The organism is Microbulbifer maximicatervae (SeqCode) (assembly GCF_056231245.1).
Genome location: NZ_CP174334.1, coordinates 4,365,172 through 4,420,000, shown reverse-complemented (window position 1 = coordinate 4,420,000; position 54,829 = coordinate 4,365,172). Strand labels below are relative to the sequence as shown.

General features: G+C 52.3%; 59 protein-coding genes, 5 tRNA genes and 2 rRNA genes (2 of these 66 running past the window's edge). 58 read left to right on the top strand and 8 right to left on the bottom strand.

Going from position 1 to position 54,829, the window contains the following annotated elements; all coding sequences use genetic code 11:
• Together ACJJIS_RS19400 and rrf are read left to right on the top strand one after the other, a co-directional pair.
• Positions 1 to 1,982: ribosomal RNA gene (locus ACJJIS_RS19400) — 23S ribosomal RNA — on the top strand; it begins 900 nt to the left of the window's first position.
• 203 nt (positions 1,983 to 2,185) lie between these two features.
• Positions 2,186 to 2,301: ribosomal RNA gene (gene rrf / locus ACJJIS_RS19395) — 5S ribosomal RNA — on the top strand.
• Positions 2,302 to 3,073: 772 nt separating this feature from the next.
• On the opposite strand, the gene ACJJIS_RS19390 is transcribed toward rrf, so the two are convergent.
• Positions 3,074 to 4,033 (bottom strand): hypothetical protein, encoded by a 960-nt coding sequence (locus tag ACJJIS_RS19390; protein WP_444906491.1) that lies wholly within the window; start codon positions 4,031 to 4,033, stop codon positions 3,074 to 3,076.
• 154 nt (positions 4,034 to 4,187) lie between these two features.
• Between ACJJIS_RS19390 and ACJJIS_RS19385 the strand changes: the two genes are divergently transcribed.
• The 25 genes from ACJJIS_RS19385 (at position 4,188) to tuf (ACJJIS_RS19265) (ending at position 30,310) form a co-directional block, all read left to right on the top strand.
• Positions 4,188 to 5,636, top strand: a complete 1,449-nt coding sequence (locus ACJJIS_RS19385; protein ID WP_475708841.1) for an alpha/beta fold hydrolase — start codon at positions 4,188 to 4,190, stop codon at positions 5,634 to 5,636.
• Complete coding sequence (locus ACJJIS_RS19380; protein ID WP_444892710.1) at positions 5,633 to 6,370, top strand: ABC transporter ATP-binding protein; 738 nt, start codon at positions 5,633 to 5,635, stop codon at positions 6,368 to 6,370. The genes ACJJIS_RS19385 and ACJJIS_RS19380 overlap by 4 nt, the downstream gene beginning before the upstream one ends.
• Positions 6,367 to 7,557 carry an ABC transporter permease gene (locus ACJJIS_RS19375; RefSeq protein ID WP_475708840.1) on the top strand — a complete coding sequence of 397 codons (1,191 nt, stop codon included), beginning with the start codon at positions 6,367 to 6,369 and terminating at the stop codon, positions 7,555 to 7,557. The genes ACJJIS_RS19380 and ACJJIS_RS19375 overlap by 4 nt, the downstream gene beginning before the upstream one ends.
• 27 nt (positions 7,558 to 7,584) lie before the next feature.
• Positions 7,585 to 8,697, top strand: a complete 1,113-nt coding sequence (alr, locus tag ACJJIS_RS19370; protein WP_475708839.1) for an alanine racemase — start codon at positions 7,585 to 7,587, stop codon at positions 8,695 to 8,697.
• Between the two features lie 5 nt (positions 8,698 to 8,702).
• Positions 8,703 to 9,704 carry a bifunctional biotin--[acetyl-CoA-carboxylase] ligase/biotin operon repressor BirA gene (gene birA / locus ACJJIS_RS19365; RefSeq protein ID WP_475708838.1) on the top strand — a complete coding sequence of 334 codons (1,002 nt, stop codon included), beginning with the start codon at positions 8,703 to 8,705 and terminating at the stop codon, positions 9,702 to 9,704.
• Positions 9,701 to 10,438: a type III pantothenate kinase gene (locus ACJJIS_RS19360; protein WP_444906487.1), complete on the top strand. Its 738-nt coding sequence runs from the start codon at positions 9,701 to 9,703 to the stop codon at positions 10,436 to 10,438. The genes birA and ACJJIS_RS19360 overlap by 4 nt, the downstream gene beginning before the upstream one ends.
• Positions 10,439 to 10,452: 14 nt before the next feature.
• Positions 10,453 to 11,142, top strand: coding sequence for an SPOR domain-containing protein (locus tag ACJJIS_RS19355; RefSeq protein ID WP_475708837.1), 690 nt, complete (start codon positions 10,453 to 10,455; stop codon positions 11,140 to 11,142).
• Between the two features lie 192 nt (positions 11,143 to 11,334).
• Positions 11,335 to 11,410: transfer RNA gene (locus ACJJIS_RS19350), tRNA-Thr, on the top strand.
• A 108-nt stretch (positions 11,411 to 11,518) separates the two neighbouring features.
• Positions 11,519 to 11,602, top strand: a tRNA-Tyr gene (locus ACJJIS_RS19345).
• Between the two features lie 56 nt (positions 11,603 to 11,658).
• Positions 11,659 to 11,732, top strand: a tRNA-Gly gene (locus ACJJIS_RS19340).
• A 69-nt stretch (positions 11,733 to 11,801) separates the two neighbouring features.
• Positions 11,802 to 11,876: transfer RNA gene (locus tag ACJJIS_RS19335), tRNA-Thr, on the top strand.
• Between the two features lie 129 nt (positions 11,877 to 12,005).
• Positions 12,006 to 13,199, top strand: coding sequence for an elongation factor Tu (tuf, locus tag ACJJIS_RS19330; RefSeq protein WP_475708836.1), 1,194 nt, complete (start codon positions 12,006 to 12,008; stop codon positions 13,197 to 13,199).
• Between the two features lie 97 nt (positions 13,200 to 13,296).
• Positions 13,297 to 13,372: transfer RNA gene (locus ACJJIS_RS19325), tRNA-Trp, on the top strand.
• A gap of 116 nt (positions 13,373 to 13,488) precedes the next feature.
• The gene (gene secE / locus ACJJIS_RS19320) at positions 13,489 to 13,857 is read left to right on the top strand and encodes a preprotein translocase subunit SecE (protein ID WP_108731643.1); all 369 of its coding nucleotides are present in this window, start codon (positions 13,489 to 13,491) and stop codon (positions 13,855 to 13,857) included.
• A gap of 10 nt (positions 13,858 to 13,867) precedes the next feature.
• Complete coding sequence (nusG, locus tag ACJJIS_RS19315) at positions 13,868 to 14,401, top strand: transcription termination/antitermination protein NusG (RefSeq protein WP_108731644.1); 534 nt, start codon at positions 13,868 to 13,870, stop codon at positions 14,399 to 14,401.
• Positions 14,402 to 14,555: 154 nt separating this feature from the next.
• Positions 14,556 to 14,987, top strand: coding sequence for a 50S ribosomal protein L11 (gene rplK / locus ACJJIS_RS19310; RefSeq protein ID WP_108731645.1), 432 nt, complete (start codon positions 14,556 to 14,558; stop codon positions 14,985 to 14,987).
• On the top strand, positions 14,988 to 15,683 hold the full coding sequence (gene rplA / locus ACJJIS_RS19305; RefSeq protein ID WP_108731646.1) for a 50S ribosomal protein L1: 696 nt from the start codon (positions 14,988 to 14,990) through the stop codon (positions 15,681 to 15,683). It abuts the gene before it with no gap.
• Positions 15,684 to 15,960: 277 nt separating this feature from the next.
• A complete protein-coding gene (gene rplJ, locus ACJJIS_RS19300; RefSeq protein WP_282934404.1) occupies positions 15,961 to 16,455 on the top strand; it encodes a 50S ribosomal protein L10 in 495 nt (164 codons plus the stop codon).
• A gap of 77 nt (positions 16,456 to 16,532) precedes the next feature.
• Entirely contained in the window at positions 16,533 to 16,901 is a 369-nt protein-coding gene (gene rplL, locus ACJJIS_RS19295; RefSeq protein ID WP_282934403.1) for a 50S ribosomal protein L7/L12, read from the top strand.
• A 298-nt stretch (positions 16,902 to 17,199) separates the two neighbouring features.
• Positions 17,200 to 21,273 carry a DNA-directed RNA polymerase subunit beta gene (gene rpoB / locus ACJJIS_RS19290; protein ID WP_444934811.1) on the top strand — a complete coding sequence of 1,358 codons (4,074 nt, stop codon included), beginning with the start codon at positions 17,200 to 17,202 and terminating at the stop codon, positions 21,271 to 21,273.
• A 135-nt stretch (positions 21,274 to 21,408) separates the two neighbouring features.
• Positions 21,409 to 25,638, top strand: coding sequence for a DNA-directed RNA polymerase subunit beta' (gene rpoC / locus ACJJIS_RS19285; RefSeq protein ID WP_282934401.1), 4,230 nt, complete (start codon positions 21,409 to 21,411; stop codon positions 25,636 to 25,638).
• Positions 25,639 to 25,888: 250 nt separating this feature from the next.
• Complete coding sequence (gene rpsL, locus ACJJIS_RS19280; RefSeq protein ID WP_108731651.1) at positions 25,889 to 26,263, top strand: 30S ribosomal protein S12; 375 nt, start codon at positions 25,889 to 25,891, stop codon at positions 26,261 to 26,263.
• Between the two features lie 110 nt (positions 26,264 to 26,373).
• Positions 26,374 to 26,844, top strand: coding sequence for a 30S ribosomal protein S7 (gene rpsG, locus ACJJIS_RS19275; protein ID WP_152451131.1), 471 nt, complete (start codon positions 26,374 to 26,376; stop codon positions 26,842 to 26,844).
• Between the two features lie 90 nt (positions 26,845 to 26,934).
• On the top strand, positions 26,935 to 29,040 hold the full coding sequence (gene fusA, locus ACJJIS_RS19270; protein ID WP_444892717.1) for an elongation factor G: 2,106 nt from the start codon (positions 26,935 to 26,937) through the stop codon (positions 29,038 to 29,040).
• 76 nt (positions 29,041 to 29,116) lie between these two features.
• Positions 29,117 to 30,310 (top strand): elongation factor Tu, encoded by a 1,194-nt coding sequence (tuf, locus tag ACJJIS_RS19265; protein WP_108731642.1) that lies wholly within the window; start codon positions 29,117 to 29,119, stop codon positions 30,308 to 30,310.
• Between the two features lie 189 nt (positions 30,311 to 30,499).
• Here tuf (ACJJIS_RS19265) and ACJJIS_RS19260 read toward each other — a convergent pair whose 3' ends face one another.
• Positions 30,500 to 30,976, bottom strand: coding sequence for an aminoacyl-tRNA deacylase (locus tag ACJJIS_RS19260; RefSeq protein WP_282934399.1), 477 nt, complete (start codon positions 30,974 to 30,976; stop codon positions 30,500 to 30,502).
• Positions 30,977 to 31,150: 174 nt separating this feature from the next.
• Between ACJJIS_RS19260 and rpsJ the strand changes: the two genes are divergently transcribed.
• The 30 genes from rpsJ to ACJJIS_RS19110 all read left to right on the top strand — a co-directional run bounded on the left by rpsJ (position 31,151) and on the right by ACJJIS_RS19110 (position 46,362).
• Complete coding sequence (gene rpsJ / locus ACJJIS_RS19255) at positions 31,151 to 31,462, top strand: 30S ribosomal protein S10 (RefSeq protein WP_010133849.1); 312 nt, start codon at positions 31,151 to 31,153, stop codon at positions 31,460 to 31,462.
• Positions 31,463 to 31,572: 110 nt separating this feature from the next.
• Positions 31,573 to 32,208: a 50S ribosomal protein L3 gene (gene rplC, locus ACJJIS_RS19250; RefSeq protein WP_108731654.1), complete on the top strand. Its 636-nt coding sequence runs from the start codon at positions 31,573 to 31,575 to the stop codon at positions 32,206 to 32,208.
• A gap of 18 nt (positions 32,209 to 32,226) precedes the next feature.
• Positions 32,227 to 32,841 (top strand): 50S ribosomal protein L4, encoded by a 615-nt coding sequence (gene rplD, locus ACJJIS_RS19245; protein WP_020411385.1) that lies wholly within the window; start codon positions 32,227 to 32,229, stop codon positions 32,839 to 32,841.
• Positions 32,838 to 33,134, top strand: a complete 297-nt coding sequence (gene rplW, locus ACJJIS_RS19240) for a 50S ribosomal protein L23 (protein ID WP_282934398.1) — start codon at positions 32,838 to 32,840, stop codon at positions 33,132 to 33,134. The genes rplD and rplW overlap by 4 nt, the downstream gene beginning before the upstream one ends.
• Positions 33,135 to 33,148: 14 nt before the next feature.
• A complete protein-coding gene (gene rplB / locus ACJJIS_RS19235) occupies positions 33,149 to 33,973 on the top strand; it encodes a 50S ribosomal protein L2 (protein ID WP_108731657.1) in 825 nt (274 codons plus the stop codon).
• A 37-nt stretch (positions 33,974 to 34,010) separates the two neighbouring features.
• Complete coding sequence (gene rpsS, locus ACJJIS_RS19230) at positions 34,011 to 34,289, top strand: 30S ribosomal protein S19 (protein WP_069946924.1); 279 nt, start codon at positions 34,011 to 34,013, stop codon at positions 34,287 to 34,289.
• Between the two features lie 15 nt (positions 34,290 to 34,304).
• Positions 34,305 to 34,637: a 50S ribosomal protein L22 gene (gene rplV, locus ACJJIS_RS19225; RefSeq protein ID WP_282934397.1), complete on the top strand. Its 333-nt coding sequence runs from the start codon at positions 34,305 to 34,307 to the stop codon at positions 34,635 to 34,637.
• Positions 34,638 to 34,656: 19 nt separating this feature from the next.
• Positions 34,657 to 35,337 (top strand): 30S ribosomal protein S3, encoded by a 681-nt coding sequence (gene rpsC / locus ACJJIS_RS19220; RefSeq protein WP_282934396.1) that lies wholly within the window; start codon positions 34,657 to 34,659, stop codon positions 35,335 to 35,337.
• 11 nt (positions 35,338 to 35,348) lie between these two features.
• Positions 35,349 to 35,762 (top strand): 50S ribosomal protein L16, encoded by a 414-nt coding sequence (gene rplP / locus ACJJIS_RS19215; RefSeq protein WP_282934395.1) that lies wholly within the window; start codon positions 35,349 to 35,351, stop codon positions 35,760 to 35,762.
• On the top strand, positions 35,762 to 35,953 hold the full coding sequence (gene rpmC / locus ACJJIS_RS19210) for a 50S ribosomal protein L29 (protein WP_020411392.1): 192 nt from the start codon (positions 35,762 to 35,764) through the stop codon (positions 35,951 to 35,953). The genes rplP and rpmC overlap by 1 nt, the downstream gene beginning before the upstream one ends.
• Positions 35,954 to 35,955: 2 nt before the next feature.
• On the top strand, positions 35,956 to 36,219 hold the full coding sequence (rpsQ, locus tag ACJJIS_RS19205) for a 30S ribosomal protein S17 (RefSeq protein ID WP_108731660.1): 264 nt from the start codon (positions 35,956 to 35,958) through the stop codon (positions 36,217 to 36,219).
• Between the two features lie 46 nt (positions 36,220 to 36,265).
• Positions 36,266 to 36,634 carry a 50S ribosomal protein L14 gene (gene rplN / locus ACJJIS_RS19200; protein ID WP_067151032.1) on the top strand — a complete coding sequence of 123 codons (369 nt, stop codon included), beginning with the start codon at positions 36,266 to 36,268 and terminating at the stop codon, positions 36,632 to 36,634.
• 20 nt (positions 36,635 to 36,654) lie between these two features.
• Positions 36,655 to 36,966, top strand: a complete 312-nt coding sequence (gene rplX / locus ACJJIS_RS19195; protein ID WP_108731661.1) for a 50S ribosomal protein L24 — start codon at positions 36,655 to 36,657, stop codon at positions 36,964 to 36,966.
• Between the two features lie 31 nt (positions 36,967 to 36,997).
• Positions 36,998 to 37,537: a 50S ribosomal protein L5 gene (rplE, locus tag ACJJIS_RS19190; protein WP_020411396.1), complete on the top strand. Its 540-nt coding sequence runs from the start codon at positions 36,998 to 37,000 to the stop codon at positions 37,535 to 37,537.
• Positions 37,538 to 37,546: 9 nt separating this feature from the next.
• Positions 37,547 to 37,852 (top strand): 30S ribosomal protein S14, encoded by a 306-nt coding sequence (rpsN, locus tag ACJJIS_RS19185; RefSeq protein WP_020411397.1) that lies wholly within the window; start codon positions 37,547 to 37,549, stop codon positions 37,850 to 37,852.
• Positions 37,853 to 37,892: 40 nt separating this feature from the next.
• On the top strand, positions 37,893 to 38,285 hold the full coding sequence (gene rpsH, locus ACJJIS_RS19180; protein WP_282934394.1) for a 30S ribosomal protein S8: 393 nt from the start codon (positions 37,893 to 37,895) through the stop codon (positions 38,283 to 38,285).
• 12 nt (positions 38,286 to 38,297) lie between these two features.
• Complete coding sequence (rplF, locus tag ACJJIS_RS19175) at positions 38,298 to 38,831, top strand: 50S ribosomal protein L6 (protein WP_282934393.1); 534 nt, start codon at positions 38,298 to 38,300, stop codon at positions 38,829 to 38,831.
• 13 nt (positions 38,832 to 38,844) lie between these two features.
• Complete coding sequence (rplR, locus tag ACJJIS_RS19170; protein WP_282934392.1) at positions 38,845 to 39,195, top strand: 50S ribosomal protein L18; 351 nt, start codon at positions 38,845 to 38,847, stop codon at positions 39,193 to 39,195.
• Positions 39,196 to 39,205: 10 nt separating this feature from the next.
• The gene (gene rpsE, locus ACJJIS_RS19165) at positions 39,206 to 39,712 is read left to right on the top strand and encodes a 30S ribosomal protein S5 (RefSeq protein ID WP_282934391.1); all 507 of its coding nucleotides are present in this window, start codon (positions 39,206 to 39,208) and stop codon (positions 39,710 to 39,712) included.
• A gap of 38 nt (positions 39,713 to 39,750) precedes the next feature.
• Complete coding sequence (rpmD, locus tag ACJJIS_RS19160) at positions 39,751 to 39,936, top strand: 50S ribosomal protein L30 (RefSeq protein WP_020411402.1); 186 nt, start codon at positions 39,751 to 39,753, stop codon at positions 39,934 to 39,936.
• Between the two features lies 1 nt (position 39,937).
• Positions 39,938 to 40,372 carry a 50S ribosomal protein L15 gene (gene rplO, locus ACJJIS_RS19155; protein ID WP_282934390.1) on the top strand — a complete coding sequence of 145 codons (435 nt, stop codon included), beginning with the start codon at positions 39,938 to 39,940 and terminating at the stop codon, positions 40,370 to 40,372.
• A gap of 11 nt (positions 40,373 to 40,383) precedes the next feature.
• Positions 40,384 to 41,730 carry a preprotein translocase subunit SecY gene (secY, locus tag ACJJIS_RS19150; RefSeq protein WP_282934389.1) on the top strand — a complete coding sequence of 449 codons (1,347 nt, stop codon included), beginning with the start codon at positions 40,384 to 40,386 and terminating at the stop codon, positions 41,728 to 41,730.
• A 41-nt stretch (positions 41,731 to 41,771) separates the two neighbouring features.
• Positions 41,772 to 41,888 carry a 50S ribosomal protein L36 gene (gene rpmJ, locus ACJJIS_RS19145; RefSeq protein WP_010133825.1) on the top strand — a complete coding sequence of 39 codons (117 nt, stop codon included), beginning with the start codon at positions 41,772 to 41,774 and terminating at the stop codon, positions 41,886 to 41,888.
• 344 nt (positions 41,889 to 42,232) lie between these two features.
• Positions 42,233 to 42,589, top strand: a complete 357-nt coding sequence (rpsM, locus tag ACJJIS_RS19140; protein ID WP_282934388.1) for a 30S ribosomal protein S13 — start codon at positions 42,233 to 42,235, stop codon at positions 42,587 to 42,589.
• A gap of 89 nt (positions 42,590 to 42,678) precedes the next feature.
• On the top strand, positions 42,679 to 43,068 hold the full coding sequence (gene rpsK, locus ACJJIS_RS19135; RefSeq protein ID WP_020411406.1) for a 30S ribosomal protein S11: 390 nt from the start codon (positions 42,679 to 42,681) through the stop codon (positions 43,066 to 43,068).
• A 15-nt stretch (positions 43,069 to 43,083) separates the two neighbouring features.
• The gene (gene rpsD / locus ACJJIS_RS19130) at positions 43,084 to 43,704 is read left to right on the top strand and encodes a 30S ribosomal protein S4 (protein ID WP_108731669.1); all 621 of its coding nucleotides are present in this window, start codon (positions 43,084 to 43,086) and stop codon (positions 43,702 to 43,704) included.
• A gap of 44 nt (positions 43,705 to 43,748) precedes the next feature.
• The gene (locus ACJJIS_RS19125) at positions 43,749 to 44,753 is read left to right on the top strand and encodes a DNA-directed RNA polymerase subunit alpha (protein WP_282934387.1); all 1,005 of its coding nucleotides are present in this window, start codon (positions 43,749 to 43,751) and stop codon (positions 44,751 to 44,753) included.
• 123 nt (positions 44,754 to 44,876) lie between these two features.
• Positions 44,877 to 45,263: a 50S ribosomal protein L17 gene (rplQ, locus tag ACJJIS_RS19120; protein ID WP_108731671.1), complete on the top strand. Its 387-nt coding sequence runs from the start codon at positions 44,877 to 44,879 to the stop codon at positions 45,261 to 45,263.
• Between the two features lie 72 nt (positions 45,264 to 45,335).
• Complete coding sequence (locus ACJJIS_RS19115; RefSeq protein WP_413664284.1) at positions 45,336 to 45,593, top strand: YeaC family protein; 258 nt, start codon at positions 45,336 to 45,338, stop codon at positions 45,591 to 45,593.
• Positions 45,594 to 45,726: 133 nt separating this feature from the next.
• On the top strand, positions 45,727 to 46,362 hold the full coding sequence (locus ACJJIS_RS19110; RefSeq protein ID WP_413664285.1) for a hypothetical protein: 636 nt from the start codon (positions 45,727 to 45,729) through the stop codon (positions 46,360 to 46,362).
• A 56-nt stretch (positions 46,363 to 46,418) separates the two neighbouring features.
• Here ACJJIS_RS19110 and ACJJIS_RS19105 read toward each other — a convergent pair whose 3' ends face one another.
• The 6 genes from ACJJIS_RS19105 to uvrA all read right to left on the bottom strand — a co-directional run bounded on the left by ACJJIS_RS19105 (position 46,419) and on the right by uvrA (position 54,278).
• Entirely contained in the window at positions 46,419 to 47,873 is a 1,455-nt protein-coding gene (locus ACJJIS_RS19105) for a pectin acetylesterase-family hydrolase (RefSeq protein WP_475708835.1), read from the bottom strand.
• Between the two features lie 360 nt (positions 47,874 to 48,233).
• Entirely contained in the window at positions 48,234 to 49,211 is a 978-nt protein-coding gene (locus tag ACJJIS_RS19100; protein WP_475708834.1) for a 5-oxoprolinase subunit C family protein, read from the bottom strand.
• A 12-nt stretch (positions 49,212 to 49,223) separates the two neighbouring features.
• Entirely contained in the window at positions 49,224 to 49,952 is a 729-nt protein-coding gene (pxpB, locus tag ACJJIS_RS19095) for a 5-oxoprolinase subunit PxpB (protein ID WP_475708833.1), read from the bottom strand.
• Entirely contained in the window at positions 49,949 to 50,698 is a 750-nt protein-coding gene (pxpA, locus tag ACJJIS_RS19090) for a 5-oxoprolinase subunit PxpA (protein ID WP_445355117.1), read from the bottom strand. The genes pxpB and pxpA overlap by 4 nt, the downstream gene beginning before the upstream one ends.
• Before the next feature lie 66 nt (positions 50,699 to 50,764).
• The gene (locus tag ACJJIS_RS19085; protein ID WP_445355116.1) at positions 50,765 to 51,364 is read right to left on the bottom strand and encodes a hypothetical protein; all 600 of its coding nucleotides are present in this window, start codon (positions 51,362 to 51,364) and stop codon (positions 50,765 to 50,767) included.
• Between the two features lie 88 nt (positions 51,365 to 51,452).
• Positions 51,453 to 54,278 (bottom strand): excinuclease ABC subunit UvrA, encoded by a 2,826-nt coding sequence (gene uvrA / locus ACJJIS_RS19080; protein ID WP_475708832.1) that lies wholly within the window; start codon positions 54,276 to 54,278, stop codon positions 51,453 to 51,455.
• 159 nt (positions 54,279 to 54,437) lie between these two features.
• Between uvrA and ACJJIS_RS19075 the strand changes: the two genes are divergently transcribed.
• On the top strand, positions 54,438 to 54,829 hold the 5' end (the start) of the coding sequence (locus ACJJIS_RS19075; RefSeq protein ID WP_475708831.1) for a mannose-1-phosphate guanylyltransferase/mannose-6-phosphate isomerase. 1,015 nt of this gene lie beyond the right edge of the window; 392 of the gene's 1,407 nt are visible here — the first part of the coding sequence; it begins with the start codon at positions 54,438 to 54,440; the stop codon falls past the right edge of the window.

Sequence of the window (54,829 nt, the reverse complement as noted above, 5' to 3'; positions counted from 1 at the left end):
ATACCGAGGAGTGCAATCGCGGGAGACACACGGCGGGTGCTAACGTCCGTCGTGGAAAGGGAAACAACCCAGACCGCCAGCTAAGGTCCCAAATATCAGTTAAGTGGGAAACGATGTGGGAAGGCCCAGACAGCTAGGAGGTTGGCTTAGAAGCAGCCATCCTTTAAAGAAAGCGTAATAGCTCACTAGTCGAGTCGGCCTGCGCGGAAGATATACCGGGGCTCAAACTGATAACCGAAGCTGCGGATGCTCTTAGGAGCATGGTAGAGGAGCGTTGTGTAAGCCGTTGAAGGTGGATCGGGAGGTCTGCTGGAGGTATCACAAGTGCGAATGCTGACATGAGTAACGATAAGGGAGGTGAAAAACCTCCCCGCCGGAAGACCAAGGGTTCCTGTCCAACGCTAATCGGGACAGGGTTAGTCGACCCCTAAGGCGAGGGCGAAAGCCGTAGTCGATGGGAAACAGGTTAATATTCCTGTACTCGCTATTACTGCGATGGAGTGACGGAGAAGGCTAGGCCAGCATGGCGATTGGTTGTCCATGTTTAAGGTTGTAGGCTGGGGACTTAGGCAAATCCGGGTCCCTAAGGCTGAGAACTGATGACGAAGCCCACTTAGTGGGTGAAGTGGTTGATGCCCTGCTTCCAGGAAAAACTTCTAAGCTTCAGGTAATAGTGAATCGTACTCTAAACCGACACAGGTGGTCAGGTAGAGAATACCAAGGCGCTTGAGAGAACTCTGGTGAAGGAACTAGGCAAAATGGTACCGTAACTTCGGGAGAAGGTACGCCGGTTTTGGTGATGGGACTTGCTCCCTAAGCTGAGGCCGGTCGAAGTGACCAGGTGGCTGCGACTGTTTATTAAAAACATAGCACTCTGCAAACTCGTAAGAGGACGTATAGGGTGTGACGCCTGCCCGGTGCCGGAAGGTTAATTGATGGGGTTAGCTTCGGCGAAGCTCTTGATCGAAGCCCCGGTAAACGGCGGCCGTAACTATAACGGTCCTAAGGTAGCGAAATTCCTTGTCGGGTAAGTTCCGACCTGCACGAATGGCGTAACGATGGCCACGCTGTCTCCACCAGAGACTCAGTGAAATTGAAATCGCTGTTAAGATGCAGTGTACCCGCGGCTAGACGGAAAGACCCCGTGAACCTTTACTACAGCTTTGCACTGAACTTTGAGCCTATTTGTGTAGGATAGGTGGGAGGCTTTGAAGCAATGACGCTAGTTGTTGTGGAGCCGTCCTTGAAATACCACCCTGGTATGTTTGAGGTTCTAACTCTGGTCCGTTATCCGGATCGAGGACAGTGTATGGTGGGTAGTTTGACTGGGGCGGTCTCCTCCCAAAGAGTAACGGAGGAGTACGAAGGTGCACTCAGCATGGTCGGAAATCATGCAATGAGCATAATGGTATAAGTGCGCTTGACTGCGAGACAGACATGTCGAGCAGGTACGAAAGTAGGTCATAGTGATCCGGTGGTTCTGTATGGAAGGGCCATCGCTCAACGGATAAAAGGTACTCCGGGGATAACAGGCTGATACCGCCCAAGAGTTCACATCGACGGCGGTGTTTGGCACCTCGATGTCGGCTCATCACATCCTGGGGCTGAAGCCGGTCCCAAGGGTATGGCTGTTCGCCATTTAAAGTGGTACGCGAGCTGGGTTTAGAACGTCGTGAGACAGTTCGGTCCCTATCTGCCGTGGGCGTTGGAGATTTGAGAAGAGTTGCTCCTAGTACGAGAGGACCGGAGTGAACGAACCTCTGGTGTTCCGGTTGTCACGCCAGTGGCATTGCCGGGTAGCTATGTTCGGACGGGATAACCGCTGAAAGCATCTAAGCGGGAAGCCTCCTTCAAGATAAGATCTCCCTGAGGCCTTGAGCCTCCTGAAGGGCCGTGGAAGACTACCACGTTGATAGGCTGGGTGTGGAAGCGTTGTGAGGCGTTGAGCTAACCAGTACTAATTGCCCGTGCGGCTTGACCATACAACAGAGATGGTTACTAACGACTAGCTAAGCTAGCGGATTGTGAGTTAGAGACATACGATCGCTTGCGGTGTATTACTACAGATTGTTTTACCGACTTATTTGGGGTTATCGCCGGTCAATAACATGACCGAGGCAAACAGCGATAACGCGGCAGGCCAAGCACATTGCTTATAAGACCAACGCCAACCCAAGCCAGTTTGCCTGACGACAATAGAGTTGTGGAACCACCTGATCCCTTGCCGAACTCAGAAGTGAAACGCAACATCGCCGATGGTAGTGTGGGGCTTCCCCATGTGAGAGTAGGTCATCGTCAGGCTTCTAATCCGAAAGGGCCACCCAACAGGGTGGCCCTTTTTTTATGGCTAAAAATATTTTAAAGAAGCAAAAAACAAAAATAAAAAAACTAAGAAAGGGAAAGCAGGAATTACTAAGTCGAAATTAAATAGAAAAAATAAAATAGTTCTGAAGAACTTTAATACTCAACTTTCTATTTAAAAAATCAGTCAGTAATTAAAAAAAGAAAAACCTAAAACTACCTGAGCACCTTAAACAGACGCTCTCCTAAAAAGCCTATAAAAATAGGTCTTTACCGATCTTCTCTCCAAATGCCTTTACACTCACTCAAAAAATAATCAAACAAAAATAACTCGCGTAAAACTCAGAAAAGTACCCATACCACTCCCGCCAAAAATTAAATTTAGCCGGTAAAAATATCGGTGATTTTTTAGTCTCTGCAGTAATCCCTTGTAACACGGGGCCTGCAGCCTGTTTATTAAAGTTATACACAACTCTATCCAGACTTTCTGTTAGTAACACCTGGCTGTGGAAATCCGCGCAAAAAGTGCTGCTTTTTTACCCGCCTTCAATAGAGCCAAGCAACCACGGGGCTGGCCGGGGATATCCCGGAGTTATACACAACTCTATCCATGGTTTCTGTTGGTAACAAAGGCGCCATAAAACGGACATCAGTTATTAACAGTGTTATGAGCGATAAATCTGTGGATTACTGCGGCTGATTGGTACGCCAGTATTCGAGAGAAGAAAAATTTGGGGATAAAAAAAGCCCCACCAGGTGGGGCTTGGGTGGGCTAGTAAGCAAAGGCGTTATCTGGAACGAGGTCAAAGTTCATATCATTCAAACTGAGGTCTTCCAGTGGAACCAGCTCGGCAGGGAGAGCAAAGCGTCGTGCGGCATTGTTCTGGTGCCAATCCAATACTTCAATGTCTGCTGACTCTTCTTGCTGTAGGTCTTGTAAAAAGGTCTTCAGCTCAGTGGTGCTCGCAGTAATTAGCGACTGGTAGTCGTAGGTTCCCAGTAGTTTAACGAAGCGGTATTCATCTGTGGCATCTTCAATACGCAGCCAGGCCTGCCCATTGGAATTACCATCCTCGCCGAGAATAACCGGGCCGTGATCATCGTCGAACACTGGAACGAGCTGATAATCGGGAACAGGTAGTATTGTCCCAACCCAAACCCAACCAGAGAGGCTGGTGCGGCTTAATTGCCATTCACAGAGCCATACCGTCTGATCATCGTCTATGCGAAATTCCCGGTACTCCCTTTGGCTTAAATAGTTGTCAAAGCTCACTTCGGCATTGGGGTTATCTTTACGAAAACTATGAAGCTGTTGTGTCATTTCATAGTTTACTTCCCAATGCTTTTTCAAGCGCCACTGCATTGGGTATTGGCCCCACTCAACGATATATTCTTCGTGCTCGCGAACAGTTTCGACTACGCGCCAAAAGGCGCCGTCAATAAGAATGCAGGTATCCCCGAGCTTACAGCCCGGTGCAATGATGCTGCATTCAGGTGAGGCTTCGGATGCACTCACTAAGTGTTCGCTACGCCCTTCAATAACGTCATACCAGGGAAATCCGTGACGCAATGGTGGCGGGAATGCCAATGGCGGCCGACCGCCAAGTAATCGTCGGAAGAGAACCGATTTTTCAATTTCAAGATCAGAAAGTGTATAGCCTTCCTGTTGTGTGATTTGGCCCCAGGCAAAGGCGGCTCGGATTAGGTGTTTTTCTCGGTCTGAAAAGCTCATGGGTGCAATCATGGGCAAGTAAATAAGAAACCATACCACTGTGCAGGGGTGGGCGCTAATGCAAATGCAATTATCTGCCTTTTGTTGGATGACGACACCTTAGGAGCAGTTCGATACACTGGTTGGGATAAATTCGTTGGATAGGGGGTTTGCAGTGGTTTGGATACAGAGGTTTGCGATCTTCGCGATCAGCTTGTTTATAGGGCTATCTCCAGCAGTTGCAGAAGAGAGAGAAGAGAATAACTTCGAGTCCTGCTACCTGGACGGCTGGAGCCATGCTCTGCACTGTACAAAGATACCGGTTGGTGGGGGAGAAGCTGCAGTAGATCTAGCGGTAATGATAGCCCCAGCAGTTAATGACATTGGACTGGAGCCACTTTATTTACTGGCCGGTGGCCCCGGTCAGGCAGCCAGTTATCTGACCCCGATTCTAAATGCCTTATATAAAGTCAATCAGAGTAGGGCGATCGTTCTTGTCGATAGGCGCGGCTCGGGTTACTCGGCTGCATTTGACTGTGGGATCGACGGAGAAGTCCATATGGATCTGGAGGCGGTCACCGATCAATTCTCAACTTGCTACCTTGAAAACTCCTCCTTTGCGAAAGCGCTGCATAGCCGTCAAGCGGTTGATGATCTGGAGGAAGTGCGCCTCCAGTTGAGACATAAAAAAATTGCTTTGTGGGGAGGTTCTTGGGGAACTCGTACCGCGCTTCTTTACCAGCAATGGTATCCCGAAAGTTTAAGTGTCCTGATCCTGGATGCCGTAGCCCCGATTGATTCAAAAGTTTTTCTTACTGCGCAAGCTGCTGAAAAGGCGCTGCTAAAATTGGAGAAAGACTGCAGTCAGGATCCGGTGTGCTCCGAATTTGGCGATTGGAGATCTGACCTGGATAGCTTGCTTAGGGACTGGGATGGAAGAGCATCGAACTTCCCGGACCCCCACTCTGGTCGCACAATGGAAACAAGTGTTCCCCGTAGCTTCATACAAAACCTGATAAGGACCGCGCTCTACGCACCTGAAACGGCAGCGCAGTTACCATACGCTATTAACCAGGCTGAGGAGGGTAATTATTTACCGCTATCGGGGTTGGTTGGACTTTTATCTGATGATGGAAGTATGTCTATGGGGCTCACCTTATCAGTTGCTTGCGCTGAAGAATTAAATCGCACTACAGAGGAAGAGCTGGCTGCAGATATTCGCGATAGCTTTTTAGGTGATGCTTTTTTTGAGATTTTTGCTGAGGGTTGCAAGGTGTGGCCCGTATCTCCTATCACTTACGAAGTCCCGGAAGAAAGAAATCATCCTGTGTTAATTATTTCCGGGGAGGCTGACCCTATTACCCCACATTATTATGCGGAACAAAGCTTGGGGTACCTTTCAGAATTAAAACAGGTAGTGGTTCCAGGTGGTGGACATATCAATAGTATGCGCGGTTGTATACCAAAGTTAATAGATGATTTTCTAAAATCTCCACTTGCTTCTTTAGATAGTGACTGTATTGCGGATATTCAAAGACCACCTTTTATGGCGGGTGCTTTTGGACCTGAAATTGATAAAGCGGTATCCAGTGAGTTGCTATCGAGCCAAGGGGATAACAAATGATTGCTGTTAAATCTATTCACAAGCAATTCTCTGGAAAGAAAGTACTCAAAGACCTGAATTTCAATATACCTGATGGCCAAATAACTGCTTTGCTGGGGGCCAATGGAGCCGGTAAAACTACTTGCCTGAGAATTATAACGGGGTTGGTAAAACCGGATGAAGGTACAGTATTTGTTAGTGGGCTTAATGTGGCCGAAAATCCATTAGAAATAAAGCGGCAATTGGGCGTTGTCGGCGATCGTGAAGGCTTGTATGAACGACTTACTGTAGCGGAGTACTTATCATTTTTTGCCAGTGCGCAGGGATTATTTGGGGCAGAGCTTAAGCGCGCATTGAATTCTGTTCGAGAAGAGCTGGAATTAGAAGATTTGTGGCAACGTCGGACAAAAGGCTTTTCCCAGGGGGAGAGAATGAAAGTGTCGCTGGCGCGGGCACTAGTCCACCGGCCTACGCATTTGATACTTGATGAACCGACGCGCGGGCTTGATGTCCTTGCAGCGAGACTGCTGCGGAAAACACTTCTGCGGTTGCGCTCTGAGGGCGTAGCCATTTTATTTTCCAGCCATATTATGGCTGAAGTTACTGAGTTGTCAGATAGAGTATTGGTGATGGCTAACGGTGCTATTGTCGATAGTGGTACCCCCGATGAGCTTGTAGAACGCACAGGCTGTAAAAACCTGGAAGATAGTTTCGTCACTCTGGCTTACGGGGTTAAAGGGGAGGTGATGGCATGAAATTTTTAAACCTATTATTTACTCCCGCCATGTCTGCTCTTCTGAAGAAGGAGTCTTTAGAGGTTTGGCGTGACCGGCGAGCACTGTATTTATCTTTGCTGTTTGCCATTTCATTTCCCGGAATGATCGCATCGATGACTCTGTTTATGTTTAAGTCCCAAGGGGAGAGGACATTTCAGCTAGCGTTGTTAGGCGGGCAGGATTTACCAGTATTAGAGCAGCAGCTGAGTAAAGGGCGGGTGGAACTGGATAGCCTGTCAGAAGGGGACCCGATAGCTTTACTTGATGAAGGTTACGATGCAGTTGTGAAAATTGATGAAGGTTTTTCTACCGATTATCGCAATTTCCGCAGCCCCAAGGTTTATTTGTATGTTGATAGCTCCGATCGTTTCAGCGGGCAAGGCGCGAGTCATGTTCAACAAAAGCTGGGTGAGCTACAACAGCTCATTGTTCAACAAAGAATGGTCGCTAGGGGAGTCCCACTAAAAACAATAGCACCCTGGCAAGTCCAGGTTAGGGATGTCAGTACCCCGTCTACCCGCAGTGCCTGGATTGTTGGTTCAATACCGACACTCTTGATAATGACGCTGTTTATAGGTTGCCTGTCCTCGTCCATTGATGCCTCTGCCGGTGAGCGGGAGAGAATGAGTTTTGAGGTATTACTGCAACAACCTCTGGCCGCCTGGCAGGTGGTCCTGGCCAAGGTTCTCGCTGTAGCCAGTATCAGTTGGTTATCTTCAATTCTCGCGTTAGTTTCGCTAATGGCTGTTTTTCCATTTTTGCCCTTGGCTGAAATGGGGATACAACATGCAACTACGCTGAGTGGCATGGTTGCTATGGCGCTAGCCCTGCTCCCACTGGCTCTATTGGTTGCCGTACTGCAAATATTGTTAGCGTTGCGTTCCCAGTCATTTAAAGATGCCCAAACTCAATTGAGTATATTGCAGATTTTACCTGTCACTATGTTGTTAATATTGGATATGTCATCCATAGAGCTAGAGGAGCCTGCCTGGCAGTTGGTCCCGCTGGTCGCGCAACAGCAGTGGTTTAAGGCTCTACTGGTTGGGGAAACGGTCTCCATATCTCTGATGATCGCTGGCTCACTAGTCAGCCTTTTGTTGGTTGTTGGGTGTATATTAGGCGGTGCCCGAGCGCTGCAGCGAGAGAGTCTGCTCGGAGCTACCTAGCTTACTGATTTAGAGAGTTGTACTGGTATGAGTGACTTTCGTGAAGGGTTATTAAGTATCAACCTGAGGTCTGTAGCAGATAACTATCAGGATCTGGCTAATCGCTTGAAAGCCGGCACCCGGTGCGGTGCGGTGGTTAAAGCGGATGCTTACGGCTTGGGAATGGCTCATGTTGCACCTGCGCTATACGCTCAGGGATGCCGCGATTTCTTTGTGGCCACCCAAGTCGAGGGGGAGCGCTTGCGCAGTGACCTCGGCAACGATGTGAATATAGTCATTTTTACCGGTGTCAGGCCTGGTGCTGAACTAGAGTGCGCTCGCGCGGGTTTGATCCCCACATTGTTTACTCTGGATCAATTGAAGAGCTGGGTTGAAATCTGCGAGAAAGCTCAGTTGGAGGCCCCTTGCGCCGTAAAAATTGATACCGGCATGACTCGGCTGGGATTGACCCCAGATGAGTTCGAATTGCTGCTCAAGGACCGCCCTCTCTTGGAGTCCGCCGATGTTCGGATGTTCTTCAGTCATCTTGCCTGTGCAGACCAGCCCCAGCATCCGCATAATAAGCTTCAGTTGAACGAGTTTAAGACCGCGGGCGATCGCTTGCGGGAACTGTGCCCGGATATTCAGCTCAGCCTTGCGAACTCATCCGGCATCTTTTTGGGTGAGGACTATCACTTTGATATTGCCCGACCGGGCTCCGCACTATACGGCCTTAACCCTGTCCCTGAGGCTGAAAACCCGATGCGTCCAACGGTGACTTTGGGCTTGCCAATTGTCCAAAAGCGCTATGTCAGTCAGTCCCGGTCTGTGGGGTATGGTGCGACCCAGGAAGTTCCCGGAGATAGTTGGCTTGCGGTAGCTCGGGGTGGATATGCCGATGGCATTATACGAGCTCAAGGGGGGCGGGGGCGCGGATGGGGGCACGGCCGCCCGCTGCCAATTGTCGGGCGTATATCAATGGACTCCACCACTTTCGATATTTCGGGTCTCAGCGAAGAGGAGCGGGACTCCCTTCAGTCGATCGAGATTCTCAATGACCAGCTTACGGTGGATGAGGTCGCTGGGTATGCCGGGACTATCGGTTATGAAGTCCTGACGAGCCTCGGGCATCGCTATGGCCGCCATTATGTAAAAGGTTGAACAAATTGCAGGACGTCGCCGCAAAAACACCATTAGAACAGCTTCGCCCGGTGCTGGAGCTTCTGGCGGATGGGGAAATACACTCGGGAGAATCCCTCGGGAATGCGCTTGGTGTCAGCCGAGCCGCTGTTTGGAAACAACTACAAAAGCTCGAGAGCTACGGCCTGACGCTTGAGTCTGCTAAGGGGCGAGGTTATCGCTTGCCGGGAGGTCTCGACCTGCTATCTGAGCAGACTGTTACCGCTCAGCTGGATGGTTCAGCCCGAGCGCTACTGCGCGAGTTGAAGGTTTTTGATGAGTTGAGTTCAACGAACTCGCTGTTATTGGAGCGTTTTGAAGAAGGTAAGGGACACGCTGTAGCGATTCTCGCCGAGCGGCAAAGTGCCGGTCGGGGCCGCCGTGGTCGCAACTGGGTCAGCCCCTATGCCACAAGTATCAGCCTCTCAGTGGGCTGGGAGTTTAATGGCGGTGTACAAAGCCTGGAGGGGTTGAGTCTTGCCGTCGGTGTTGCTGTGGCAAAAGCGCTCGAGCGTTTTTCTGTACCGGGCGTGCGCCTGAAGTGGCCAAATGATGTGTGGTGCCAGGGCCGTAAATTGGCCGGTGTATTACTTGAGCTAAAAGGGGATTTAACCGACCGCTGTTCAGTGGTTATCGGTATCGGGTTGAATAATGGTCTCAACGCAAAGACAGCAGAGGAGATTGATCAACCATGGGCAGATCTCCAGCAAGTCCGTCCTGGTATTGGCCGCAGTGAATTAACTGCGGCGATACTCAGCGAGCTGTTACCGATGCTGGAAACTTACCCGGAAGGGGGGTTCGCCACTTACCGGGAATCGTGGTCAACCCTAGACCAGTTTGCCGGGCAGCCAGTTCAGTTGCGGTCAGGTAATTTGAGCTGGGAAGGTGTTGCGGCCGGTGTCGATGAAAAAGGAGCCTTGTTACTCGACACTGATAAAGGGCAAAAGTCATTTCATGGGGGGGAAATCTCGTTGCGGGGGCAGGTGTGATTCTAGAGCTGGATGTCGGCAATACACGGGGTAAGTGGCGCTACCTGGTCGAAGGCGAGGTGATAGCCCGTGGTGATATCGAAACTGGGCAGTTGCGCCAGCAGGTTTTGCCTGAGGGTTGGGCAGACTTAACCCCCTACCGTTTTCGGGTAGTGAATGTCGCCGGTCCCGTTGTTGCTGAATTCTTGAGTCAGGTGGCCCGAGACCTGTTCACACTGGAGGCTGAATTCTCTGCAGTGGCACCTCAATGTGCCGGCGTTATCTGTGGGTATGAAGACCACTCCGCCCTGGGGGTGGATCGGTGGCTGGCAATGTTGGCGGCCTACCAGCAATCTCCCCGAGCATCATTAATTGTGGATTGCGGCAGTGCGGTCACCTTAGATTTACTGGACAATAGCGGGCGCCACATTGGGGGATATATCGTTCCCGGTTTCGGATTGATGAATCGCGTTCTCAGTGTCGATACCCATGCAGCAAAGAGTCGTGAGGCACTGGCCCTGACAAAAACATTGGGCGCGGGACGCAATACCAATGAGGCGATAAACCGTGGCCTCTTGCTGATGGTGTTGGGTGCGGTTGATCGAGCAATGGAAGAATTGCAGGTCCACTCCGGTTCCCTCCCTTTATTGTGGTTAACCGGTGGGGATGCGCAGTTGCTCTCCGCAGTTTACCAGCACGAACATCGCCTGGTTCCTGATTTGGTGATGGATGGGTTGGCCCTTAGTAATCCATAAAAATTTACTCTGTTATGCGCTGGATAGCCCTTTCTTTAGTTGCCCTGAACGCTGTGCTTTTTGCCTGGTATATGTTGGTAGCGCCATCTCCGCAGTTAAGTAGCGGCAAGAGCCCGATCCCTCACGAGTCGGAGGGAAAGAAAATTACCCTCGTTAGCGAAATATCCCCTGAAGAGCTGCCTGCTCCAGAGAAGGCTGGGGCACTGAGTAAGGAGTCCTTTGAGGTTGAGCAGCTTTGTACGCTGTTGGGGCCTTTCGCGGAGGAGTACCAGGGCGAGGATCTCTTGCAGCGAATCCGGTCCCTTCAGGTTAAAGCCGAACTGCGTGATATAGAAATGCAGGGGCAGATGCGCTACTGGGTATATCTGCCGCCACTGAGTTCGAGGCGGGAGGCCTATAACCGCTTGCGTGAACTACAGTCTCAGGGGATCGACAGCTATGTCATTCCCAAAGGCGCATTGGAAAATGGCATTTCATTTGGGATTTTCAGTGAGCGAGCCCGAGCTGAGTCCCATACCGCCGTTTTGAAGGAGAGGGGGGTTGCCGCGCAGTTCAAGGAGGAGCCGCAAACCTATATGGAGCGGTGGATAGTTATGCCCCCTGGCAGCACAGAAAGTCTTGCAGAAGAATTTTGGCGACAACTGCAAAGTGAATACCCGGATCTGGATCGGCGCCCAAATCTTTGTTCTGAAGTACTTGGCTAACAAAAAAGCAGATTTATCAGAAAATCATCAGGTGGCGTCTCGAATCGCTGTTTTTTTCAACAAGTTGGAATAGGCGACATAAAAAATATGATTTATCTGCAAAAAGGGTGTTGCGTGTCGAGATAAGTTCCCATAGAATCCCGCCTCCATTGACGAGGGTGACTTAACAACTTCGGCAATGAACGGGATAGGGCTGGCGTAGCTCAGTTGGTAGAGCAGCTGACTTGTAATCAGCCGGTCGGGGGTTCGACTCCTCTCGCCAGCTCCATTTTCATCCCGTTGCTGTCAAAATTAGGTTTCGCTGCTAAGTATGTGAAATTTAAAGAAAAATTGTTGACAGTGCAGCGAGATGTGTAGACAATGCACACCGCTTTGAGCAGGGGTTCCCGAGTGGCCAAAGGGATCAGACTGTAAATCTGACGCGAAAGCTTCGGTGGTTCGAATCCACCCCCCTGCACCATATTACACCTTAGGGTGTTGCGCGAAATCGAATGGTTTCGCATGGAGGTCCCGAAAGCGGGCATAGTTCAATGGTAGAACCTCAGCCTTCCAAGCTGATGATGCGGGTTCGATCCCCGCTGCCCGCTCCAAGTTTTGGGGTTGGTTGGAATGCTCTCCAGGGTGCAACATTTTAAGATGCCGTTATCGGCAAGGTTTTAGCTCATGTAGCTCAGGGGTAGAGCACACCCTTGGTAAGGGTGAGGTCGGCGGTTCAAATCCGCCCATGAGCTCCATTTTATATGACCGCAAGGGTGAAAGCTCTTGCGGTTGTTTGTGTCCGGGGTCGGATTTTCCGGGTCGGATGTGCATGTTCTGGACGTGGGTGGTGCCGTTATCGGCTCGCCTATATATAGGAGGCTGCAATGGCAAAAGAAAAGTTTGAACGTTCCAAGCCCCACGTGAACGTGGGCACCATCGGTCACGTTGACCACGGTAAAACCACCCTGACTGCTGCTCTGACCCGCGTATGTGCGGAAGTTTGGGGTGGTGACGCTGTTGCTTTCGACGGTATCGACAATGCACCGGAAGAGCGTGAGCGCGGTATTACCATCGCTACTTCTCACGTTGAGTACGAGTCCCCGACTCGCCACTATGCTCACGTAGATTGCCCGGGACACGCCGACTACGTTAAGAATATGATCACCGGTGCTGCTCAGATGGACGGCGCTATCCTGGTATGTTCCGCAGCTGACGGCCCCATGCCGCAGACTCGTGAGCACATCCTGCTTTCCCGTCAGGTAGGTGTACCTTACATCGTTGTATTCCTGAACAAAGCGGACATGGTAGACGACGAAGAGCTGCTCGAGCTGGTAGAAATGGAAGTTCGCGAACTTCTGGACCAGTACGAGTTCCCAGGTGACGACACTCCGATCATCGTTGGTTCCGCTCTGATGGCCCTGAACGGCGAAGACGACAGCGAAATGGGTACTACCGCTGTTAAGAAGCTGGTAGAGACTCTGGACGAGTACATCCCTGAGCCAGAGCGTGCTGTAGATCAGCCGTTCCTGATGCCGATCGAAGACGTATTCTCTATCTCTGGCCGTGGTACTGTTGTGACTGGTCGTGTAGAGCGCGGTGTGATCAACACTGGCGACGAGATCGAAATCGTTGGTATCAAAGAAACCACCACTACTACCTGTACTGGTGTTGAAATGTTCCGCAAGCTGCTCGACGAAGGTCGTGCTGGTGAGAACATCGGCGCACTGCTGCGCGGCACCAAGCGTGACGAAGTAGAGCGTGGTCAGGTACTGGCTAAGCCGGGCTCCATCACTCCGCACACCAAGTTCGAAGCGGAAGTGTATGTGCTTTCCAAGGACGAAGGTGGTCGTCACACCCCGTTCTTTAAAGGCTACCGTCCTCAGTTCTACTTCCGTACTACCGATGTAACTGGTGCGGTAGAGCTGCCGGAAGGTACTGAAATGGTAATGCCGGGCGACAACATTCAAATGGTTGTTACCCTGATCGCTCCGATCGCCATGGAAGACGGCCTGCGCTTCGCTATCCGCGAAGGTGGTCGTACCGTAGGTGCGGGCGTTGTTGCTAAGATCATTGAGTAATCTTTGATTTCTGCATCACAATATCCTATGTGGTGCACCAGGTGGGAGAGTTCCTGTAGCTCTCTCATCTTTGAGTGCGAAAGTGCTCACACTGTACAGGCCAGTAGTTCAATTGGTAGAGCACCGGTCTCCAAAACCGGGTGTTGGGGGTTCGAGTCCCTCCTGGCCTGCCATTTTTAATCACTCCGCTTAGATAAGCTTAGGGGTGTCGCAAAACCCTACTTGTCAGTGGGGCTTTTGTGTTTATGAGCGCTAAAAGATTATCTATAGTGCGCTAAGGGCTTCTTATATGAATGCTAAAACAGAAGCGAAAACCTTTCGTCTTGACGGTCTGAAGTGGTTGTTAATAGTGCTGCTGGTGGGCGGTGCTGTTGCAGGCAATTCATATTACGCCGAATTCCCTTTGTTTTACCGAGTGTTGGCAGTAACTGCCATCTGTCTGGTAGCTCTGGTTGTGGCTGTAAATACCGCCAAAGGCAATGCGTTGTGGCAACTGTTGCGCGAAGCGCAAACTGAAGTCAGGCGTGTGGTTTGGCCGACCCGCCAAGAAGCAACCCAGACCACAGCGATTGTGGTTGTTTTCGTGTTGATTATGGCGCTTATCTTGTGGGCGCTTGATTCGGCTCTGGGTTGGGCGGCTTCCAAATTTATCGGCTAAAGGTTGATACATGTCAAAGAATTGGTATGTGGTCCAGGCTTACTCGGGCTATGAGAAGCGTGTCGCCAGCTCCCTGAAAGAGCGCATTGAGCTGAACGAAATGGACCACCTGTTTGGTGAAGTCCTGGTTCCCACGGAAGAAGTGGTTGAGATGCGCGCAGGGCAAAAGCGCAAGAGTGAACGCAAGTTTTTCCCGGGCTATGTCCTGGTAGAAATGGAATTGAATGACGATACCTGGCACTTGGTGAAAGAAACTCCCCGAGTACTGGGTTTTATCGGCGGTAAGGCGGATAAGCCAGCCCCGATTACTGACCGCGAAGCGCAGGCTATCCTGAATCGCATTGACGATTCCGCCGATAAGCCCAAGCCCAAGACTCTGTTTGAGCCCGGTGAAATGGTTCGAGTTATCGACGGTCCGTTTAATGATTTCAACGGTGTGGTTGAAGAGGTTAACTACGAGAAGAGTCGCTTGCGAGTGGCTGTGTTGATCTTCGGGCGTTCCACCCCGGTTGAACTGGAGTTCAGTCAGGTAGAGAAGACCTGATTCCAGTATAAATTTTTTGCCCCCTTTCGCCGCGAGGTGGAAGGGGGTTTTCGCGTCCCCGAAAAATGAGTTTTCATTTCGGGGTTCGGGGAGCTTGCCCTTAAACCTTATGGCTGAGTGGCGGGCGTTAATACCCAACTAGAGGAGAGCTGTAATGGCTAAGAAAGTAGAAGCTTATATCAAGCTGCAAGTTAAGGCCGGTCAGGCCAACCCGAGTCCGCCCGTTGGTCCCGCACTGGGTCAGCACGGTGTGAACATCATGGAATTCTGTAAGGCGTTCAACGCCCAGACCCAGAGCCTCGAGCCAGGTCTGCCAGTTCCAGTTGTAATCTCTGTATACAACGACCGCTCCTTCACCTTCATCATGAAGTCGCCGCCCGCCGCTGTACTGCTGCGCAAGGCTGCCAAGATCAAGAGCGGTTCCGGTCGTCCGAACACTGAGAAAGTGGGTAAAGTAACCCGCGCTCAGCTGGAAGAGATCGTAGAAATGAAGAAAGCAGACCTGACTGCATCCGACTTGGACGCGGCCGTGCGCACTATCGCTGGTTCCGCTCGCAGCGCCGGTATCGAAGTGGAGGGTCTCTAAGTGGCTAAATTGAGCAAGCGTCAGCGCGTAATCGCTGAGAAGGTTGAAGCTGGTAAGGCTTACGGTATCGAAGAAGCCGTAGCTCTGCTGAAAGAGCTGTCCAACGTTAAGTTTGCAGAAACTGTAGACGCTTCTGTAAACCTGGGCATCGACCCACGTAAATCCGACCAGGCTGTTCGCGGTGCAACTACTCTGCCGCACGGTACTGGTAAAGAAGTTCGCGTAGCTGTTTTCACCCAGGGTGCTAACGCTGACGCCGCTAAAGAAGCGGGCGCTGACTTGATCGGTATGGACGAGCTGGCTGCCGACGTTAAAGCAGGCAAGATGGACTTCGACGTAGTAATCGCTTCCCCCGATGCGATGCGCGTTGTAGGTCAGCTGGGTCAAATCCTCGGCCCGCGCGGCCTGATGCCGAACCCGAAGACTGGCACCGTAACTCCAGACGTTGCTACTGCGGTTAAAAATGCCAAAGCGGGTCAGGTGCGTTTCCGCGCTGACAAAGGCGGCATTATCCACGGTGGTATCGGTAAAGTTGCTTTCGATGCGAACTCTCTGAAAGAGAACCTGGAAGCTCTGGTTGCCGACCTGAAGAAAGCCAAGCCGGCTTCTGCAAAAGGTGTATATCTGAAGAAGATCACCCTGAGCACCACTATGGGCCCGGGTCTGGTTATCGATCAGTCTTCCCTGAACATCTAAATATCACTGCGGGGTGTGATCACCTCTCAGTAAATCGAACTTTGGGGTCCACCTGAATGCTTCGGCACAAGGTGGGCCGTCAAAGACCGTAGGTGTCAGGTGCGTTGAGGTTTAACGTGCCTGGCTTAATCCGAACTTCGGCCAGGTTGGCCATTGCGAGGTTCGAGCCTACGCAGACGGTGTCGCCCAAACCAGTATTTTTACTGGATTTGAGCTTTATGCACCGGAACGGATCGGACGTTTAAGTCCGGTTTTTTTCAAATCCAGGAGTGACACTATGGCTATTGGACTCGAAGACAAGAAAGCGATTGTCGCAGATGTCCAGCAAGCTGCTGAAGGTGCTCTGTCTGCGGTTGTTGCGGATTCCCGCGGCGTAACCGTGAATGACATGACCACTCTGCGCAAAGAGGCTCGCGAGAACGGCGTTTGGTTGAAAGTCGTCCGCAACACTCTGGCGCGTCGCGCTCTGGCAGGTACCGAATACGAATGTCTGACTGACAAATTCGTAGGTCCTAGCATCATTGCATTCTCTAACGAACACCCAGGTGCCGGCGCGCGCATCCTGAGCCAGTTCGCTAAAGGCAATGACAAGCTGGAACTGAAAGGTGCTGCCTTCGAAGGCGCGATCACCGACGTCGCATTGTTGGCAAGCCTGCCGACTTACGACGAGGCGATCGCCAAGCTGATGAGCGTGTTGAAAGAAGCATCTGCTGGCAAGCTGGTTCGCACTATTGCGGCCGTTCGCGACCAAAAAGAGCAGGAAGCTGCGTAATTTTTTCGCTAGAGCGAATCGCAGTTTCAAAACGAAATACGAGCAGCTACTGCTCAAACCAATTCAGGTACTGAATCATGTCTCTGACTAAAGAAGATATCATCAATGCTGTTGCCGAAATGTCCGTTAAGGATGTTGTTGAGCTGATCGAAGCAATGGAAGAGAAATTCGGCGTAACTGCTGCTGCAGCAGTTGTAGCTGGCCCAGCTGGTGGCGAAGCTGCCGCTGAAGAGAAAGACTCTTTCGACGTAATCCTGACTTCCCCAGGCGACAAGAAAGTGAACGTGATCAAAGTTGTTCGCGGCATCACTGGCCTGGGCTTGAAAGAAGCTAAAGGTCTGGTAGACGGCGCTCCGAGCCCGCTGAAAGAAGGCGTAAGCAAAGACGAAGCTGAAGCAGCTAAGAAAGAGCTGGAAGAAGCTGGCGCAGTTGTAGAACTGAAGTAATTCGGTTCTTGCGTCTCCCGCTAGCTGTCGCGTAAAGCGGCGGGTAGCGGTAAGGCTGGTGGACTTTTGTCCGCCGGCCTTTTTGCCGTTTGCGGTACTGAGGTTTTTACCGGTGCCGGCGGGATTTAAAAACCGTGGCAAACCTCATTTAACCATAGCGCAGTAGCGCTACCCAAAAGCAAGCGGAGAGGTTTCTGGCCAGTGCAGGCAAGTTGCATTGACCAGAGGCTTCTCGCCCGGAGGGGCTCTGGACTGGAGTCCCACGAAGTCTTGTCACTGATCAAGCTGGGGAATTTGAATGGCTTACTCATATACTGAGAAAAAACGTATCCGCAAGGATTTTGGCAAACTGCCTAAGGTCATGGATGTGCCCTTTCTGCTTGCGATACAGCTCGATTCTTATCGCAACTTTACACAGGCCGACAAGCGCCCCGACGACCGTATGGACGTTGGCCTGCAAGCGGCGTTTAAATCTGTATTTCCGATTGTCAGCTATTCCGGCAATGCCGCCCTGGAGTACGTAAGTTATACGCTGGGTAAGCCCGCTTTTGACGTTAAGGAATGTACCCTGCGCGGCGTTACCTATGCATGTCCGCTGCGCGTGCGCGTGCGTCTGATTATTTACGATAAAGAATCTGCGAATAAGTCCATTAAGGACATTAAAGAGCAGGAAGTTTACATGGGCGAGATTCCGCTCATGACCGACAACGGTACCTTCGTAATCAATGGTACCGAGCGCGTTATCGTATCCCAGCTGCACCGTTCCCCGGGTGTATTCTTCGATCACGACAAAGGCAAGACTCACTCTTCCGGTAAGCTGTTGTACGCCGCGCGTGTCATCCCCTACCGTGGCTCATGGCTGGACTTCGAGTTCGATCCGAAAGACCTGGTGTTTGTGCGTATCGATCGTCGCCGTAAATTGCCAGCGACTATTCTGCTGCGTGCCTTGGGTTACACCTCCCAGGAAATGCTGGAAATGTTCTTCGAGACCAGCACCTTTGAGCTGTTGGAAGACCGTGTCAGCCTGGAGCTGATTCCGTCTCGCCTGCGCGGTGATGTTGCTTCTTTTGACATCAAAGACGGCCAGGGCAAGGTGATTGTCGAAGAGGGTCGCCGTATTACCCCGCGTCATATCCGTCAGTTGGAAAAGGCCGGCGTAGAAAAGCTGGAAGCACCGCTCGAGTACCTGTTTGGCCGTGTACTGGCGAACGACATCATCGATGAGTCCACCGGTGAGATCGCGATCGACTGTAACACCGAGATTACTGATGAAGTAATCGCCAAGCTGCGTGTACTGAACGTTAAGAGTTTCCAAACCCTGTACACCAACGACCTGGATCGCGGTCCGTTTATCTCCGACACCCTGCGTGCAGAGCCTTCTCGCACTGTGTTGGAAGCGCTGGTAGAGATCTACCGTATGATGCGCCCGGGCGAACCGCCCACCAAGGAGTCCGCAGAAGCGCTGTTCGAGAACTTGTTCTTTACCGACGAGCGTTACGACCTGTCCGCTGTTGGCCGCATGAAGTTCAACCGACGCCTGGGTCGCGAAGACGAGACTGGCCCCGGCACTCTGAGCAAAGAAGATATCGTCGAAGTTCTGAAGACTCTGATCGATATCCGCAACGGTCAGGGCATGGTCGACGATATCGATCACCTGGGTAACCGTCGCGTGCGTTCCGTAGGCGAAATGGCTGAAAACCAGTTCCGCGTTGGCCTGGTACGTGTAGAGCGCGCTGTTAAAGAGCGCCTGTCCATGGCGGAGTCCGAAGGCCTGATGCCTCAGGACCTGATCAATGCCAAGCCGGTTGCCGCTGCTGTGAAGGAATTCTTCGGTTCCTCGCAGCTGTCCCAGTTTATGGACCAGAACAACCCGCTGTCGGAAGTGACTCACAAGCGTCGTGTTTCCGCCCTCGGCCCGGGTGGTTTGACCCGTGAGCGCGCTGGCTTTGAGGTGCGCGATGTACACCCGACTCACTACGGCCGCGTATGTCCGATTGAGACGCCGGAAGGACCGAACATCGGTCTGATTAACTCCCTGGCTACTTACGCCCGCGCCAACCATTACGGTTTCCTCGAGAGCGCCTACCGCAAAGTGGTCGATGGCAAGGTAACTGATGAAATTGCGTACCTGTCCGCGATCAATGAAGCCAACTTCATTATTGCCCAGGCGTCTGCGGAAGTAGATGACAACGGTAACTTTGTTGATGACCTGATCAGCGTGCGTCACCAGGGCGAATTTACCCTGAAAGCACCGAGCGAAATCCAGTATATGGATGTTTCCGCCAAGCAGGTGGTTTCCGTAGCTGCGGCGATGATTCCATTCCTCGAGCACGATGACGCCAACCGTGCATTGATGGGATCGAACATGCAACGTCAGGCGGTACCGACCCTGCGCGCTGAAAAGCCGCTGGTGGGCACCGGTATGGAGCGCACTGTAGCGCGCGACTCCGGCGTGTGTGTGGTTGCTAAGCGCGGCGGCATTATTGAGCGCGTTGATTCCAGCCGTGTGGTTGTTCGCGTGGCCGATGCTGAGGTGGAAGCCGGTGATGCAGGTGTGGATATCTACAACCTGACCAAATACATCCGCTCCAACCAGAATACCTGTATCAACCAGCGCCCGATCGTTAATACTGGCGATCGTGTAGTCCGTGGCGATATTCTCGCCGATGGTCCCTCTGTAGACCTGGGTGAGCTGGCTCTGGGCCAGAATATGCGCATCGCATTTATGCCCTGGAATGGTTACAACTTTGAGGACTCCATCCTCATCAGTGAGCGCGTTGTACAGGAAGACCGCTTCACCACCATCCACATTCAGGAGCTGACCTGTATTGCCCGCGATACCAAGCTGGGCAGTGAGGAAATTACTGCGGATATCCCCAATGTTGGCGAATCTGCCCTGAATAAGCTGGACGAGTCCGGCATCGTATACATCGGCGCAGAAGTAGGCGCTGGCGATATCCTGGTCGGTAAGGTCACTCCGAAGGGCGAAGCCCAGCTGACTCCGGAAGAAAAACTGCTGCGCGCAATCTTCGGAGAGAAAGCTTCCGACGTTAAGGACACCTCCCTGCGCGCGCCCAGTGGCACCCGCGGTACGGTGATCGACGTTCAGGTATTTACCCGCGACGGCCTGCAGAAAGACCAGCGCTCCCTCGATATCGAGAAGTCACAGCTGGACGAGGTCCGCAAGGATCTGAACGAGGAATATCGCATTGTAGAAGGTGCGACCTTCGAGCGTCTGCAACAAGCTCTGCTGGGCCAAAAGGCCGCCGGTGGTAAGGGCGTTAAGAAGGGCGATGAGATGACCGCTGAAGTCCTCGCCGCCCTGCCGCGCGAAGACTGGTTCAAGCTGCGTATGGAAGACGACAGCCTGAACGATCAGCTGGAAAAAGCGGAAGCTCAGCTGAAAGAGCGTCGCAAGCTGCTCGACGAAGCCTTCGAAGACAAGAAGAAGAAACTGGAGTCCGGCGATGACCTGGCTCCGGGCGTGCTGAAAATCGTCAAGGTTTACCTGGCGATCAAACGCCGCATCCAGCCGGGCGACAAGATGGCCGGTCGTCACGGTAACAAAGGTGTTATCTCCGTAATCAAGCCCGTTGAGGACATGCCTTATGACCAAAACGGTGAGCCGGTAGATATCGTCCTGAACCCGCTGGGCGTTCCCTCGCGGATGAACGTTGGCCAGGTTCTGGAAATGCACTTGGGCATGGCCGCTAAAGGCCTCGGCGTTAAAGTCGACAAGATGATCAAGGAGCAGCAGGAAATCGCCAAGGTGCGCGGATTCCTGGAAGAGGTCTACAACTCCACTGGCGGACGCAAGGAAGAACTCGACGAGTTCTCCGATGAGGAAGTCATGACCATGGCGCAAAACCTGCGTCGCGGTGTACCTATGGCGACCCCGGTATTTGACGGTGCCGATGAAAGTGAGATCAAGCAGCTGCTGCGTCTTGCCGATATCCCGGATTCCGGTCAGATCACCCTGCACGACGGCCGCACCGGCGATGCTTTCGAGCGTCCGGTAACTGTGGGCTACATGTACATGCTGAAGCTGAACCACTTGGTAGACGACAAGATGCACGCGCGTTCTACCGGTTCCTACAGCCTGGTTACCCAGCAGCCGCTGGGTGGTAAAGCCCAGTTCGGTGGTCAGCGTTTCGGGGAGATGGAAGTGTGGGCGCTGGAAGCTTACGGCGCTGCATACACCCTGCAGGAAATGCTCACGGTTAAATCCGATGACGTGGAAGGCCGTACCAAGATGTACAAGAACATCGTGGACTCCGACCACCGCATGGAGCCGGGCATGCCGGAATCCTTCAACGTACTGGTTAAGGAAATCCGCTCTCTCGGTATGAACTTCGAGCTTGAGCACGAGTAAATCCGAACCCGTACCGAAGCCTGTTGGCAGGTGAAATGAGACAAGTGCCAGCGCCCCTCGAAGCAGTGGGGCAGCTGGCTAGCCCGGCGGCTAGTGCGAGTGCCGGGTTGACTACCCCCTAGTGGAGGAAAGGCCTTGAAAGATTTATTAAATCTGGTGAAGTCCCAGGAGCAGCTGGAAGAGTTTGATGCGATTCGTATCGGTCTGGCATCACCGGACATGATTCGCTCCTGGTCCTACGGCGAAGTGAAAAAGCCGGAGACCATCAACTACCGTACCTTTAAGCCTGAGCGTGAAGGCTTGTTCTGTGCCAAGATCTTTGGCCCGGTAAAAGACTACGAGTGCCTGTGCGGTAAGTACAAGCGCATGAAGCACCGCGGCATTATCTGTGAGAAGTGTGGCGTTGAAGTGACCAAGGCCAAGGTTCGCCGTGAGCGCATGGGTCACATCGAGCTGGCCAGCCCGGTTGCACACATCTGGTTCCTGAAGTCCCTGCCGTCCCGTATCGGCCTGCTGCTGGACATGACCCTGCGCGATATCGAGCGCGTGCTGTACTTCGAATCTTACGTGGTTACCGAGCCGGGTATGACTACCCTGGAGCGCGGTCAGCTGCTGAATGACGAGCAGTACTTTGAGGCGATGGAAGAGTTCGCCGACGAGTTTGAAGCGAAGATGGGTGCCGAGGCGATCCAGGAGCTGATGGCGGATATCGAGCTGCCCGCAGAAATCCAGCGCCTGCGTGAAGAGATCCCGGCGACCAACTCCGAAACCAAGATCAAGAAACTGTCCAAGCGCCTGAAGCTGCTGGAAGCCTTCTACAAGTCCGGCAACAACCCGGAGTGGATGGTGATGAAGGCTCTGCCGGTTCTGCCGCCGGATCTGCGTCCGCTGGTACCGCTGGATGGCGGTCGTTTCGCGACCTCGGATCTGAACGACCTCTACCGTCGTGTGATCAACCGTAACAACCGTCTGAAGCGTCTGCTTGAGCTGAACGCGCCGGACATTATCGTGCGCAACGAAAAGCGCATGCTGCAGGAATCTGTTGACGCACTGCTGGATAACGGCCGTCGCGGTCGCGCCATCACCGGCTCCAACAAGCGCCCGCTGAAGTCCCTGGCTGACATGATTAAAGGTAAGCAGGGTCGTTTCCGTCAGAACCTGCTGGGTAAGCGTGTTGACTACTCCGGTCGTTCCGTGATCGTGGTAGGTCCGACCCTGCGTCTGCACCAGTGTGGTCTGCCCAAGAAGATGGCACTGGAACTGTTTAAGCCGTTTATCTTTGGCAAGCTGGAATCCCGTGGCCTGGCCACTACGATCAAAGCTGCCAAGAAGATGGTTGAGCGCGAGGAAGCTGTCGTTTGGGATATCCTCGACGAAGTGATCCGCGAGCACCCGGTACTGCTTAACCGTGCACCGACCCTTCACCGTCTGGGTATCCAGGCGTTTGAACCGGTACTGATTGAAGGTAAGGCAATCCAGCTGCACCCGCTGGTTTGTGCGGCCTATAACGCCGACTTCGACGGTGACCAGATGGCGGTACACGTACCGTTGACGATCGAAGCGCAGCTGGAATCCCGCGCGCTGATGATGTCCACCAACAACATCCTGTCGCCTGCCAACGGTGAGCCGATTATCGTACCGTCCCAGGACGTGGTACTGGGTCTGTATTGGATGACCCGTGAGCGCGTTAATGATAAAGGCGAAGGCATGTTCTTCTCCGATATCAAAGAAGTGAGCCGCGCTTTCTACGCCAAGCAGGTTGGTCTGCAAGCGAAGATCAAAGTACGTATCCGCGAAAATATCGTCGGCGAAGACGGTGAGAAGCACGAGACTATCTCCATTCAGGACACCACTGTAGGCCGCGCGCTGCTGTGGAACATCGTGCCGGAAGGCCTGCCGTTTGCGCACGTCAACCAGCCGATGAAGAAAAAGGCAATCTCCCGCGCCCTGAACGAGTGCTACCGTAAGGTAGGCCTGAAGGCGACGGTTATTTTTGCCGACCAGCTGATGTACACCGGTTTCGATTTCTCTACCAAGTCCGGTTCCTCCATTGGTGTGAACGACTTTGAGATTCCGGCTGAGAAAGCTGAACTGATCGATGCCGCTGAAGCGGAAGTGAAAGAGATTGAAAGCCAGTTTGCTTCCGGCCTGGTAACCCAGGGTGAGAAGTACAACAAGGTTATCGATGTTTGGTCCCGCACCAACGACAAGGTAACCCAGGCGATGATGGCCGGTATCAAGAAAGAGAAGGTGATCGATCGCGAGGGCAACGAGACCAAGCAGGACTCCTTCAACTCTGTATATATGTACGCAGACTCCGGTGCTCGTGGTTCTGAAGCTCAGATCCGTCAGCTCGCTGGTATGCGTGGTCTGATGGCCCGTCCGGATGGCTCCATTATCGAGAACGCCATTACGGCAAACTTCCGTGAAGGTCTGACTGTACAGCAGTACTTCATCTCGACCCACGGTGCTCGTAAAGGTCTTGCGGATACCGCACTGAAAACCGCTAACTCCGGTTACCTGACCCGTCGTCTGGTTGACGTGGCCCAGGACGTGGTAATTACCGAGCTGGATTGTGGCACCGACGACGGTCTGACCATGGCGCCGGTAATCGAGGGCGGTGATGTTATCGAATCTCTCGGTGACCGTATCCTCGGTCGTGTAGTGGCCCGCGATGTACTGAAGCCTGGCAGTGACGAAATCGCCGTTTCTGCCGGCACTATGATCGACGAGAAGTGGGTAGAGCGCATCGAAGCCATGGGCATCGATGAGGTTCTGGTTCGCTCCCCGATCACCTGTGAGACTGCACACGGTATCTGTGCCCAGTGTTACGGCCGCGACCTGGCCCGTGGCCACCGCGCCAACCCGGGTGAGTCTGTGGGCGTTGTTGCCGCACAGTCCATCGGTGAGCCGGGCACCCAGCTGACCATGCGTACCTTCCACATCGGTGGTGCTGCAAGCCGTGCCTCCGCTGCGGACAGCATCCAGGTGAAGCAGGGCGGTACCGTACGTCTGCATAATGTTAAGACGGTTAAGACCGAAGTTGGCACTCTGGTAGCCGTGTCCCGTTCCGGTGAGCTGGCGATTGCCGACAGCGCCGGTCGCGAGCGCGAGCGCTACAAGCTGCCTTACGGTGCTGTGATCAGCGTCTACGAAGGTGCCGAGGTAGACGGTGGCCAGATCGTGGCCAAGTGGGACCCGCACACCCACCCGATCATCACCGAGGTAGCCGGTTGGGTGAAACTGTCCGGTATGGAAGAAGGGCTCTCCATCCGCAAGCAGACCGACGATATCACCGGCCTGTCCTCTATCGAGATTATCGATCCGGCCGAGCGCCCGGCAGCGGGTAAAGATCTGCGCCCAGCGGTAACCCTGCTGGATGAGAACGGCGAAGAGCTGACTCTGGCTAACAGTAATGCGCCTGCGCACTACGCCTTGCCGCCGCGTGCAATCCTCAGCCTGGCTGAAGGTAAGCAGGTGAACGTGGGTGACGTAATTGCACGTATTCCGCAGGAATCCGGCGGTACCAAGGATATCACCGGTGGTCTGCCCCGCGTTGCCGACCTGTTTGAAGCGCGTAAGCCGAAAGAGCCGTCCATTCTGGCGGAAATCTCCGGTACCGTTTCCTTCGGTAAGGAGACCAAAGGTAAGGTTCGTCTGCAGATTACTCCGCGCGACGGCAAGCCGCTGGCCAATGGTAAGGACCACTACGAGGTTCTGATTCCAAAGCACCGCCAGCTGACCGTGTTCGAAGGTGAAACCGTAGAGAAGGGTGAGGTTATCTCCGATGGCCCGTCCAACCCGCACGATATTCTGCGCCTGAAAGGTGTTGAAGAGCTGGCTCGCTACATCACCAACGAGATCCAGGAGGTTTACCGCCTCCAGGGTGTAGGCATTAACGATAAGCACATCGAAACCATCGTGCGTCAGATGCTGCGTAAAGTTGAAGTCACCGAGATGGGTGATTCCAGCTTGATTAAGGGCGACCAGGTTGAATACCAGCGCGTGATCGAAGAAAACGAACAGCTGCGTGCCGAGAACAAGCAGCCCGCTCAGTTCGAACGCCTGCTGCTGGGTATTACCAAAGCGTCTCTGGCAACTGAGTCCTTCCTGTCAGCGGCTTCGTTCCAGGAAACCACTCGCGTTCTGACCGAAGCGGCGGTAACTGGTAAGGAAGACAACCTGCGCGGCTTGAAAGAGAACGTGGTTGTGGGTCGCTTGATCCCGGCTGGTACCGGTCTGGCTTACCACAGCGAGCGCAAGCGCAAGCGCAGCCTGCAGTTGGAAGAGGCCTTCGGTGAAGGACCTTCCGCAGCTGAGGTTGAAGCAGCTCTGACTGAGGCACTGAAGTCCTCAGGCGAATAAGGCGTATCCCACTCTATCTGTCGGTGGAGTGGGGTAGGTTGGGGCACTTAGGTGCCCGATCTGATATTGGCGACTGTCTGTGATGTAAGCACTTACTTCCGTCGCCGATTGACTAGGCGGGTTGTCGCTTATAGAATGCGGCCCCCGCTTATGTGGGGTGTTCCGTTTGATCCCAGGATCGGACGATACACACAGACGATAGGCCCTCACTGTTAGAGCTGGGGGCATTTTATTTTTGGAGTGATTTTTAATGGCAACGATCAACCAGTTGGTTCGTAAGCCGAGAAAACGCAAAGTTGAAAAAAGCGACGTTCCTGCTCTGCAGGCTAGCCCGCAGCGTCGCGGAGTTTGCACTCGTGTGTACACCACTACACCGAAGAAGCCGAACTCTGCACTGCGTAAGGTTTGCCGTGTGCGTCTGACCAGCGGTTACGAAGTAACTTCGTACATCGGTGGTGAAGGCCACAACCTGCAAGAGCACAGCGTGGTACTGATTCGCGGCGGTCGTGTAAAAGACCTGCCGGGTGTGCGCTACCACACTGTACGCGGTGCACTTGACTGTGCCGGCGTAAACGATCGCAAGCAGGGCCGTTCTAAGTACGGCGCCAAGCGTCCTAAAGGTTAATCACCTTTAACGATTTGCGTTTCGGTTTCCAACCGGAGTAAGGCTGAGCTCGCCGGATTGTAATGTTTTACGGCGGCGTCTCAGAATAACCCTGAAGAGAGGCAATACCCATGCCGAGAAGACGAGTAGTCGCCAAGCGCGAAGTGCTACCGGACCCCAAGTTCGGGAACGTCACCCTGGCCAAGTTCATGAACCACGTCATGATCAGCGGCAAGAAGTCAGTTGCAGAGCGTATCGTATACGGTGCACTTGAAACTATTTCTGAAAAATTGAACAAAGATCCGATCGAAGTATTCGAGGAGTCTTTGGAAAATATCGCGCCTATGGTGGAAGTAAAGTCCCGCCGTGTTGGTGGTGCGACGTATCAGGTGCCTGTAGAAGTGCGCCCCTCGCGTCGTACGGCTCTGGCAATGCGTTGGTTGGTGGAGTTCTCCCGTAAGCGCGGTGAGAAATCTATGGCTCAGCGTCTGGCCAACGAAATGATCGACGCAGCCCAAAACAAGGGTGGCGCGGTCAAGAAGCGTGAAGATGTACACCGCATGGCAGAAGCCAACAAGGCATTCTCTCACTACCGCTTCTAAGTCTGATGAATACCAACATCGGAAATTAATACCGAAAGGCAGCACGGAAATTTCCAGGCTGCCTTTTGCCGTTATATCGAGGATACAACTGTGGCACGTAAAACGCCCATCGCACGTTACCGTAACATCGGTATCTGTGCCCACGTAGACGCCGGTAAAACCACTACTACCGAGCGCGTACTTTTCTACACTGGTCTATCCCACAAAATTGGTGAAGTACACGAAGGTGCTGCCACCATGGACTGGATGGAGCAGGAGCAGGAGCGTGGTATCACCATTACTTCTGCTGCAACTACCTGTTTCTGGTCTGGCATGCAGCAGCAGTTCGACCAGCACCGCGTAAACATCATCGATACCCCAGGACACGTTGACTTCACTATTGAAGTTGAGCGCTCCCTGCGCGTACTCGACGGTGCTGTTGTTGTACTGTGTGGCTCCTCTGGTGTTCAGCCTCAGACTGAAACCGTATGGCGCCAGGCGAACAAATACGAAGTACCGCGCATGGTATTCGTAAACAAAATGGACCGCGCCGGTGCGAACTACCGCAACGTTGTGAGCCAGCTGAAAGATCGCTTGAACGCGAATGCTGTACCTCTGCAGATGACCATCGGCTCTGAGGACGAGTTCAAGGGTGTTGTTGACCTGGTGAAGATGAAGGCCATTCTGTGGAATGAAGCCGACCAGGGCATGACTTTCGACTACGCTGACATCCCCGCTGAGCTGCAGGACGAGTGCGACGAAATGCGCGAGTACCTGGTAGAAGCGGCCGCTGAAGCCAGCGAAGAGTTGATGGAAAAATACCTGGAAGAAGGTGAGCTGTCCGAAGAAGAAATCAAGGCAGCTATCCGTCAGCGTACCCTGGCCAACGAAATCGTACCGGTTCTGGGCGGTTCTGCGTTCAAGAACAAGGGTGTACAGGCTGTACTGGACGCAGTTATCGAATACCTGCCGGCGCCGACTGAAGTTAAGGCGATCGAAGGTACTCTGGAAGATGGCGAAACTGTTGAGAGCCGCGAAGCTGACGACAACGCGCCGTTCGCTGCACTGGCGTTCAAAATTGCTACCGATCCCTTCGTTGGTACCCTGACTTTCTTCCGTGTTTACTCCGGTAAGCTGGAGAGCGGTACTGCGGTATACAATTCCGTAAAAATGAAGAAAGAGCGTGTCGGTCGTATGGTGCAGATGCACTCCAACGATCGTCAGGAAATTAAAGAAGTACTGGCTGGTGACATCGCTGCTGCGATTGGTCTGAAAGACGTAACCACTGGTGACACCCTGTGTGCCGAAGACAACAAGATTGTTCTGGAGCGTATGGAGTTTCCCGAGCCGGTAATTTCTGTTGCGGTTGAGCCCAAGTCCAAGCCGGACCAGGAAAAAATGGGTATTGCCCTCGGCAAGCTGGCCCAGGAAGATCCGTCCTTCCGCGTGAAGACTGACGAGGAAACCGGTCAGACCATTATCTCCGGTATGGGTGAATTGCACCTGGATATCATCGTTGACCGCATGAAGCGTGAGTTCAACGTTGAAGCGAACATCGGTAAGCCTCAGGTTGCCTATCGTGAAACTATCCGCAACACCTCTGAGATCGAAGGTAAGTTCGTTCGTCAGTCCGGTGGTCGCGGTCAGTACGGTCATGTATGGGTGAAGTTTGAGCCCGCCGAAGACGAGTCTCAGGAAGGTCTGGAATTCGTTAACGAAATCGTGGGCGGTGCGGTACCGAAGGAATACATTCCTGCGGTACAGAAAGGTATCGAAGAGCAGATGAAGAACGGTGTTCTGGCCGGCTACCCGCTGCTGGGCCTGAAGGCGACTCTGTACGACGGTTCCTTCCACGATGTGGACTCCAATGAAATGGCGTTTAAGATCGCCGGTTCTATGGCGACCAAGAAGCTGTCCAGTCAGGGCGGTGCGGTACTGCTCGAGCCGATGATGAAGGTGGAAGTGGTAACTCCGGAAGAGAACATGGGTGATGTGGTTGGTGACCTCAACCGTCGCCGTGGCCTCATCCAGGGTATGGAAGACAACCCCTCCGGTAAGGTTGTCAATGCGGAAGTACCTCTGGCAGAAATGTTCGGTTACGCAACCGACCTGCGTTCTGCTACTCAGGGCCGTGCTACCTACACCATGGAATTTCTGAAGTACGCCGAAGCGCCGAAAAATGTTGCCGATGAGATCATCGCCAAGACTAAGGCCTAATTAACTTCTGCTTAAAGGGGGCCGGGCCAACAGCTGGGGCCCCTTTGGCAAACTTTTAGCTAGAGGACATCTAAAGATGGCAAAAGAAAAGTTTGAACGTTCCAAGCCCCACGTGAACGTGGGCACCATCGGTCACGTTGACCACGGTAAAACCACCCTGACCGCTGCTCTGACCCGCGTATGTGCGGAAGTTTGGGGCGGTGACGCTGTTGCTTTCGACGGTATCGACAATGCACCGGAAGAGCGTGAGCGCGGTATCACCATCGCTACTTCTCACGTTGAGTACGAGTCCCCGACTCGCCACTACGCTCACGTAGATTGCCCGGGACACGCCGACTACGTTAAGAACATGATCACCGGTGCTGCTCAGATGGACGGCGCTATCCTGGTATGTTCCGCAGCTGACGGCCCCATGCCGCAGACTCGTGAGCACATCCTGCTTTCCCGTCAGGTAGGTGTACCTTACATCGTTGTATTCCTGAACAAAGCGGACATGGTAGACGACGAAGAGCTGCTCGAGCTGGTAGAAATGGAAGTTCGCGAACTTCTGGACCAGTACGAGTTCCCAGGTGACGACACTCCGATCATCGTTGGTTCCGCTCTGATGGCCCTGAACGGCGAAGACGACAACGAAATGGGTACTACCGCTGTTAAGAAGCTGGTAGAGACTCTGGACGAGTACATCCCTGAGCCAGAGCGCGCTGTAGATCAGCCGTTCCTGATGCCGATCGAAGACGTATTCTCTATCTCTGGCCGTGGTACTGTTGTAACTGGTCGTGTAGAGCGCGGTGTGATCAACACTGGCGACGAGATCGAAATCGTTGGTATCAAAGAAACCACCACTACTACCTGTACTGGTGTTGAAATGTTCCGCAAGCTGCTCGACGAAGGTCGTGCTGGTGAGAACATCGGCGCACTGCTGCGCGGCACCAAGCGTGACGAAGTGGAGCGTGGTCAGGTACTGGCTAAGCCGGGCTCCATCACTCCGCACACCAAGTTCGAAGCGGAAGTGTATGTACTGTCCAAGGACGAAGGTGGTCGTCACACCCCGTTCTTCAAAGGCTACCGTCCTCAGTTCTACTTCCGTACTACCGACGTAACTGGTGCGGTAGAGCTGCCGGAAGGTACTGAAATGGTAATGCCGGGCGACAACATTCAAATGGTTGTTACCCTGATCGCTCCGATCGCCATGGAAGACGGCCTGCGCTTCGCTATCCGTGAAGGTGGTCGTACCGTAGGTGCGGGCGTTGTTGCCAAGATCATCGAGTAATAGTTACTCCTGATCTAAATAAAAAGCCGCAGCGGACGCGCTGCGGCTTTTTTTGTGCCCGATAATTGCCTGCTTACACCAACTGGTGTTGTTTGGTGCTGCGAGCATCACCCCTCTTTGTAACGGCTCAATATTGAATCCTTTCCGGCATATCTGCGGCCGCTAATATTTACTTTTAATCTAGCGAGCTTATGGCCAATCCCGGCTTAAATCACAGCTTCTGCTGCCCGCAAACAGCTTGGTGAATTGAGGGCCGCTCATCTCGACTAGCTCTTCGTGGTCACCGGCCTCAAAGTAAATGGTTTCACGGTGTCCAAGGCTAGTGTCTAGCAGGGTGGTAATTCCGTAAGCCTGGCCTAGGGCGGGCAGGGCGCCCAGTTCACAGTCAGGGAATATGGCGCCGAGTTCGGTTTCCGAGACCATTTGCAGTGAGTTTCGCCCGGTCTCATTGTGAAGCGAGCGCATATCGAGGCTGCTGCTGGCAGGGATCACAGCCATTACGTAACCCTCTATATCCTGAAGCAAAATCGCTTTTGCCACCTGATCCTCACGCACATGGGCGGCGCGGGCGCTTTCCCGGCTGGTGCGAGTGTGTGGATGCTGAATCAGATGATAATCGACCGATTGGTCATTTAAATATTGACTCAGTGTTGCGGCGATAGTCATTGTGGATACCTCGTTCCGCTTGGGGTACTCAATTGTAGTTTCAGCAGATTGAAATTTGATCAGCCTGTACAGTTGACAGCCTGCTGCGCTCCCCGTAGAATTCGCGCTCCTTTTCGCCCGCCCTCGGGGCTGCGTAAGAGGACGTTCTTTAGTTAATAATTGGAGTTTGATTCCATGCAGGGTCAACGTATCCGTATTCGCCTGAAGGCCTTCGATCACAAGCTGATCGATGCGTCCACTCAGGAGATCGTAGAGACGGCTAAGCGCACTGGCGCACAAGTTCGCGGTCCTATCCCGCTGCCGACTCGCAAAGAGAAGTACACCGTACTGATTTCCCCGCACGTTAATAAAGACGCTCGCGATCAGTATGAGATCCGTACTCACAAGCGTTTGCTGGACATCGTTGAGCCTACCGAGAAAACCGTCGACGCGCTGATGAAGCTCGATCTGGCGGCCGGTGTTGAGGTCCAAATTAGTCTCGGCTAACACTTTTACTAACTACCGAATCCCGGGCGAAAACGGTCCGGGTAGTGTAACGCTCTGAAATTGGGCGGCCGCAGTGGGTTAAAGCCCCGTGCACTGAGAGGTTAAAAAAGATGACTATAGGTATTGTCGGCCGCAAGAGCGGCATGACTCGCATCTTCACTGAAGATGGCGTATCCATTCCGGTAACCGTTGTTGAGGTTGCTCCGAATCGCGTCACCCAAGTGAAAACTCAGGAAACTGACGGTTACAGCGCTGTTCAAGTAGCAGTAGGCAGCCGCAAAGCTTCCCGTGTCTCCAAGCCCGCAGCGGGCCACTTCGCCAAAGCCAATGTAGAGGCTGGCACAAATCTTTTCGAACTGCGCACTGACGGTTCCGAAGAGACTTTCGAAATCGGTTCTGAAATTACTGTTTCCAGCTTCGAAGCTGGCCAGATGATCGACGTAACCGGCACTTCCAAAGGTAAAGGCTTCCAGGGCGGCGTTAAGCGTTGGAATTTCCGCACCCAGGACGCAACCCACGGTAACTCCCTGTCTCACCGCGCACCCGGTTCTATCGGTCAATGTCAGACTCCTGGCCGCGTATGGAAAGGCAAGAAGATGGCCGGACATATGGGTGCTGAGCGCGTAACCGTGCAAAACCTGGAAGTGGTTCGTGTCGATGCCGAACGCAACCTGCTGTTGGTTAAAGGCGCTGTACCCGGTGCACCCGGTGGCAACGTTATCGTTCGTCCGGCAGTTAAAGCCTAAGTCTGAGGGGAAATAGATATGGAACTGAATATCGCTACTCCCGAAGGCGCTAAAGGCACAGTAGCTGTCTCTGAAGTGACTTTCGGACGTGAGTTCAACCAAGATCTGGTACACCAGGCAGTTGTGGCCTACATGGCCGGCGCTCGCCAGGGTACCAAGGCGCAGAAAAATCGTTCCGATGTTTCTGGTGGTGGTAAGAAGCCATGGCGCCAAAAAGGTACTGGCCGCGCACGTGCCGGTACTATCCGCAGCCCGCTGTGGCGTTCCGGTGGCGTAACTTTCGCCGCTGATCCACGCGATCATAGCGTTAAGCTGAACAAAAAAATGTACCGCGCTGCACTGCGTTGCATTCTGTCTGAGCTGGCTCGTCAGGAGCGCCTGGTAGTGGTTGAGTCCTTTGATGTGGACGCACCCAAGACCAAGCAGCTGGTAAGCAAACTGGCTCAGTTTGACCTGTCCGATGCGCTGATCGTGACTGAAGAGGTTAGCGAAAACCTCTACCTGGCCGCACGCAACTTGCACAAGATCGACGTCCGCGATGTACAGGCGATCGATCCAGTAAGCCTGATTCGCTTTGATAAGGTCGTGGTTACCGTTTCTGCGCTCAAGAAAATTGAAGAGGTGCTGGGATGAACCAAGAGCGACTCTACAAAGTACTGCTGGGCCCGGTAATTTCCGAAAAAGCTGCTGGACTGGCGGATAGCGCCAATCAGGTAGTTTTCAAGGTTACCACCGACGCCGAAAAAGCTGAGATCAAGGCTGCGGTTGAGAAGCTGTTTAACGTTTCCGTTGAGCAGGTTCGCACCGTGAACGTAAAGGGCAAAACCAAGCGCACTCGCAATGGCATGGGCCAGCGCAGCGATTGGAAAAAAGCCTACGTTCGCCTGGCTGAGGGCAGCGACATTAATTTTGAAGCTGCTGAGTAAAGGGGACCGTTACAATGGCAATTGTAAAAACAAAACCGACCTCCGCCGGCCGTCGTCACCTGGTTAAGGTTGTTAACACCGACCTGCACAAGGGTGCTCCTTACGCTCCTCTGTTGGAGAGCAAGAGCAAAAGTGGTGGCCGTAACAACAATGGTCGTATCACTACCCGTCACATCGGTGGTGGCCACAAGCAGCACTACCGTGTAATCGACTTCAAGCGCAACAAAGACGGTATTCCGGCTAAAGTTGAGCGTCTGGAGTACGATCCCAACCGCAGCGCACACATCGCTCTGGTGTGTTACGCCGACGGTGAGCGTCGTTACATTATCGCACCGAAAGGCCTGAAAGCAGGTGCCACCATTCAGTCCGGCGATGCCGCACCGATTGTTGTGGGTAACACTCTGCCTCTGCGCAACGTTCCGGTAGGTTCTGTAATCCACGCGATCGAGCTGAAGCCAGGCAAAGGCGCTCAGCTGGCCCGTTCTGCTGGTGCCTCTGTGCAGCTGGTAGCTCGTGAAGGTCAGTATGCGACCATTCGTCTGCGTTCCGGCGAAATGCGCAAGGTTCTCGCTGAGTGCCGCGCAACCCTGGGTGAAGTGAGCAACTCCGAGCACAGCCTGCGCAAGCTGGGTAAAGCTGGTGCTGCACGCTGGCGTGGTGTTCGTCCTACCGTTCGCGGTGTGGCGATGAACCCGGTAGATCACCCGCACGGTGGTGGTGAAGGCCGTACCTCTGGTGGTCGTCATCCGGTTACTCCGTGGGGCGTTCCGACCAAGGGTAAGAAAACGCGCAAGAACAAGCGCACCGATAAGATGATAGTACGTCGTCGCGGCAAGTAAGCCGCGCGATGTCTGAGCAGCTAGAGAGGAATCGACAGTGCCACGCTCATTAAAGAAAGGTCCCTTTATTGATCTGCATTTGATCAAGAAGGTGGAGGCAGCGATTGCAGCAAACGATCGTCGGCCGATTAAAACCTGGTCCCGCCGTTCCATGATTATGCCGGAAATGGTTGGACTGACGATTGCCGTGCACAACGGTCGTCAACACGTGCCCGTTTTGGTTAACGAAGAAATGGTTGGCCATAAACTGGGCGAGTTCGCTGCTACCCGCACTTACCGCGGTCATGCTGCGGACAAGAAAGCGAAGAAGCGCTAAGCCGAGGTTATAAAGATGGAAGTAGCAGCAAAATTACGCGGCGCACGTCTATCGGCGCAAAAGGCGCGACTGGTAGCTGATCAGGTTCGCGGCAAAGGCGTTGAAGAGGCCCTGGATATACTGGCTTTCAGTACTAAAAAGGGTGCGGCGATCATTAAGAAAGTACTGGAGTCGGCCATTGCCAACGCTGAGCACAACGAAGGTGCTGACGTTGACGAGCTGAAGGTTTCCACAATTTTTGTGGACGAAGGTATGACCATGAAGCGCATTAAGCCGCGTGCTAAAGGTCGTGCTGATCGCATTCTTAAGCGTACTTGTCACATCACTGTGAAAGTGGCCGAGAAATAAGAGAGCAGGCGAGAAAACCATGGGACAAAAAGTACATCCTACCGGCATTCGTCTGGGTATCGTTAAAAAGCATACCTCTGTTTGGTATGCCGGCAGCGACGAGTACGCAGACAAGCTGTACACGGATCTGAAAGTTCGCGAATACATTCGCAAAAAACTGGCCCACGCTTCTGTGAGCCGTATCGAGATCGAACGTCCGGCAAACACTGCACGTGTGAAGATTCACACCGCACGTCCGGGCATCGTGATCGGTAAAAAAGGTGAAGACGTAGAACGTCTGCGCAAAGAAGTAAGCGCGCAGATGGGCGTACCTGTGCACATCGACATCGAAGAAGTGCGCAAGCCTGATATGGACGCGGCTCTGGTTGGCCAGAACGTTGCCCAGCAGCTGGAACGCCGTGTTATGTTCCGTCGCGCTATGAAGCGTGCCGTACAGAACGCTATGCGTCAGGGTGCCGAAGGTATCAAGATTCAAGTAAGTGGCCGTCTTGGCGGTGCAGAAATCGCGCGTACCGAATGGTATCGCGAAGGCCGTGTGCCCCTGCACACCCTGCGCGCCAACATCGACTACGCCAATGTTGAAGCGAAGACTACTTACGGCATCATCGGTATCAAGGTGTGGATCTTTAAAGGCGAGGTAATCGGTGACGAAGTGCCCGATGAGAAGCCGGTAAAGAGCCGCAAAAAAGCTGCTAAATAAGGGGTACGCAAATGCTACAACCAAAGCGTACAAAATTCCGCAAGGTACAGAAGGGTCGCAACCGCGGTCTTGCTCAGCGCGGCTCTAAAGTGAGCTTTGGCGAGTTTGGCCTTAAGGCTACCGGTCGTGGACGCATTACTGCGCGCCAGATCGAAGCGGCTCGTCGCGCAATGACTCGTCACATTAAACGTGGCGGTAAAATCTGGATTCGTGTGTTTCCAGACAAGCCAATTACCAATAAGCCCCTCGAAGTTCGAATGGGTAAAGGTAAAGGTGGCGTTGAATACTGGGTAGCTCAGATCCAGCCGGGCAAGGTCCTCTATGAGATGGAGGGTGTGTCCGAGGAGCTGGCTCGTGAGGCTTTCGCACTAGCTGCGGCCAAGCTGCCTGTAAAAACAACTTTCGTTAAGCGTTCGGTGATGTAATGAAGACTGCAGATCTACGCGAAAAGTCAGTTGAAGAGCTGAACCAGGAACTGCTGAACCAGCTCGAAGCTCAATTTAAGCTTCGTATGCAAAAATCCACCGGTCAACTGGCTCAGACTCATCTGCTGAAGCAGACTCGTCGCGACATTGCTCGCATAAAGACTGTGTTGACCGAGAAGGCAGGTAATTAATCATGGCTGAAGCAAAACTGAAGCGTACTCTGACCGGCAAGGTTGTGAGTGACAAGATGGATAAAACCATCACCGTTTTGATCGAGCGCCGTGTTAAGCACCCGATCTACGGCAAAATTGTAAACAAGTCCACAAAGCTCAAGGCACATGATGAGAACAATGATTGCAGCATCGGTGATGTTGTAACCATTGAGGAATCTCGTCCTCTGTCCAAGAGCAAATCTTGGGCTTTGCAGAAAATTGTAGAGCGTGCGGCGAAGGTATAACCCCTAGCGCATTGACTGCCGAATTGAAAGGTTTCGGAGAGAGACAATGATTCAAGCGGAATCCTACTTAGAAGTAGCTGACAACAGTGGGGCTCGCCGCGTCATGTGCATCAAGGTGCTGGGCGGCTCCCATCGTCGTTATGCCGGCGTGGGCGACATTATCAAGGTAACCGTTAAGGAAGCCATCCCCCGCGGTAAAGTGAAGAAAGGTCAGGTAATGAACGCCGTTGTAGTTCGCACCAAAAAAGGTGTGCGTCGCGCGGACGGTTCCCTGATTAAATTTGACGATAACGCAGCGGTGCTGCTGAACCAGCAACTGGCGCCGGTTGGCACCCGTATTTTTGGTCCGGTAACTCGCGAATTGCGCGGTGAGAAGTTCATGAAGATCATCTCCCTCGCTCCCGAAGTTATCTAGGCCTCGAGCGGAGAAGAGTTATGCGCAAGATCAAGCGTGACGACGAAGTGATCGTTATCGCCGGTCGTGACAAGGGCAAACGTGGTTCAGTACGTAAAGTACTGAACGACGGTCGTCTGATTGTCTCCGGCATACAGATGATCAAAAAGCACCAAAAGCCAAACCCACAGATGGGTATTGCAGGTGGCATCGTTGAGAAAGAAGCTGCTATCCAAGCTTCCAACGTAGCCATCTTCAACCCTAACACCCAGAAGGCTGACCGGGTGGGCTTTAAAGTACTGGAAGACGGCACTAAGATTCGCGTCTTCAAATCCAGCGGCGAAGCCATCTAAGGCTCTTGACGCAAAAGCAGGTTGGTAGATCATGGCAAAGCTTAAAGAGCTCTACACTAAGGACCTCGTGGCCAAGCTAAAAGAAGAGCTTGGTCTCGAGAATGTGATGGCAGTGCCGCGCATCACCAAGATCACCATCAACATGGGTGTTGGTGAAGCGATTGGTGATAAGAAGGTGCTGGAGCACGCTGTCAACGATATGACAGCAATTACTGGTCAAAAGCCCATCGTTACTAAAGCGCGCAAGTCTATTGCGGGCTTTAAGATTCGTGACGGTTGGCCGATCGGCTGCAAGGTAACTCTGCGCGGTGAGCGCATGTATGAGTTCCTGGAGCGTTTGGTTGACATCGCGATTCCGCGTATCCGCGACTTCCGTGGCATTAGCCCGAAGCAGTTCGACGGCCGCGGTAACTTCTCTATGGGCGTGACTGAGCAAATCATCTTCCCGGAAATTGACTACGACAAAGTAGACAAGCTCCGCGGTCTGGATATTTGTATTACCACTACAGCTGCAAACGACGATCAAGGTCGTGCGCTGCTGAAAGCGTTCAACTTCCCTTTCAAGGGTTAAGAGGATTCCATGGCGAAGAAATCCATGATTGCGCGCGAAAACAAGCGCGCTCGAACCGCAGCTAAGTACGCCGAGAAGCGTCAAGAGCTGAAGGCGATCATCGCCAGTTCCACTGCTTCCGAAGAGGAGCAGTGGGAGGCTCAACTCAAGCTGCAGAAAATGCCGCGCGATGCAAGCCCGGTACGTCAGCAACGCCGCTGTCGTATTACTGGTCGCCCCCACGCTGTATACCGCAAGTTCGGCCTGTGCCGTAACAAGCTTCGTGAAGCTGCGATGCGTGGTGATGTTCCTGGCCTCGTGAAGTCCAGCTGGTAATTACCAGCTGGTTTAAGGCAGATTTGAGGAGTCTCATAAGATGAGTATGCAAGATCCGTTGGCAGATATGCTGACTCGCATCCGCAACGCCCTGGCGCGCGGAAAGGCGGAAGTCACCCTGCCATCATCCAAACTGAAAGTAGCAGTGGCCAAAGTCCTGAAAGACGAAGGTTACGTTACTGATTTAAACGTAAGCGAAGGCGCTAAGCCGGAACTGACCATTGCTCTGAAATACTTCCAGGGCAAGCCGGTTATTGCCGAGCTCAATCGCGTTTCCCGTCCGGGCCTGCGCGCTTACACTGGTAAAAAAGCTCTGCCTACCGTACGTGGTGGCCTGGGTGTCGCGATCGTTTCCACCTCTAATGGTGTGATGACTGACCGCGCTGCACGTCAGGCTGGTATCGGTGGCGAAGTGCTTTGCACCGTATTCTAAGCGGGGGTTGCAATGTCTCGAGTAGCAAATAGTCCGGTAGTTATCCCCGCAGGTGTAACCGTAGACCTGAAAGGTCAAAATATCGCTGTTAAAGGCGGTAGCGGTAACCTGGATATGGTTATTCACGGTGATGTAGAAGTGAGCGAGGCTGAAAGCCAGCTGACTTTTGCCGCGCGCAATAACTCCAAGCAGGCCAGAGCCTTGGCGGGTACCACCCGTGCTTTGGTCAATAACATGGTGATAGGCGTAAGCAAGGGCTTCGAGAAGAAGCTGCAGTTGCTGGGTGTTGGTTATCGTGCGAAAGCAGCCGGTAAAGCGGTTAACCTGACCCTGGGCTTCTCCCATCCGATCGATTATCAGTTGCCGGAAGGTGTGACTGCGGAAACTCCATCCCAGACTGAAATCGTACTGAAGAGCAGCAATAAACAGCTGCTGGGCCAAGTGGCCGCTGAGATCCGCTCGTTCCGTCCGCCGGAGCCCTACAAAGGTAAGGGTGTCCGTTATGCCGACGAGCGCGTGTATCGCAAAGAGGCCAAGAAGAAGTAAGTAGGGCATAGATATGAACGTTAAGAAAGCATCTCGCTTGCGTCGTGCACGTCGTGCCCGCGCCAAGATCCGTGAGCTGGGCGCCGTTCGCCTCACCGTGAACCGCACCCCGCGCCACATTTACGCACAGATCCTGTCTGCCGAAGGCAGCGCGGTATTGGCTTCCGCCTCTACCCTGGACAAGGACCTGCGCTCTGGTAAAACTGGCAACGCTGACGCTGCTGCCGCAGTTGGCAAACTGATCGCTGAGCGCGCGAAAGCCGCTGGCGTTGAACAAGTTGCCTTCGATCGTAGCGGCTTCAGATACCATGGCCGTGTTAAGGCTCTGGCTGACGCTGCCCGCGAAGCCGGTCTGAAATTCTAAGGGTTGAGTTATGGCTAGAGAGAAAGACAAAAGCAACGACGAAGGCCTGCAGGAGAAGCTGGTCCAGGTCAACCGCGTTGCCAAGACTGTTAAAGGTGGTCGTATCTTCGCCTTTACCGCACTGACCGTAGTTGGTGATGGCAATGGCCGTGTTGGCTTTGGTCGTGGCAAGGCACGTGAAGTGCCTGTAGCGATTCAAAAGGCGATGGAATCTGCACGCCGCAACATGATCCAGGTAGACCTGAATGGTGACACCATCCAGTACGCTACCAATGGTCGCCACGGCGGTTCCAAGATTTACATGCAGCCCGCTTCCCAGGGTACCGGTGTAATTGCCGGCGGTGCTATGCGCTCCGTTCTGGAAATGGCTGGTGTACACAACGTATTGGCTAAGTGTTACGGCTCCACCAACCCGGTGAACGTAGTACGTGCAACTTTCAAAGCTCTGGAGCAAATGCAGAGCCCGGAAGATGTAGCTGCCAAGCGCGGTAAATCTGTCGAAGAGATTCTGGGCTAATTACAGCTCGGATTTAAGGTTATTGGTGGGTTAAGACCATGGCTAAGAAGACCATAAAAGTGACCCAGACCAAAAGCATCAACGGACGCCTGAAAAGTCATCAGGCGTGCGTTGCGGGTCTGGGCCTGCGCCGCATCGGCCACACAGTGGAAGTGGAGGATACTCCCTCCGTGCGCGGTATGATCAACAAAGTAAACTACCTGGTTAAGGTTGAGGGGGAATAACATGCGTTTGAACGACTTGTCTCCAGCACCAGGCCACAAGCACAGCGCCAAGCGCGTTGGTCGCGGTATTGGTAGCGGAATTGGTAAGACCGGTGGCCGCGGCCACAAAGGTCAGAAAGCGCGTTCCGGCGGCAGTGTTCGTCCGGGCTTCGAAGGCGGTCAGATGCCTTTGCAGAAGCGTCTTCCTAAGTACGGTTTCACCGCTCGTGTTTCTCGCTTTACCGCAGAAGTACGTCTGGCTGAGCTGGCGAAGGTAGAAAATGACGTAATCGATTTGGCAGCGCTTAAGAATGCCGATATTATCGGCAGCCATATTAAACGCGCCAAAGTGTTCCTCTCAGGTGAGCTGACCAAAGCTGTTACCGTTAAGGGTCTGGGAGTTACCAAAGGTGCAAAGGCAGCGATTGAAGCTGCTGGCGGTAAAATAGAAGACTAATCGAGGCGCCAATGGCACGACCAGGATCCGGTGGAAATCCCCTGGGCAACAGCAAGGGATTGGGCGAGCTTTGGGCTCGCCTTCGTTTTCTGTTTCTAGCGATTCTTGTTTATCGACTGGGGACACATATTCCGGTGCCCGGCATTGATCCGGAAAAGCTGTCAAACCTGTTTAACCAGAACCAGGGAACCATCCTTGGCCTGTTTAACATGTTTTCAGGCGGCGCCCTGGAAAGGATGAGTATTCTGGCGCTGGGCATCATGCCCTACATCTCCGCGTCCATCATCATGCAGTTGATGAGCGCGGTGACTCCCTCTCTGGAAGCGTTGAAGAAGGAAGGGGAGGCCGGAAGACGTAAGATCAACCAGTACACCCGCTATCTGACGGTAATACTGGCCCTGATTCAGGGGATCGGTATGACTTTCGGCCTGGCAGGGCAGAACCTGGCTTACTCATCTGAGCCCGCGTTTGGTTTTTACTTTGTGGCGGTAACGTCACTGGTGACTGGTGCTGTATTTATGATGTGGCTCGGTGAGCAGATCACTGAGCGCGGTGTTGGCAACGGCATTTCCATGCTGATTTTTGCCGGTATCGTCGCCGGTTTACCCGGTGCCATCGGCCAGGCATTTGAACAGGCGAGACAGGGTGAACTGCACATACTCATGCTGTTGATGATTGGCGTCATCGCTCTTGCTGTAGTGTTCTTTGTGGTTGTTATGGAACGCGGCCAGCGTCGTATTACGATCAACCACGCCAGGCGTCAAGCGGGACGTTACTCTGCAGCTCCAGCTGCACAGGCGAGCCACTTGCCGCTGAAGGTAAACATGGCCGGTGTAATTCCGGTAATCTTTGCCAGCAGTATCCTGTTGTTCCCGGCCACACTGGCACAGTGGTTTGGTCAGGGCGGGGAAGGTCTCGGTGCAGAGATCCTGCAGTGGATGGCGTTGCAGCTTGGGCCAGGGCAACCGCTGAACATTATTCTGTTCGCACTGTTGATTGGTTTCTTCTGTTTCTTCTACACGGCGTTGATGTTCAACCCGAATGAAGTTGCGGATAACCTGAAAAAGTCCGGTGCTTATGTGCCAGGTATTCGCCCTGGAGAGCAGACGGCCCGCTATATCGATAGCGTGCTGACTCGCCTCACTCTGGTGGGTGCTGTATACATCGCACTGGTATCCCTGCTGCCGCAGTTCCTGGTGGTTGGGTTTAACGTTCCCTTCTATCTGGGGGGTACCTCACTGCTGATCGTTGTAGTCGTAGTGATGGACTTTATGGCACAGGTACAATCGCATCTGCTGTCGCACCAGTACGAGGGTTTGATGAAAAAATCTAACCTGCAAAGCTACGGTCGTCGCTAGGGCGTCGCCTGCTCGCAGTTTGATTGAATTGAGGTAAGGTCATGAAAGTACGCGCTTCTGTAAAAAAGATCTGCCGTAACTGCAAAATCGTGCGTCGCAAGGGTGTTCTGCGGGTAATCTGCAGCGCTGAGCCACGTCACAAGCAGCGTCAAGGCTAAGAAGGGGCCAGCCCCTTGCGGAGAGCGCCCTCAGGGCGCCTCTGTAAAAGCTGGAAAAATTCGCTACTCGATACAGCCCCGTATCGTATGGCAACACCCCGGGAAGTTTTTTGGGGTGGGAAGTTAGCAACAGCAAACTTCCAACTGGGGGCGTTGACTGTCGTCTTCATCCGCTTCGGGGGACCGATGCGGACGTTGGCTATTGCAAATTAGTGTCTGAAAAGCTATTCTTGCGCGCCTTTTTGGTGGCGCCGCCGGTTTTTTAGTCGCTGTCAGCGCCGAAATCAAAGTAGAGTCACATACTTAATATAAAGCAGTGACTCCAATACGTGGAGTACGCCTCTATGGCACGTATTGCTGGTGTCAATGTACCAGACCACAAGCACGCCGTAATCTCCCTGACCCACATTTATGGGGTTGGTCGCACTACGGCTAAGTCTATTTTGGCAGCGGTTGGTATCGCTGAATCCACCAAAATCCGCGAACTGTCTGAAGAGCAGATCGAAACCATCCGTGGTGAAGTTGCAAAACTGACCGTGGAAGGCGACCTGCGCCGTGAAATATCCATGAACATCAAGCGTTTGATGGACCTGGGTTGTTATCGCGGTCTGCGTCACCGTCGCAGCTTGCCGCTGCGTGGTCAGCGCACCAAGACCAATGCTCGCACCCGTAAGGGTCCGCGCAAGCCGATTCGCAAGTAAGCCTTAACTAAAAGGCGCGAAATCGCGGTTCAAGATGCCCCGTCCGGCTAATCGCCGAGGGGATTTGATACAGGATTTAGGATACTGGTATGGCTAAGCCAAAAACTACTGTTCGCAAAAAGGTCAAAAAGACCGTTGTCGACGGTATTGCCCACATCCACGCATCGTTCAACAACACGATCGTGACGATCACTGATCGCCAGGGTAATACCCTCAGCTGGGCCACCGCAGGTGGATCTGGCTTCCGTGGCTCGCGTAAGAGCACCCCGTTTGCAGCCCAGGTTGCCGCTGAGCGCGCAGGTACTGCAGCTCAGGAATACGGCCTGAAAAACCTCGACGTAGAAGTTAAGGGCCCTGGCCCCGGTCGCGAATCTGCCGTTCGTGCACTGAACAACTGCGGCTACAAGATCACCAACATCACCGACGTGACGCCTATCCCGCATAACGGATGTCGTCCACCTAAAAAGCGTCGCGTGTAAGAGGGGGCTGACAAAATGGCACGTTATATTGGACCAAAATGTAAACTGTCCCGTCGTGAAGGGACTGACCTGCAGCTGAAGAGTGGTGTTCGTCCGCACGACTCCAAGTGTCGCGCAGAATCCAAACCCGGTCAGCACGGCGCCGGTCGCGGTCGTCTGTCCGACTACGGTATTCAGCTGCGTGAAAAGCAAAAAGTTCGTCGTATCTACGGCGTACTGGAAAAGCAGTTCCGTAACTACTATAAGGAAGCAGCACGTCTGAAGGGCGCTACAGGTGAAAACCTGCTGCAACTTCTCGAGCAGCGTCTGGACAACGTGGTTTACCGCATGGGCTTCGGCTCAACTCGCTCTGAAGCGCGTCAGCTGGTTTCCCACAAAGCGATTCTTGTAAACGGCACTACCGTTAACATCCCTTCTTTCCAGGTTAAAGAAGGCGACGTTATCGCTGTACGTGAGAAAGCCAAGAAGCAGCTGCGTATCCAGAATTCCGTTTCCCTCGCTGCCCAGCGTGGCGATGTCGAGTGGGTAGACGTAAACGCGAGCAAACTGGAAGGCACTTTCAAGCGCACTCCGGATCGTGTCGATCTGCCGGCAGAGATCAACGAAAACCTTATCGTGGAACTGTACTCCAAGTAACAATAAGTCCACTTTAAGGAATGCAACTGTAAACAGGTATGGCTATGCAGACTGCTGTCAACGAGTTTTTGACACCGCGTCGTATTGACGTCACCGAGTACAATCCGAATCACGCCAAAGTGATTTTGGAGCCCCTGGAGCGTGGCTTTGGCCACACTCTTGGCAATGCGCTGCGTCGCATCCTGCTGTCCTCCATGCCGGGCTGCGCCGTCACCGAGGTGGAAATCGAAGGTGTCGAGCACGAGTACAGCGCGATCGAAGGTGTGCAGGAAGATGTAATTGAAATCCTGCTCAACCTGAAAGAAATCGCCGTTGTTATGCACGGTAAGGATCAGGCGGTGTTGAGCCTGAGCAAAAAGGGCCCAGGTGCGGTGACTGCCGGAGATATCCAGGTAGATCACGACATCGAGATCGTAAATCCTGAGCACGTGATCGCCAATATTACTGGTGATGTCGAGCTCAACCTGCGTCTCACTGTAGCGCGCGGCCGTGGCTACCAGCCCGCCGATGCTCGTCGTGGCGAGGAAGAGGAAAGCCGTGCAATTGGCCGTCTGCAGCTGGATGCTTCATACAGCCCAGTGCGTCGTGTTTCCTACAGCGTGGAAAGCGCGCGTGTAGAGCAGCGCACTGACCTGGATAAGCTGGTTCTGGATCTGGAGACCAACGGTACCCTGGACCCGGAAGAGGCTATTCGTCGCGCCGCCACTATTCTGCAGCAACAGCTCGCAGTATTTGTGGACCTGGAAGGCGAGAAGGATGCACAGCCGAAGGCTGAAGAGCCTGAAGTTGATCCGGTACTACTGCGCCCGGTAGATGACCTGGAGTTGACTGTACGTTCGGCGAACTGTCTGAAGGCAGAGAACATTTACTACATCGGTGATCTGATTCAGCGCACTGAAGTAGAACTGCTGAAGACGCCGAATCTTGGTAAGAAGTCTCTGACTGAAATCAAGGACGTACTGGCTTCCCGTGGTTTGTCCCTGGGTATGCGCCTGGAAAACTGGCCGCCGGCCAGCCTGAAAGGCGACAGCAAGTTAAGCCCCCTGTAAGCATTTGGTAGTCGCGACGGTGTCGTGATTAGTAGAAAGAACCCGAGCGGTGCTACAGCTTAGCGCGACACCGCTCCAGAACGACCTGCTGTGACAGCAACTTAGGTCGTAAGGAATTGAGTCATGCGTCATCGCTATAGTGGCCGTAAATTCAGCCGCACGAGCGCTCACCGCAAGGCCATGTTCAAGAACATGAGCGCCTCTCTGGTGGAGCACGAACTGATCAAAACCACACTGGCCAAAGCCAAAGAACTGCGCCGCGTTGCCGAGCCGCTGATCACTCTGGCTAAGAAAGACAGTGTTGCTAACCGCCGTCTGGCTTTCGCTCGTATCCGTGATAAGGATGCTGTGCGCAAGCTGTTCGACGAGCTGGGTCCTCGTTACGAAGCTCGTCCTGGTGGTTACATCCGTATCATGAAGTGTGGTTTCCGCGCTGGTGATAAGGCGCCGATGGCATACGTTGAGCTGGTAGACCGTCCTCAAGTAGAAGACGAAGCTGCTGAAGCTTAAGCGTTATTAGCCATAGCGCTACGGAAGGCCGGTCTTTGACCGGCCTTTTTTTTGCCATAAGGAGATTTTTGTATGTCTTTTGAGCAACTGTTAAAGAGTTTGAATCCCGAGATTGTGGGCAGCTTAAAGCGGGCCATTGAACTTGGAAAATGGCCCAATGGTGTTGCGCTATCCCCTGAGCAGCGCAGCCTCTGCGCAGAAGCGGTTTCCAATTGGGAGTCCGCAAACCTTCCGCGGGAGCAGCAGGTAGGCTATGTGGCGCCGAAGACCAAGGATGAGCCCTGTGTAGGAAAAAAAGACGATGAGCAAGCTGTTAACTGGGTTGGCTAGCTAATCAGTCTGTAAGATATTGGCACTTTATTCATTGGTGAGGGCGTTATTTTCTTTCATGCTCTCCCAATTCTCTGCTTAGATAGTTACCGACAGACAAATACATAATTTCTAATTTGCTCGGTAACTAATTATGAAAAAGCTGATTTTGCTTGCCGGAGCAGTAACGCTCGCCGTTGTAGGGGTTGATCACTACGATATTGATGTGCGCTCAAGTGTGACCAAGGTGCGCCAGATGATAGAGCCGCTAAAAGATGATAGTGAATTAGTAAAGAATATTTCTGACAGCATACCCTGGTCCCAGCTGGAACATGCGGAGGTCGAAGAGTTGTTAAATCATCCTCGGGTTCAGGCTTATCTGGACCGTGAGAATGTTAAGCAGGCGCTCAAGGACTACTTTGCAGACCTGGGCAATCTCTCTGGTGAAGAGGCCTGGGATGCAATTGAAAAAATAGAGCGGGAATCGCGTATTACAGGCTATGAAGCGCTTTCAATGAAGTTGGCCTGGCTGGAAAAAAATAGCCTTAACCAGGCAGAGTTCACCCAAAGAGCTGAAGAGCTATTTAATATTTATCGGGATAAAGCGCAAACGGTGATCAGGGATTACGACCCTCATGTCGAGGTTCCGGGCTTTTCCACCTATAAGGATCTTGAGCGCTCGATCGTTGAGGAAGTTCAGCAGATGACGTCCTTTCCCGATGGTATGAGTAGACATGAATACTTACGTAAACGCCTTCAGGACGCCCGTGAGGCGGTATATGGCAGTTAGGCTTTCTATCATTCAGCGCTGCCAGCGAGTTACCGGCAGCGCTGGGGGCATTTTAATTACATAAACAAGCCGATCAGATCATAGAACCAGTTACTATTGTCCTCATAATCTGAAACCTCATCGGTTTCGTATGCCCGAATCATTCCTCCACCGTTATGATTGACGATGTTGTCGAGGAAATCTTTTAATTCAAGCCCGTGCTCGGCAATCTCACCATAGTTTAAATCGATAATGGTTGTGCAGTGGCTCTCGTTCAAGTTGCGGAACATCGGGAAGTAATAGCCCCAGTTACTAGTTTGATCCAGCAGTGGAATCAAATTTTCATGGGTATCTTTCTGCCAGCGCTGTCGCAATTTATTTAAACGGGAGTCTGCATCGGGATCATTATAAATATCCTCATAAAATCTCTCGTAGGAGTACGATGAAAAATTCCCGTCAGCAAGAAAGTGCGTAATACCCAATCGATCTGAGGGGAATTTATTGGAAAGCGCAGCATAAAGTGAGGCTAGCTGATTGGCTTCGAATCCCGGTGTTATGGCTTTTAACATAGTGATGGGGTTTTCCGAGCTTTCATCGCTATCGGCGGTATAGGTAGTCCAAGAGCGCAGCACTTCTTTATGTAGCGGTAATGAGGGATATTGGGTGCTGTCACTCCCGTCTAAAGGTGCCTGATAGAGAGGGCCTGAATCATCGAGGAGATAGCCATAATCGACATTCATATCCTCGCGCAACTTTGAATAATTAAACAGAGCACCAATACTGCCTGCACTACAACCCGCAGCGAGCATCTGCTTCGGTTTTTGCAAATTATTTTTCACCCAGGAAGTAACTGCCTGAACGTTGCGTAATCCATTGTGGTGCCAGATAAGGTCGGGGTTCTCGCCAGTAGTATCCTCGTATATTTCAGTTTTATCGCCTACGTAGATATCCCCTGTGCAATACGGTACATAAACCATATTCCACTCGCCAGTTTTATACTGGTCGTAGGGGTGATGTGTATAAATCAAAGGGGATACGCCAGCGGTAGTAAGATTTTCGAAATTTGTAAAATCTAACAAGTGCACATTGCTTAGGTAATCATCGGGAATGCCATTGGGGTTGCGAGCCCCGCGAATACCAGCTTGTCCTGAGCAGCTTTCATAGTCCCAGCATGCCCCACCACCCTCGAAATAGAAAATGGTGTTACTGGTATCTGGAACACGGTGAACAAAGAACTTATAGGGTGATCCATTCCCACACATGGCACCTGTACTGGTAGGTACATCAATTTTTTGCCAGGTGTTGTAGTCGCCAGGATCAAAATCATCATTAAAACTGGGATCATCCATAGTTAATGGATACATCCCCTCAGCTTGCTGTGAGGTGACTGGCGCATCGGCATTGGGTGGATCAAACAAATGCTTTAGGGTAGTCCAGAAGTTGTAATCACCCGGTTCTGCATTTGCATACGCTGTGATAAGTAGAGAACTCGCTAAGAGTATTGAAATAAAACCACGGAGAATTTTTATCATTATTAATCCCCTTAAGGTATTGTGTGTTTTCTCTTTGGAATGTGCTTTGTTGATCCTGCAATAATTGTTTGGAGGTTATTTGCTCCCTATAGATAATCAACTTGCACGTTAGTCCAAATCGCTGTTTGGGTAAAACCCAATGAGGTTAGTTAATAATGATGTTTTGGTCTAGAAAGATATGAGGGGAAACTTGTTGGTCACAGGGTTTCTATTATATTTCTTCTGTTTTTGCTCAAAAATATTCCATTTAAACTTTTATTAAAATTATTTTGTATATTTTGGCGTAATTTTTATTCCATACTTTATGGTGTTGTTTTTTAGCGCTAAATAGTTCTGTATCTGATAGTGTTTATGCTTGTATTAAAGGGATAGTGCCTCCCTGTGATTAAGATTCAGGCTCTGTTGGAGTTTTTTAATTAGGTCTTGTTTCTTTTTGAAAATTTCGCGCGATTCTTCAATGCTTATTTCTTGAAATGTGATTTTGTTTTTTGGGGCTAGCTGGCCCAGGCGATGAAGTTCCGATTTTATAATATGGCCTATTCGGGGGTACCCGCCAATAGTCTGTCCCTCAATAAAGGAAATAATAGGGTTGGCATCGGGTGGTACTTGAATGCTGCCGGGATAGAGTCCTGCTGATGATAGTTGTGTCTTTCCGTTTGTAATTTTATGAATTGTAGAATTGTTTTTAGTGGATAGACGAATGCCCATACGATTGCTTTGGGTAGAAACCAGATAGGTTGAGCCGTAAAAGTGTTCAATAAATTTCTTGGAAAATAAATTGCTCTCTGGTCCAGCCACTAGCCGTAGCTTTGAATTGTGTGAGTAGTGAAGGTGAAACCTTTTATTTAGTACAGATTCTTTTGCGGTGTGGACTTCTTTAAAGTGGATGACTTCGTTAGATGTGATCGGTTTGCCACTATTTGCGCCAAATTTACTAATAATGTGAGTTGCAGAGCTACCTAAGATATTGGGTGCGTCTATCTTGGCAGAAAGCGCAAGGTAGGTTCTTGCACCGGAAATAGCTTGAGCTATATCCAAAATATCACCAGGCTTAACCCTATAGGTTCGGAAATTATCAATTGACTCGTTATTTAAGGAGCCTCTGAATTGGCCTCCGGCTATAGCGATAGTGAGATTGCAGAGGAATTCGATTCTAGGGCCGAGCAGGGTGATCTCAAAGGTTGGGTGCCCTAACGGGTTTCCTAATAACAGGTTGGCTATTTTCATCGATAGTGGGTCGGCAGCACCTCCCCATGGAATTCCACAGTGCATCATGCCTGGACGACCCAGGTCCTGAATACTTGTCTGTAGCCCTGCTCGAAGAAAGTGAATACCCATAGACCCTCCTTTTTAGGGTGAACTACTTTTAGTACTCTGCGAGAGTATATGAAATTGCTGAGAATCTATTGCATAAAACTCAATTTCATCTAAAGGTGCAGCGATAAATGGGGAGGGTTCCGCAGGTTGAAAAAGACTAAGGGGTGTCTGGCCAATAATTTGCCATCCCCCCGGTGTAGCTTGTGGGTAGATGCCTGTTTGTTCTCCACCTATCCCGACAGCGCCTGCGGGAATTCTGGTTCGGGGAGTTTCTTTTCTGGGGCAATATAGCTTTGGGTCAAGTCCGCCAAGGTATAAGAAGCCTGGAGTAAAGCCCAACATATGCACTAAGTAACGTTGTGCGGTATGTCGTTTGATGATTTCCTGTGACGATAATTTGGTATGTTCTGATAATGCCTCAAGGTCTGGAGAAAAGCCTTCTTCGTAGCATACGGGAATGCGCACTATACGTGGTCTACTGGTGAAGGGGGCAGGGTTGTTTAGAAACTCCTCGGTAGTTTTAGTGAGTAATTGGTATAAGGTTTTGTGATCCCATAGGGAAGGATTGAAAATAACAGTTAAGCACTGGTATGCAGGAATGATATCAATGATACCTGGATGCACTTCATTTAATAGAGCCGCTCTCAAACCGATAATTGTCCGGCTAAGAGCTTTGCATGGTTTACCGGAAAAGCGGATATCTACTGCACAATCTCCGTTAATGGTTATAGCTAGTGGTATATGGGGGGCAGGGTGTGTCACCGAGCTATGCTCACGCCGTTTGCATTGAGATGTTGATTAAGTTGTCTGGCGATAATGGGCGCTTGGGGATTATCGCCGTGGAGGCAGATGGTATCCACAGAGAATTGTAATTTTTCACCATGATAATCGTTAAATTCTAAGCCCTTTGCCAAGCAGATAGCCTGCTCTAAGCACTGTTCTGTCTCAGCAATAACAGCGCCCGCCATTGAGCGTGGAGCTAGTTGGTTATTGCTGAGGTACTGCCTGTCCATAAATCCTTCGCGAATAAATGTTTTATTTTGTTTGGCAGCAGCGAACTGCATGGCAGCGTTGGCTAACCCAATAATTTTCAGTGAAGGATATTCTTTGTCGAGTAGGGTAATAATACTTTTAGCGAGTTCTCTGTTTGACTCTGTATCATTGTAGAGAGCGCCGTGTAGTTTAATATGGTCTAAAGTTGCTCCTAGGCTGCGCGCGATATTTTCTAGTTGGTTTACTTGTGTGCAAAGAGAGTCGAGCAATTTATTTTGAGGAATAACTAGAGATTTGCGGCCAAAATTTTCCCTGTCGGGGTAGCTGGGGTGCGCGCCGATTTTTAAGCTATTTTTTAGGGCGTTTTCGATTGATCTACCCATGATCTCGGGAGTGCCAGCGTGACCGCCGCAAGCTATATTGCAACGGGAAATAAACGGCATGATTTGGGCGTCCCTGTCACAGCTGTGTAAATCAGCACCTTCACCCAGATCGCAGTTGATATCAATGTTCACTGTGGCATCCTGCCTGTAATATATTTTGAATGGGTTTTAACGCTAAGAATCTGCCTATTAAAGTGGTTAATTGTCAGGGCACTGATTTACTTCCATAGAGATTTTCTTTGAATTTGATTCATAGCAATTTCCCAGTGGGGAGCAGAAGCAGGCGGAAATTGAAAGGTTCCATCTTTCTTGATTAATTTTTTCCCATAGTTCAGAAGTTGCAGTGCCACGACTTAAAGAATAGAAAGGGTACTCCGATTGTGCGGGAATGATAACTTCATTTATTTCTGAAGAGCTTTGAAAGCCTTCGTCAAGGGGTGGGTGGTGATTTTTATAGTTTCTATTAAATTTATTTTTCATCATTTTATGCTCTTCCTGACAGCAGGCGCGCAAAAAATCATGGGTGCTTGAGTATTCTACATTTTTATATTTAAAGCTAACGGATTTTAGGATGGCAGGGCCGGCCCCAGCATTGCGAAAGCCAAATGTAATTTTGCTTTGATTGCTCTCCTCGTCATAGTTGCCATGGCTGAACTGAATAACAGGCATTGTCATTATTTTGACTTGTTGATTGGCAGCTCTGGCTTGTAAATAGGTGGCATAGAAGGATGCCAGAGAAATCATAATTGCACTTACTGCGATCACTGAGTTTAAGCGGTCGCGATTGAATAACTTCATATCTTGTCGCACCTACCTACTAGTTATTTTTAAGTGAATTGAGCAAGAAAGGATGCCGATCTATAGATTGGCATCCTTTCCTATTCAATTAGTTCAGCATGGTTTTTAGAAAGCGCCCGGTATGGGAAATGTCCATTTCTGCAACATCCTCAGGTGTCCCCGTGGCAATAATTTGCCCGCCGCCAGAGCCACCCTCCGGGCCAAGGTCTATAATCCAGTCTGCAGTTTTGATCACGTCCAGATTGTGTTCGATCACTACGATGGTATTGCCGTGATCGCGCAGGCGATGCAGAACATCCAGCAGTAATTGGATATCGGCAAAGTGCAGGCCGGTAGTCGGTTCGTCGAGGATGTACAGGGTTTGCCCAGTGTCTCGTTTGGATAGCTCGCGGGAGAGTTTTACCCGTTGGGCTTCACCACCTGAGAGAGTGGTGGCAGCCTGGCCCAGCTTGATATATGAGAGGCCGACATCCATTAGGGTTTGCAACTTCTTCGCGATTGCGGGCACAGGGTCAAAGAATTCCCGTGCATCTTCCACGGTCATTTCCAATACTTCGTGGATATTTTTGCCCTTGTAGTGTACCTCCAGGGTCTCGCGGTTGTAGCGCTTGCCGTGGCAGGTATCACAGGGTACATAGACATCCGGCAAAAAGTGCATTTCTACCTTAATCACCCCGTCGCCCTGGCAGGCTTCACAACGCCCACCCTTGACGTTAAAGCTGAAGCGCCCGGGTTTATAGCCCCGTGAGCGGGCTTCCTGGGTGCCGGCAAACAAGTCGCGAATTGGGGTAAAAATACCGGTATAAGTTGCCGGATTTGAGCGAGGAGTGCGCCCGATAGGACTCTGATCAATATCCACGCATTTGTCGAAGTGCTCCAGGCCGTGCACCTCTTTATAGGGGGAGGCCTTAAGGGTTGTTGCTTTGTTAAGTGCAGTGGCGGCAAGTGGATAGAGGGTTGTATTGATCAGGGTGGACTTACCAGAGCCCGATACACCGGTTACACAGGTAAATAATCCTACTGGGATTTTCAGATCGACGTCCTGTAAATTATTTCCACTGGCGCCTTCGAGACGCAACAAATAGTCCGGGTCGGGTACGTAGCGCTCTTCCGGTACGGCAATTTTCTTTTTGCCGGAGAGGTACTGACCGGTTAGGGACTTCTTACATTTGGTAATTTTATCGGCGGTGCCCGCTGCCACGACCTCTCCGCCATGGACACCGGCACCGGGGCCAATATCGACAATAAAGTCAGCACTGCGAATGGCATCCTCATCGTGCTCCACCACAATAACCGTATTGCCGATATCGCGCAGGTGGGTAAGGGTGTTGAGCAGGCGCTCGTTGTCCCGCTGGTGTAGGCCGATAGAGGGCTCGTCGAGAATATACATTACGCCCACGAGGCCGGCGCCGATCTGGCTGGCGAGGCGAATGCGCTGCGCTTCGCCGCCGGAGAGGGTTTCTGCACTGCGGTTTAGGGTCAGGTAATTCAGGCCGACATCGACGAGGAAGCGGAATCGATCGCGCAGCTCTTTGAGAATCTTATCGGCAATCTCTTTCTGGGCGCCTTTAAAAGCCAGCTCATGGTCGAAATACTCGAACGCATCGCCTACAGGCAGCTCAGTAATTTGCGCCAGGGTGCGGTTATCCACAAAGACATGACGGGCCTCGCGGCGCAGGCGGGTACCGTGGCACTCTGGGCATTTTTGTGTACTCAGATACTTGGCTAACTCCTCCCGTACCGATTGGGACTCGGTATCCCGATAGCGGCGTTGGAAGTTGGGGATAATGCCCTCGAAGGTGTGCTGGCGCACGGTGACATCGCCGCGATCATTGACGTAGCTGAAGTCTATCTCTTCGTCGCCACTGCCCTGCAGGATAACCTTGCGGTGGGCTTTGCGTAATTTTTTCCAGGGCTTATCCAGATCGAAACCGTAGTGCTCGGCGAGGGAGTCGAGCATGTGGTAATAGTAAATGTTGCGTCTGTCCCAACCGCGAATGGCGCCTTCGGAAATACTGCTTTCCGAATCGATAATTACCTTGTCTTCATCGAAGAACTGCTTGACGCCCAGGCCGTCACAGCTGGGGCAGGCGCCCGCAGGGTTGTTGAAGGAGAATAGGCGGGGTTCCAGCTCATCCAGTGAGTAGTCACAGACGGGGCAGGCGTGGCGGGCAGAGAAGAGGCGATCTTCCTGGTCTCCATCCATAAAACTGATGGAGGCGATACCGTCGGTGAGATTCAGGGCAGTTTCGAAGGATTCCGCCAAACGCAGTTGCAGGTCCTCACGCACCTTAAAGCGGTCTACCACCACCTCAATGGTGTGCTTGCGGCGCTTATCCAGCTTGGGGGTGTCGTCCAGGTCACAGATAACTCCGTCGATCCGTGCCCGCACAAATCCGTCCCGGCGCAATTGTTCAAATACGTGCTGGTGCTCACCCTTTCGATCGCGAACTACCGGCGCCAGCAACATAATCTTGCTGCCTTCCGGTAAAGCCAGTACCTGATCCACCATCTGGCTGATCGTCTGGGCTTGCAGGGGTTCGTCGTGCTCGGGGCAGCGGGGTTCTCCAACCCGGGCAAACAGCAGCCGCAGGTAGTCATAGATCTCTGTGATGGTGCCGACAGTGGAGCGGGGGTTGTGAGAGGTGGACTTCTGCTCGATTGAAATAGCCGGTGATAGCCCCTCGACGGTATCCACATCCGGCTTTTCCATCATCGACAGGAATTGACGGGCGTAGGTGGAGAGTGATTCCACGTAGCGGCGCTGCCCCTCTGCGTAGAGGGTGTCAAAGGCCAGGGAAGATTTGCCGGAACCGGACAGGCCGGTGATAACGATCAGTTTATCGCGGGGAATGTCCAGATCGATATTCTTCAGGTTGTGGGTGCGAGCACCCCTTACATAAATCGTGTCCACGCTCTACCTATATGCTGCTAATACTGGGCCGGGCCTCGGACTTGCTCCGCGCGGGGCGATCACAACTGCGGTGCCGGAAAAACAGTCAAGTATAAACTCGCCACCTGATGTGCGAAAATTGTCTTTCGCAATACCCGACATTCAGGCAGATAGCATTCGATGATTCCTGTGATTCTCTGTGGTGGCACCGGCTCGCGCCTGTGGCCACTCTCTCGCGAGGCCTACCCCAAACAGTTCCTACCCCTTATCGGTGGTGAAACGATGTTACAGGCAACCGTAAGGCGCCTGGAGGGCATTGAGCCATTACAGACGCCGATCCTGGTATGCAACGAAGAGCATCGTTTTGCCGCCGCCGAGCAATTGCAGGAAATCGGCCACGGAGCCCAGTCCATTTTACTGGAGCCCTGCGCGCGCAATACTGCACCGGCTATTGCCCTGGCTGCCCTGGCAGCACTGGAGTCAGGAGCTGACCCTTTACTGCTGGTATTACCGGCAGACCACGCCGTTTCCGACGAGGTAAATTTTCAGGAGTCTGTAGAGTCGGCCCGAGC

What these genes read in the sequence shown, in the direction of transcription:
- rplR (WP_282934392.1), top strand. Translation starts at nt 38,845, where the DNA reads ATGAACGTTAAGAAAGCATCTCGCTTGCGTCGTGCACGTCGTGCCCGC.
- rpsL (WP_108731651.1), top strand. Translation starts at nt 25,889, where the DNA reads ATGGCAACGATCAACCAGTTGGTTCGTAAGCCGAGAAAACGCAAAGTT.
- rpsG (WP_152451131.1), top strand. Translation starts at nt 26,374, where the DNA reads ATGCCGAGAAGACGAGTAGTCGCCAAGCGCGAAGTGCTACCGGACCCC.
- ACJJIS_RS19115 (WP_413664284.1), top strand. Translation starts at nt 45,336, where the DNA reads ATGTCTTTTGAGCAACTGTTAAAGAGTTTGAATCCCGAGATTGTGGGC.
- rplC (WP_108731654.1), top strand. Translation starts at nt 31,573, where the DNA reads ATGACTATAGGTATTGTCGGCCGCAAGAGCGGCATGACTCGCATCTTC.
- rpmJ (WP_010133825.1), top strand. Translation starts at nt 41,772, where the DNA reads ATGAAAGTACGCGCTTCTGTAAAAAAGATCTGCCGTAACTGCAAAATC.
- ACJJIS_RS19125 (WP_282934387.1), top strand. Translation starts at nt 43,749, where the DNA reads ATGCAGACTGCTGTCAACGAGTTTTTGACACCGCGTCGTATTGACGTC.
- alr (WP_475708839.1), top strand. Translation starts at nt 7,585, where the DNA reads ATGAGTGACTTTCGTGAAGGGTTATTAAGTATCAACCTGAGGTCTGTA.
- rpsD (WP_108731669.1), top strand. Translation starts at nt 43,084, where the DNA reads ATGGCACGTTATATTGGACCAAAATGTAAACTGTCCCGTCGTGAAGGG.
- rpsC (WP_282934396.1), top strand. Translation starts at nt 34,657, where the DNA reads ATGGGACAAAAAGTACATCCTACCGGCATTCGTCTGGGTATCGTTAAA.
- secE (WP_108731643.1), top strand. Translation starts at nt 13,489, where the DNA reads ATGAATGCTAAAACAGAAGCGAAAACCTTTCGTCTTGACGGTCTGAAG.
- tuf (WP_475708836.1), top strand. Translation starts at nt 12,006, where the DNA reads ATGGCAAAAGAAAAGTTTGAACGTTCCAAGCCCCACGTGAACGTGGGC.
- tuf (WP_108731642.1), top strand. Translation starts at nt 29,117, where the DNA reads ATGGCAAAAGAAAAGTTTGAACGTTCCAAGCCCCACGTGAACGTGGGC.
- rplK (WP_108731645.1), top strand. Translation starts at nt 14,556, where the DNA reads ATGGCTAAGAAAGTAGAAGCTTATATCAAGCTGCAAGTTAAGGCCGGT.
- rpsN (WP_020411397.1), top strand. Translation starts at nt 37,547, where the DNA reads ATGGCGAAGAAATCCATGATTGCGCGCGAAAACAAGCGCGCTCGAACC.
- ACJJIS_RS19390 (WP_444906491.1), bottom strand. Translation starts at nt 4,033, where the DNA reads ATGAGCTTTTCAGACCGAGAAAAACACCTAATCCGAGCCGCCTTTGCC.
- rplP (WP_282934395.1), top strand. Translation starts at nt 35,349, where the DNA reads ATGCTACAACCAAAGCGTACAAAATTCCGCAAGGTACAGAAGGGTCGC.
- rplV (WP_282934397.1), top strand. Translation starts at nt 34,305, where the DNA reads ATGGAAGTAGCAGCAAAATTACGCGGCGCACGTCTATCGGCGCAAAAG.
- ACJJIS_RS19355 (WP_475708837.1), top strand. Translation starts at nt 10,453, where the DNA reads ATGCGCTGGATAGCCCTTTCTTTAGTTGCCCTGAACGCTGTGCTTTTT.
- rplD (WP_020411385.1), top strand. Translation starts at nt 32,227, where the DNA reads ATGGAACTGAATATCGCTACTCCCGAAGGCGCTAAAGGCACAGTAGCT.
- ACJJIS_RS19085 (WP_445355116.1), bottom strand. Translation starts at nt 51,364, where the DNA reads ATGAAGTTATTCAATCGCGACCGCTTAAACTCAGTGATCGCAGTAAGT.
- rpsM (WP_282934388.1), top strand. Translation starts at nt 42,233, where the DNA reads ATGGCACGTATTGCTGGTGTCAATGTACCAGACCACAAGCACGCCGTA.
- ACJJIS_RS19375 (WP_475708840.1), top strand. Translation starts at nt 6,367, where the DNA reads ATGAAATTTTTAAACCTATTATTTACTCCCGCCATGTCTGCTCTTCTG.
- rplO (WP_282934390.1), top strand. Translation starts at nt 39,938, where the DNA reads ATGCGTTTGAACGACTTGTCTCCAGCACCAGGCCACAAGCACAGCGCC.
- rpsQ (WP_108731660.1), top strand. Translation starts at nt 35,956, where the DNA reads ATGGCTGAAGCAAAACTGAAGCGTACTCTGACCGGCAAGGTTGTGAGT.
- secY (WP_282934389.1), top strand. Translation starts at nt 40,384, where the DNA reads ATGGCACGACCAGGATCCGGTGGAAATCCCCTGGGCAACAGCAAGGGA.
- ACJJIS_RS19100 (WP_475708834.1), bottom strand. Translation starts at nt 49,211, where the DNA reads ATGGGTATTCACTTTCTTCGAGCAGGGCTACAGACAAGTATTCAGGAC.
- rplJ (WP_282934404.1), top strand. Translation starts at nt 15,961, where the DNA reads ATGGCTATTGGACTCGAAGACAAGAAAGCGATTGTCGCAGATGTCCAG.
- rpmD (WP_020411402.1), top strand. Translation starts at nt 39,751, where the DNA reads ATGGCTAAGAAGACCATAAAAGTGACCCAGACCAAAAGCATCAACGGA.
- rplF (WP_282934393.1), top strand. Translation starts at nt 38,298, where the DNA reads ATGTCTCGAGTAGCAAATAGTCCGGTAGTTATCCCCGCAGGTGTAACC.
- rplN (WP_067151032.1), top strand. Translation starts at nt 36,266, where the DNA reads ATGATTCAAGCGGAATCCTACTTAGAAGTAGCTGACAACAGTGGGGCT.
- nusG (WP_108731644.1), top strand. Translation starts at nt 13,868, where the DNA reads ATGTCAAAGAATTGGTATGTGGTCCAGGCTTACTCGGGCTATGAGAAG.
- rpmC (WP_020411392.1), top strand. Translation starts at nt 35,762, where the DNA reads ATGAAGACTGCAGATCTACGCGAAAAGTCAGTTGAAGAGCTGAACCAG.
- rpsE (WP_282934391.1), top strand. Translation starts at nt 39,206, where the DNA reads ATGGCTAGAGAGAAAGACAAAAGCAACGACGAAGGCCTGCAGGAGAAG.
- ACJJIS_RS19105 (WP_475708835.1), bottom strand. Translation starts at nt 47,873, where the DNA reads ATGATAAAAATTCTCCGTGGTTTTATTTCAATACTCTTAGCGAGTTCT.
- ACJJIS_RS19380 (WP_444892710.1), top strand. Translation starts at nt 5,633, where the DNA reads ATGATTGCTGTTAAATCTATTCACAAGCAATTCTCTGGAAAGAAAGTA.
- rplB (WP_108731657.1), top strand. Translation starts at nt 33,149, where the DNA reads ATGGCAATTGTAAAAACAAAACCGACCTCCGCCGGCCGTCGTCACCTG.
- rpsJ (WP_010133849.1), top strand. Translation starts at nt 31,151, where the DNA reads ATGCAGGGTCAACGTATCCGTATTCGCCTGAAGGCCTTCGATCACAAG.
- rplX (WP_108731661.1), top strand. Translation starts at nt 36,655, where the DNA reads ATGCGCAAGATCAAGCGTGACGACGAAGTGATCGTTATCGCCGGTCGT.
- ACJJIS_RS19110 (WP_413664285.1), top strand. Translation starts at nt 45,727, where the DNA reads ATGAAAAAGCTGATTTTGCTTGCCGGAGCAGTAACGCTCGCCGTTGTA.
- rpsH (WP_282934394.1), top strand. Translation starts at nt 37,893, where the DNA reads ATGAGTATGCAAGATCCGTTGGCAGATATGCTGACTCGCATCCGCAAC.
- rplE (WP_020411396.1), top strand. Translation starts at nt 36,998, where the DNA reads ATGGCAAAGCTTAAAGAGCTCTACACTAAGGACCTCGTGGCCAAGCTA.
- rplW (WP_282934398.1), top strand. Translation starts at nt 32,838, where the DNA reads ATGAACCAAGAGCGACTCTACAAAGTACTGCTGGGCCCGGTAATTTCC.
- rplL (WP_282934403.1), top strand. Translation starts at nt 16,533, where the DNA reads ATGTCTCTGACTAAAGAAGATATCATCAATGCTGTTGCCGAAATGTCC.
- rpsK (WP_020411406.1), top strand. Translation starts at nt 42,679, where the DNA reads ATGGCTAAGCCAAAAACTACTGTTCGCAAAAAGGTCAAAAAGACCGTT.
- rplQ (WP_108731671.1), top strand. Translation starts at nt 44,877, where the DNA reads ATGCGTCATCGCTATAGTGGCCGTAAATTCAGCCGCACGAGCGCTCAC.
- rpoB (WP_444934811.1), top strand. Translation starts at nt 17,200, where the DNA reads ATGGCTTACTCATATACTGAGAAAAAACGTATCCGCAAGGATTTTGGC.
- ACJJIS_RS19260 (WP_282934399.1), bottom strand. Translation starts at nt 30,976, where the DNA reads ATGACTATCGCCGCAACACTGAGTCAATATTTAAATGACCAATCGGTC.